Origin of the sequence: Novosphingobium sp. (genome assembly GCF_027489515.1) — a bacterium.
In the GTDB taxonomy this organism is placed as follows: domain Bacteria; phylum Pseudomonadota; class Alphaproteobacteria; order Sphingomonadales; family Sphingomonadaceae; genus Novosphingobium.
On record NZ_JAIXZS010000036.1, the window covers coordinates 1 to 40443 of the forward strand.

The window sequence follows — 40443 nt, forward strand, 5'->3', positions numbered from 1 at the left end:
AGATCCATCGATAAAGGCTGACCCATCCATGCTGGCCTCCTTCACCAGTACGGACTCTGAATCAGAGATCTACGACGATGGGAATCCCCAGCGATTCATAACGGTCGAAAACCGCTCTAGCCTTGAGCGGTCGCAGTTGTCAGACCCTGAATGGAGCGACCACCAAACGCTGATTGAATTGCGGAACCAAGCTGTTGCTCACGTAAACCCAGAACACAGAACAGTTGGCCGCACTTGGCACAAACAGTTGCTTTTTGCGGTCAGCCATCCGTCAGGTTATTGGAGGCTCGCGTCGTCATCGAATGAGACGAGCTTTCACCTTGATACATTTAGCAGATTGGAGCGAATGCTACCGGTAGCGCACGCGTTTGTTCTGAAGCAGTTTAACAAACGCATGAATACCGTGACGCAAGAAATCAATAGTGCGAACTTGCCGGTTGACATGCTGCGCCAGCAGGCCTTCGATCCTGTAGAAGCGTTTGGCAGCATAGCGACTGTCAAGCGTCTCCTGGCTGGTTCCGGTGAGCAAACGGACAGCTTTTGGTACAACGAATAGCCATTTGGCTATTCGGGCATTGGGTGACACGTACAATAGTCACCCAAACCACCCCTCCGTCAGCGCTTCGCGCTGCCACCTCCCCATTTGTGCTGCGCAAAAATGGAGAGGATCGGGATGCAAGGGCAATGGCCCTTGCCCGCCGGAGGCTTGAGGTCGCCCGTCCTTCGACAAGCTCAGGATGAGCGAGAGGCCCCTTCCCCCCTACCCAGCCGCCAGCGCCGCTTCTTTCGCCACGACCCGCCGCAGCATGTTGGCATACGTCGCGGGGTCCTGCGCGCCGGGGATCATGTATTTGCCGTTGATGATCATCGCGGGGACGCCGCTGATGTTCCAGTCCCAGGCTTGCTGTTCGCCGGCTTCGACGATGGCGTCGATTTCGGGATCGTTCAGCGCGGCGGCGGCTTCGGTGCGGGAGAGGCCGACGGAGGCGGCGATGTCGGTCAGGACGGCGGGGTCGTTCATGCGGCGGCGCTGCTGGAAGTGGGCGTCGAACAGGGCTCGCTTGAGTTTGACCTGCATGTCTGCACCGTGTTCGCGCAGGGTGTGGACGAGGAGGCGGTGGGCGAGGCGCGTGTTCCACATCATCGCGGGGGGCGGATCGCCTTCGCCGGTGTACTGGAAGGAATAGCCGGCGGCTTCGGCGGCTTGTGACATGCGGCCGCGCGCTTCGGCGGCCTGATCGGGGGTGCGGCCGTATTTGCGCTGGATGTGCGCGGCGCTTTCCTCGCCCTGTTCGGGCATGTCAGGATTGAGTTCGAAGGGGTGGAAGCGGATGGTGGCGGTGACTTCGCCTTCCATGCCCGCAAGTGCGGTTTCGAGCTGGTTATGGCCGATCACGCACCACGGGCACATGACATCGGACCAGATATCGACGGTGACTGCTGCCGGTTTGCTCATTGCTCGATCCACCATTTCAGGAGGTGATGGGCCACCGCGAAAGGCGGCGGGGCGATGAAGGCGCCGTCCTCGGCGCCGGTCTTGAGGGCTTCCATCGCGTAGACCACCTCGTCGCGCGTGAACCAGCGCGCGTCGTCGAGTTCGGTTGCGTCAATGGTGATCGCGGGATCATCGGCATAGGCGTGGCAGCCGATCATCAGCGAGGAGGGGAACGGCCAGGGCTGGCAAGCGACATAGCGCACATCGCGGACGCGCACGCCCGCTTCCTCGAAGACTTCGCGGGCCACGGCTTCCTCGATGGATTCGCCCGGTTCGACGAAGCCCGCGAGTGCCGAGTAGCGCCGCGGCGGGAAGCGCGGCTGGCGGCCGAGGAGGAGCTGGCCTTCCCATTCGACCGACATGATCGTGACGGGATCGACGCGGGGGAAATGCTCGGCCTTGCAATCCATGTTGACGCACTTGCGCTGCCAGCCGCCCTTGCCGAGCTTGGTGGCATAGCCGCAGCGCGCGCAGAAGCGGTGGCGGGCATGCCAATCGACGAGCGCGCGGGCGCCGCCGTAGGTCGCCAGATCGCCGGCGGGGAGCGAGGCCATCGCGCCCCAGAGGCGCGGGTTGGCGGGGCCGGGGTTGCCCTTGTTGGCGGGGGAGACGGGGGCGAAGCAGGCGCGGCCGCTTTCGTCGAGCCCGAGGAAAATGAGTTCGTCGTGTTCACCCGCATCGGCGAGCGTGCCCCAGACGAGCGTGCCATCATCGCCGATTACCGGATCGAGCCCGTCGAGCCGCAGCAGGCGCGCACGCCAGTTCATGAGATCAGCGAGCTTGTCGGCGTCGGCGCGGATGTGGTCGGCGCGGTCGAGCACGGCGCCGGTAAAGGAAATCGGGGGATCGGGACGGTAGAGCATCGTGGTTACGCCGCTTTCTTCATGGCCGAGATATCGGTGAGCACCGCCTTGGGGAATTCCTCGGGGATCGGCAGCGCGGACGAGGGCATGAACTGGACGAACAGACCCGCGCGCAGGCCGACGCGGGTGTTGACGAAGCCCACCGTGCCCGCCGCGCCCGACCAGCCGAAGGTGCCCGCATCCGCGCCGAGGCCGACCCGCCCGCCCGCGCCGAAGCCGGCGCCTTCGACCCAGGTGCCCGAGATATCGGTGCTGGCGGGCAGGAGGTTGCTGGTGCCGAGGCGGACTGCCGCCTCGCTCATCACGCGGGTGCTGCCGATCGTGCCGCCACCGGCAAGCATCATCAGGAAACGGTCGTAATCGCGAGGGGAACTGACAAGGCCCGCGCCGCCGAAGGGGAAGGCGGGCGGATCGAGATAGACCGAGGTCGCCCCCGGATCGATCGGATCGGTCTTCCCATCATGCACGATATAGTTGGTGGTGAGGCGCGGGGCCTGCGCGGCGCTCACCTGGAAACCGGTGCTCGCCATGCCGCAGGGACCAAAGATGCGCTGGGCGAGGAAGGCATCGAAGCTCTGCCCGGACACGACTTCGATGACACGTCCGACGAGATCGAGGCCGACCGAATAGCTCCACCGCGTGCCGGGTTCGTAGACGAGCGGCATTTCGGCGAGCTTGTCGGCAAACTCGGTGAGGCTGGGCACCGTCTTCACCCCGCTGAAGGGGGGAATCGAGAGCCGCGAGGCCTGACCCGGCACCAGCCCGGCGGCCTCGTAGGCCTCCTTGATCGGGCCCTTCTGGATGATCGAGTAGCCGAGGCCCGCGGTGTGCGTGAGGAGGTGGCGCAGCGTGATGGCGGTCTGCGCGGGCTTCAGATCGGTGATCGAGCCATCGGGCGTCACCTGCACCTGCATCTGCGCGAACTTGGGCAGGAAATCGCTGATCGGCTGGTCGAGCCCGATCTTGCCCTCGTCGACAAGTAGCATCGCCGCCATGCCGGTGACCGGCTTGGTCATCGAATAGATGCGGTAGAGGCTATCGAGATCGACGGGCACGGCGGAATCGAACGCCATCGTGCCGCGTGCGATCTGCATCGGCGCATCGCTGCCCCAGCCAAGCGCCGCGACCACGCCGGGAAGCCGGCCCGAGGCGACATATTCGTACACGAGGTTGGTCAGCGCCGGGTACATTTCCTCGGCCGAGGGCTGGGCGAGCAGCCGCGCGGGGATGAGGCCAGAGCCGGCAAGGCCTGCGCCGAGCCAGCCCGCAGACCGCAGCAAAGAGCGCCGGGAAAGCAGAAGCGTCTGATCTTGCATGGACTACCTGTTTGCGAGCGCCAGGCGCGCGGCCTTGGCAAAAACCGTGGGCAATCCCGCCGCCTCGACGTGCTCGACCAGCCAGAACTCTCCCGCTGGCAGACTAGCGCAATCGGCGCTTGCGCAAAGCATCAATTGCAGCTCGAGATCGAAATGCGTGAAACCGTGGCGGACCACGCCGGCATCGCGCCAATCCCCGGCCACCGGCGGTGTGCCATGCCCATCGGCCCGCGCCGACCAGCCATCATCAGGAAGCGCGCGCATCCCGCCGAGCATGCCCTTGCCCTCGCGCTGGACGAGGAGCACCGCGCCGTCCTGCTCGATCCAGAAGGCAGTGCCGGTGCGCGTGGGCTTTGCCTTTTTCGCCGCCTTGACCGGAAAAGCCTCCGCTGTGCCCGCCGCGCGCGCGGTGCAGTGATCGGCCAGCGGGCAGAGCAAGCAGCGGGGCGCGCGCACCGTGCAGATCGAGGAGCCGAGATCCATCAAGCCTTGCGCGAAATCGCCCGCGCGACGGTCCGGAGTGATCGTATCCGTGGCGGCGCGGATCGCGGTGCGCCCGCCCGGCAGCGGCTCGGCTATTGCGAAGAGGCGCGAGACCACGCGTTCGACGTTGGCATCAACAACGACTGCGCGCTGCCCGAAGGCGATCGCGGCGACGGCTGCGGCGGTATAGGCGCCGAGCCCGGGAAGCTCCCGCAAGGCCGCTTCGGTGCGCGGAAATCCGCCGCGCCGCGCCACTTCGCGCGCGCAGGCGAGCAAATTGCGCGCACGGGCATAGTAGCCAAGGCCGGCCCACGCGGCCATGACATCGGCGTCTTCCGCCGCAGCCAGCGCCTCGACCGTTGGCCAGAGGTCCAGAAACTTCGCATAATAGGCCCGCACCGCTGCAACGGTGGTCTGCTGCAGCATGACTTCGGACAGCCACACGCGGTAGGGATCGGGCGCGGGCTCGCCCGGCAGCGCGCGCCACGGCAGGCGCCGCGCATTCACATCATACCAGTCCAGCAGCGCGGCAGACACGCTGTTGCCATCCCCGATCCGAACGCTCTCGCCACTGGCCTGCATGGCGCGGCTATGGCATGGCGGCGGCGACAATGGAACGCGATCCGCCCTCCCCTCCCAAAAGCGCCAAGAAGGCCGCTGCGCCCGCCGCAGCGCCGCGTACTTACGAGCGCCCGCGCGGCGGCGAGGCGCGCGCGATTGCCGATCTCATGCCCACGATCGGGCGCACCGCGTTCCGCCGCTTCGGCTTCGTACAAAGCTCAGTCGTCTCGCGCTGGGGCGAGATCGTCGGGGCCGCGCATGCCCGCCACTGCGCGCCCGAATCGATCCGCTTCCCCCCCGGCGAGAAAGCCGAGGGCATTCTGCAGCTGGTGGTAACGCCAGCCCACGCCCCGCTGATCCAGCACGTGATCCCCGAGATCATCGAGCGGGTGAACCAGTTCTTCGGCTACAGGGCAGTGGCACGGATCAAGCTGCGGCAAGGCGCGGTTCAGCCGCCAGCTGCCACAGAGGCGCAGCGCCCGCTCCGGACCGCACCGCCTTCGCTCAAGCCGATTCCTGTGGAACTCGGCGACAGCCTGCGCGATATCGGCGACCCGGAGCTGCGTACGGTGCTGGAATCGCTGGCGCGCAGCCTCGGTGATGCGAATGGAACTGATTAGGCGGGAAGCAAGACTGACGATGGCCAAGATGATGAAGAACCTGGCTCTGCTGCTGGTCGCGCTGTGCGGCGCGGCGCTGCTCACGGCCGCGAGCAAACCCGCGCGAACGTCGCCGCCGCCCGCCGCCAAGGTCAACTGGAACACCGTCGTTGCCCGCACCCCGCTCGACAGCCACCTGCTCGGTAATCCCAATGCGCCGGTGAAGCTCGTCGAGTATATCAGCTACACCTGCCCCCACTGCGCCCATTTCGAGCAGGAATCCGATGCCCAACTGCGGATCGGCTTCATCTCGGGCGGCAAGGGCTCGATCGAGGTGCGCAGCTTCGTGCGCGATCCGGTGGACCTCACCGCCGCGCTCCTCACCCACTGCGGCCCGGCATCGAAGTTCTTCGGCAATCACAGCGCGTTTCTGCGCCACCAGACCACGTGGATGGCCCCGCTCGCCAACCTGAGCGACGGGCAGAAGGCGCGCTGGTCGAACGCCGATTTCGGCGCGCGCACCCGCGCCATTGCCAGCGACCTCGGGTTCTATTCGCTGATGGAAGCGCGCGGCTACGACCGTCCGCAGCTTGATCGCTGCCTTGCCGACAAGGCGCTGGCCGAACGCCTCGCTCAGCACACCAAGGAAGCGGGCGAGAAGGACTTCGTCAACGGCACGCCGAGCTTCCTGCTCAATGGCGTTCCTTTGAGCGGAACCTATTCCTGGGCTGCGCTCAAGCCGCAGATCGAAGCACGTCTGCGCTGAGCGGGCGATAATCCGCGGCCTATAATCCACTGGCCGCTGGCTGGCGGCCCTTCAATCCCGCCAGCCAATCGGCTAGCACCACCGTTGTGTCTTGTCTTTCACGAGCGAAGCGAAACCTGATCCCATGCAGACCAAGCTCTTCACGCCCGGCCGCCTTCTTCTCGCGCTCATCGCGCTTCCGCTCGCGCTGGGGCTCGCCGCCTGCGGCAAGAAGGACGATGCCGCTGCGGCAGGCCCCGCTGGCGCGCCGCTCAATGCCGTGCCGCCACCGGCGGGCAAGGCGTGGGCCGATGTCGTTTCGGCAACGCCCGAAGGCGGCTATGTGATGGGCAATCCCAATGCGCCGATCAAGGTGATCGAGTACGGCTCGCTGACCTGCCCGCACTGCGCCGAGTTCGAGGAAAAGGGCTTCCCGCACCTGCGTGACGACTATGTCGCCAAGGGCACCGTGAGCTTCGAGTTCCGGAATTTCGTGCGCGATCCCTACGATACGACGATGGCGATGCTGACCCGCTGCGGCGCGCCCGAAAGCTTTTTTGCGCTGACCGAGCAGGTCTATTCGAACCAGAAGACGATCTTCGACCAGCTGCAGCCGATCGGCGCGCAGCTTCAGGCCGCCAATCTGCCGCCGAACCAGATCTTCAAGGCAATCGGCGAGCGCGGCGGGCTGATCGACTTCTTCGCGGCGCGCGGGATCGCCAAGGATCAGGCCGCGCAGTGCCTTGCCAAGAGCGAGACGGCGACCAAGCTGGCCGACGACACGTCCAAGGCAGGCGACACCTTCAACATCACCGGCACGCCGACCTTCCTGGTCAATGGGAAGAACGTCGAAGTCGCGACCTGGGACGCGCTCGAGCCGATCCTGAAGCAGGCCGGCGCGCGTTGATGGGCGCGCGCTGACAGGGGCCATGCAGTTCGGGGGCGGATAGCATGGCAGACCGGGTGCCGATGCAGTTCACGCGGCTGAAGCTCTCCGGATTCAAGAGCTTCGTCGAACCTGCCGAACTGCGCATCGAACCCGGCCTTACCGGCGTGGTCGGCCCCAACGGCTGCGGCAAGTCCAACCTGCTGGAAGCGATCCGCTGGGTCATGGGCGAAGGCTCTGCGCGCAGCTTGCGCGGCGGCGGGATGGAAGACGTGATCTTCGCCGGCACCGCCAGCCGGCCCGCGCGCGATTTTGCCGAAGTCATGCTCTCGGCCGAGACCGACCCCTCCGGGCCGTTCGGCGGCGAGCTTGAAGTCGTCCGCCGCATCGAGCGCGGCGCGGGCAGCGCCTACCGCGTCAACGGACGCGACGTGCGCGCCAAGGACGTCGCGCTGGTATTTGCCGACGCCGCGACCGGCGCCCACAGCCCCGCACTTGTCAGCCAGGGCCGCATCGCCGCCGTGATCGCTGCGCGGCCCGCCGAGCGCCGCGCGATGCTGGAGGAAGCCGCCGGGATCGCCGGGCTCCACGTGCGCCGCAAGGACGCGGAGACCAAGCTGCGCGCGACCGAGACCAACCTTGCCCGGCTCGACGACCTCATCGTTACACTGGAAGCGCAGGTCGGCGCGCTGCGGCGGCAGGCGCGCGCGGCGGAGCGCTACAAGCAGCTTTCGGAACGCATCCGCGTGGCCGAGGCCCGCCTCATCTTCGCACGCTGGCGCGATGCTGCCGCCGCCGCCGAAGCGGCCCGCGCCGCGGCTGTCCGCGCGGAGGACGCGGTTGCCGCAGCACAGACCGCTGCCCGCACTGCGCAGGAAGCCCAGCACAACGCCGCAGCTGCCCAGAGCGCTGCCCGCGATGCCCTGTTCGACCGGAGGCAGGATGCCGCCGCGCAAGGCCAGCGCATCGCTGCGCTGACCGCGCAGGCCGAGGCGGCGGCCCAGCGCCTTGCCGATATCGACCGCCAGATCCGCCGCATCGAGGATGAGCGCAGCGAGGCCGACCGCCTGACCCGCGACGCCGCCGAGGCATTGACGCGTCTCGAAGCCGATCTCGCCGCCGCCGAAGCTGCGCTCGCTGCCCAGACCGCCGAAGGACCCGCGCTCAGGGCCGCCGAAGCCGCCGCCGAGCAGGCGGCACGTGCGGCCGAACTGGCGCTCGCGGCGATGGTGGCCGAGCAGGCCGGGATCGAGGCGGAATGGCGCGTCGCGGAGGCGGCGCTGACGGCTGCCCGCCAGCGCCTGACGCGGCTCGATGGCGAGGACGCGCGGCTTGCGGGAACCCGGCGCGCGCTGGAAGCCGAACCGGACCCGGCGCTCGCAATGGCCGCTGCCGAGGCGCGCCGCGCCGAAGCCGCCGCAGCATTGGCCGACGTTGGCGAAGCGCGCGAGCGGCTTACCGCCGACCGCGAGCGACTGACGGCAGAGCGCGAGCGCCTTGCCGCCGCGCGCGAGGCCGCGTCCTCCGAGCTTGCCGCCGCCCGCGCCGACCTCGTCGGGCTGGAACGCGAATGCTCGGCGCTCGCTCGCGACAAGGCGGCGCGCGAAGCAGAAGCGGCGCGCACCGGCAAGGGGCCAAGCGCGCTGGGTGCCGCGCGGGCCGCGCCCGGCTATGAGCGCGCGCTGGCTGCCGTGCTGGGGCGCGATGCGGCGGCTCCGCTGGGCTCGGCTCCGCCCGGAGACGGCCGCTTCTGGACCGGCGCCGAAGCCCCGACCCCGCGCACCGATGCGCTGATCCACCACGTGACGAAGTGCCCGCCCGAGCTGGCAGCCCGCCTTGCACTGGTGCGTTTCGCCCATGAAGACAGCGGCGAGCCGCTCGCCCCGGGCGAATGGCTGGTCACCCGCGAAGGTCATCTCCGCCGCTGGGACGGCTTCATCGCGCGCGGCGAGGGCGGCGCGGAGGCGGCGATCCTCGCCGCCGAGAACCGTCTCGCCGAACTGGAAGCCGCGCTTCCCGAACGCCGCGCCGCCGCCGAAGCGGCCGAGGCCGCCAGCAGCGCCGCGCAAGGCGAACTGGCGCGGGTGCAGGCCGAGCTCGCCCGCGTGCAGGGCGAACTCAGCGCGGGCGAACGCGCGCTGGCGGCGGCGGCTGATGCAGAACGCAGCGCCTTGCGCGCGCTGGACCAGGCCGAGGCAGCGCGCGCCCGGATTGCGGCGCGGCGCGAGGAGATCGATCGCACGGCCGCCGATCTTGCCGCCCAGCGCCAGGCTGCCGATGCCGATCTGGCCGAAGCCGATGCGCGCCGTTCGGCCCTCCCCGATCCCGCCACTGGCCGCGCCGCCGTGGAGGCCGAGCGGCAGAAGAACGACCGCGCCCGCGCCGCCTATCAGGCAGCGATGGCGGCTGTTGCCGCGCACGGGCAAGCGCAGGCGGTTGGCAAGGAGCGGCTCACCGCTTTGCGCAGCGACATTCGCGGCTGGCAGGCCCGCGCCGGTGACGCGGCTCGCCGCCTCGCCGCGATGGCCGGGCAGGCCGAGGACCTTGCCGAAGAGCGCGCCATCGTTGCCGCCAAGCCCCCTGCCCTCGCGCGCGATCTGGAGGAAGCCGAAGCCTTGCGCCAGCGCTACGCCGCCGCGCTGGCAGAGGCCGAGACCACGCTGGCGCGCAGTGAGACCGAGGCGCGCGCGGCAGAGGTGGCGCTGGCCGCCGCCAACGAAGCGCTCGCCACCGCGCGCGAGGCCCGCGCCGCGCTAGGTGCCAAGGCCGAGAACGAAGACCAGCGCCGGCAGGAGATGGCGGGCATCGCCGGCGAGCGCTTCCAGTGCCCGCCCCCGCTGCTGCCCGAGCGGATCGGCTTTCCCGGCAGCGATGTTGCCGCCGCGCCCGAGGAATCCGCCGCGCACGACCGCCTGATCGCCGAGCGCGAACGACTGGGGCCAGTCAACCTCGTCGCCGCGACCGAACTGACCGAGGCCGAGGCGCAGCACCTCGCCGTCGTCAGCGAACAGGCCGAACTGACCGAAGCGGTCAACCGCCTGCGCGGCTCGATCGGCGCGCTCAACCGCGAGGGCCGCGAGCGCCTGCGGGCAGCGTTCGAGGCGGTCGATGCCCATTTCCGCCGCCTCTTCGCGCGCCTGTTCGGCGGGGGCGAGGCTCATCTTGCGCTGGTTGACAGCGACGACCCGCTGGAAGCCGGGCTGGAGATCTTCGCTCAGCCGCCCGGCAAGCGCCTGCAATCGCTCACTTTGCTATCGGGCGGCGAACAGGCCCTGACCGCCGTCGCGCTCATCTTCGGCCTGTTCCTCACCAACCCCGCCCCGATCTGCGTGCTCGACGAAGTCGACGCTCCGCTCGACGATGCCAATATCGAACGCTTCTGCGATCTGCTCGATGCGATGGCGGCAGAGACGACCACCCGCTATCTGATCGTCACGCACAATGCCGTCACGATGAGCCGAATGCACCGCCTGTTCGGTGTGACGATGGTGGAGCGCGGCATCTCGCGCCTCGTCAGCGTCGATCTGGGCGGGGCAGAGAGTTTGCTGGCGAGTGCGCCTCCGGCCTAGTCGAGCACGAACCGCGGGCCCGGCCCGGCTGCCGCTGCGCGGTCTTCCTTGTTGTAGAGCTGGCAGCGATCGAGGCTGAGGCATCCGCAGCCGATGCATTCGTCGAGCTTGTTGCGTGTGCGGGTGAGGAGCTGGATGCGGGCGTCGATCTCGCCGCGCAGCGAGCGGCTGATGCGCTGCCAGTCCAGCACCGTGGGCGTGCGGCCGTGGGGCAGCGAGGCGAGTTCGCGTTCGATCTCGGCAAGGCCCAGCCCCAGCCGCTGCGCGATCAGGATGAAGCTCAGCCGGCGGATGTCGGAGCGCAGGAAGCGGCGTTGGTTGCCCCCGGTGCGCACCGAGGCGATCAGGCCGCGCTCCTCGTAGTAGCGGATCGCCGAGACGGCGAGCCCGGTGCGCTGCGCGACCACGCCGATCGGCACCAGATCGTTGCGGCCCTTGGCCGGTTTGGCAAGCATCGCGAATCCCCGGAAAAATTCCTTGACCTCAAGTCAGCTTGAGGTTGCATAAGGCTTGGCGTGTAGAAGGTCTATAACGGAGTTTTGCCATGACCAACCCCGCCGCGCGGCTCGAACACGTCAACATCACCGTCAGCGATCCCGATCGCACAGCCGTCTTCCTCAGCCGCCTCTGCGGCTGGCACGAGCGCTGGCGCGGGCCTTCCGCGCTTGGCGGCTGGACCATCCACCTCGGCGCCGATTTCGACTATATCGCTCTCTATCAGAGAGATGCGCCCTTGCCGGGCCCGTTCTCCAAGGGCCAGCCGCTCAATCATATCGGGCTTGTCGTCGATGATCTGGCCGCCGCCGAGCGGTGCGTGATCGAGGCCGGGCTCGTGCCGTTCAACCACGGCGACTATGAACCGGGGCGCCGATTCTATGTCTTCGATTGGGACGGGATCGAGTGGGAGATCGTCAGCTACAGCTGAGTGGCCGCGCCCACAACGAAGCACGCCGCCGCCATCAGCGCGCCCGCGAATCGGTTCGAACGGAACCGCGCGAGCGCGCTGAGGCCGTCCGCCGTATCGAGCGTCAACGCCTGCCACGCGAAGTGGAGCGCGACCGGCACAAGTGCCACCAGCGCGACCGGATCGGGCCGCACCAGCCAGACCGCGCCGGCCCAGCACGCGATCGCCATGCCATAGAGCCCGATCACCCCAGAGCGCACATGCTGGCCGAACGACAAGGCGGAGGAACCGATGCCGACCATCGCGTCATCTTCGCGGTCCTGCAGCGCGTAGATCGTGTCATAGGCCATGCACCACGCCCAGCAACCGGCATAGAGCGCGGCCAAGGGCGCCAGCCGGCCAAAACCGGTGACTTCAATCCAGCCCACCGGCGCGCCCCAGGTGAAGACGAGGCCCAGCCACGCCTGCGGCCAACCGGTGATCCGCTTCATGAAGGGATAGGCCGCGACCAGCCCGAGGCTGCCGAGCGCGACAAGCTGCGCTTCCCAGCGCAGTTGCAGGAGGACAAGCAGCCCCACCCCGCACAGCGCGAAGAGCCAGCCCCAAGCCGTCTTCTTCGAGATCGCCCCGCTTGCGATCGGCCGCGCCGCGGTGCGCGCCACGCGGGCATCGAGATCGGCATCGACGATATCGTTATAGACGCACCCCGCCCCGCGCATCGCGATGGAACCAAGGAGGAGCCACAGGATCATGCCCCACCGGCCCGTTCCGCCCGCAAGGAACAGGCCCCAGGCGCAGGGCCAGAACAGCAGCCACCACCCGATCGGCCGATCAAACCGCGCAAGCAATGCGAGATCGCGCAGGGTCGGCGGGAGCACGGTGAGCACGCCGCGGTACTCAGTGTCTGGGACGATTTCCGGCGTGGTACTCATGACCGCTGCATAGCCGCCGCGCCTGCAATCGGCTAGAGCCGGTGCATGCCCGCTACTCCCGCCTGGCCGCCCAAGTCCGCGCCCCGCCTGTTTGTTCCCGGCCCGCTGACGGAAGGCGCGTATGTGCCGCTCGAAGGCGGACAGGCGCATTATCTGGGCAAGGTGATGCGCGTCGCGCCGGGCGATGCGGTGATCCTGTGCGATGATCAGACCGGCGAATGGCTGGCGCGCGTGGCCGAGGCGGGGAAACGCGATGTCTTGCTCACGGTCGAGAGCCGCCTGCGCGAACGCGAGGGGGTGCCCGATTTCTGGCTCTGCGCGGCGCTCACCAAGAAGGCCGCGTTCGATCTGGTGCTGGAAAAGGCGACCGAGCTTGGCGTCGCGGCGCTGCAGCCGGTGCTCACGCGGCGCTGCGTGGCGGACAAGCTCAACCCTGAGCGTGCCCGCACGATCATGACCGAAGCGGCTGAACAATGCGCCCGCACGGCGCTTCCGACACTCGAAGGTCCGGCGAATCTGGAGGCCCTCCTGCGGGACTGGCCAGAGGGACGGCGTCTCTACTTTGCCGACGAGGAAGGCGGCATGCCCGCGGCGGCGGCCTTTGCCGCGCATGCAGGGCCTGCCGCGCTGCTGGTCGGGCCGGAAGGCGGATTTGACGATGCCGAGCGGGCGGCGATCCGGGCGCATCCCGCCGCGCAGGCGATCACCCTTGGCCCGCGGATCCTGCGCGCTGAAACCGCGGCGATTGCGGGAACCGCGTTGTGGATGGGCACGCGCGGCGATTGGGGCTGACGCATTGCGCGGCATGGACCAATCCATGTTTTCGGCTGGCGCAGGGCCGCGCGGGGCACTAACGCAGGCGCCATGAGCACGAGACAAGTTTCGAATCGCAACGATCCCGTCATCGAGAGCCACGACCAACTCGTCGAGCCGATGGCGAAGGGCGAAAAGCCGCGCGATGCCTGGCGCATCGGCACCGAACACGAGAAGTTCGTCTATCGTACCAAGGACCGCGCCGCGCCGTCCTACAGCGAGCCCGGCGGGATCCGCGATCTGCTGCTCGCGCTGCGCGAATATGGCTGGACGACCATCGAGGAAGACAGCGACACCGGCCCCAACGTGATCGCGATGGGCGGGCCGGACGGCGCCGTCAGCCTCGAGCCAGCCGGCCAGCTCGAACTTTCGGGCGCCCCGCTAGAGAACCTGCACCAGACCTGCGCCGAAACCGGGCGCCACCTCGCGCAGGTCAAATCGATCGGCGACAAGCTGGGTCTGGCCTATCTCGGCATGGGGCTGTGGCCCGACAAGACCCGCGAAGAGCTGCCGATCATGCCGAAGGGCCGCTATGACATCATGCTGCGGCATATGCCGCGCGTGGGCACCATGGGCCTCGACATGATGCTGCGCACCTGCACCATCCAGACCAACCTCGATTATGCGAGCGAGGCGGACATGGTGCAGAAGTTCCGCGTTTCGCTGGCGCTGCAACCGCTCGCCACCGCGCTGTTTGCCAATTCGCCGTTTCTTGAAGGCAAGCCCAACGGCTTCCTCTCCTATCGCAGCCACATCTGGACCGATACCGATCCGGCCCGCACCGGCATGCTCTCCTTCGTGTTCGACGAGGGCTTCGGCTACGAGCGTTATGTCGACTACATGCTTGATGTGCCGATGTATTTCGTGTTCCGAAACGGGCGCTACATCGATGCGGCGGGCCAGTCGTTCCGCGATTTCCTCGATGGCAAACTGCCCGCGCTGCCCGGCGAGAAGCCGACGCGCTCGGACTGGATCGACCACCTTTCAACCGCGTTTCCCGAAGTGCGCCTCAAGAGCTTCCTCGAAATGCGCGGCGCCGATGGCGGCCCGTGGAGCAGGATCTGCGCGCTCCCCGCGCTGTGGGTCGGCCTGCTCTACGATCAGACCGCGCTCGATGCGGCGTGGGATCTCGTCAAGGACTGGGACATGGAGGGCCGCGAACGCTTGCGCGCAGATGTGCCCAAGCTGGGGCTCGATGCGCCGATTCCGGGTGGCGGCAAGTTGCGCGATATCGCGGGCGAGGTCCTTGCCATTGCGCGCGGCGGGCTGGCGGCACGAGGCAAGCTCAATGACGCGGGCGACAACGAAACCGGGTATCTGCATCCGCTCGACGAGATCGTGAGCACGGGCAAGACCCCGGCGGAGCGCCTGCTGGAGCTCTATCACGGGCCGTGGGGTGGCAAGGTCGATCCGATCTACGAGGCCAAGAGCTTCTGACGGACTGAACAAGAGGGAGAGAGACGATGATCATCGTGATGGGCAAGCTGCGGATTGATGCCGAAGCCATCGAGGCCGCGCTGCCGGCGGCGCGCAAGGTCGTCGCCGCGACGCAGCAGGAAGAGGGCTGCCTCCAGTACGACTACTCGCGCGACATCGCCGATCCGGAGTTGTTCCACATCACCGAGCGCTGGACGAGCCGTGAGGCACTGGCCGCACACCTCAAGACCCCGCACGTGGCCGAATGGATCAGGATCCTCTCGGGGATGACGATGAAGGAGCGGCACATCAAGCTCTACGACACCAACGAAGGCGAGGATCTTTAAGCCGATGCTGGTCGTGATGGGCACCTTCCGGGTGGCGGAAGAGCATATCGCCGCGTTGCTGCCGCTCGCGCGCACGGTGGCCGAGGCAACGCGCGCCGAAGCGGGCTGCATCCAGTACAGCTATGCGCAGGATATCGATGATCCGGCGCTGTTCCATGTTGCCGAGCGCTGGACCGACCGCGCCGCGCTCGCGGCTCATGCGAAGTCGGCGCATATGGCCGAATGGGTCGCAGCGCGCGCTGGCCTTGGCTTCCATGACCGGGTGATCCGGCTGTACGAAACGGATGAGGGCGTGGCGATCTGATCGCCCTCACACTTTCGTCATTGCGAGCGAAGCGAAGCAATCCAGAGCCGTAGTGCGTGCCGCTCTGGATTGCTTCGCTGCGCTCGCAATGACGAGTTTTGTGAAGAAACCTACTCCGCCGGATGCGCTGACCCGATGGCGGGAGGTTCCACCCGAGGCCGGCCGCGCGTGAGCATCCGGCCAATGCGATTGAGCCGCCCGGTAATCAGGCCGTGTTCGGCCATCCACGCGTGGTATTCGCGGTACTTGGCGTCTTCCGCGAGGAGGTGTGCCTCCTCGGTCTTGGCGCGCCAGAAATAGACCGCGCTGACGAGGCCGAGGATCACGGTGTTGCGGATGGCATCGACCATCGAATGCGTTGTGGTGAGGAACGGCAGAGTCGAAATCCACCAGAAGGCATTCTTGGACAGATAGGCCGGGTGCCGCGTGTAGGCATAGGGCCCGTTGGTCAGCACGCCGCGGTAGGTGAGGTTCGAGAAGCGCAGGCCGAAGGCGACTGTCGCCCAGGCATAGATGCCGGTGAGCAGCACCATCGCCACAACCCAGATCCATTCGAGCGCCGGCATGCCCTGCAGCCAGAAGGTCCATTCCGCTCCGTTGGCGCGGTAATCGAGCACGCCGCCGCTGCCCATCAGTATGAATGGCGGATAGCAGATCAGCGCCGCGACCCAGCCGCCAAGGTAGGGATTGGCACTGCGGATCTGCGCATCGAGCGGCTTCATCGTCAGGAGATAGCCGACCATGGCGATCTGCACGTCGACAAGGAACATCGTCTCGATCAGCGCATTGCCGAGCGCGAGCGGATCACCGAGGACCGCCGCGTAGTTCATCTGCACGACCGCGCCGAAACCGCCGGGAATGATCGAGAACATGAAGGCGCAGAAGAAGCCCTTCACCGCCCAGGCGCGCCAGTGATGCGCGACCTCGGCCGGATCATAGGTCTCACGCCCGATCAGCATCGAGCCGAAATGCCACGCGCCATCGCGCGGATTGACGAGCACCCGGTCCAGCCACAACACATAGGGGATCGTGCCGATGAACAGCAGCGGGGCGAGCCCGGAGATCACGTCCATCGCGAAGAGATATTGCCCGCGCCAGTACCAGCGGCACAAGCAATAGACGAAGCCGAGCAGCGACCAGGTCGCCCAGAGCCCGGCGACCTTGGTGATCGTGATATCCATGATCTCGCGCACCGGGCGCGGATTTGACCAGTCTATGCCGGTCGAGGCGCGCAGGTGCACCTTGTCGACGATGAGCGACCACGCGACCATCGGCAGACCGGAAAACAGCATCGCCGCCAGCGCCGCATTCGGCCCGGCGAGCGGTTCGTGGGGACCTGGCAGTGCAAGGGCATCGGCGATTCCCGCCCAGTTGCGGCAGACGATCACCCACAGCGCGAGGCCGACAAGGCCGGACAGGCCGACCCCGGCCGATACATCGCTGGAAGGCCTGGATGCAGGAGCGCTCATCCCCTCGCTGTTAACGAGGACCTATGAGAAAATCGTTTATGCGCCGGCAAGATCCGGAAGGTGCGGCAGCCTTAACGAAACGCCGTGATATGGCCGCTATCATCGAGCACGTAGAGCACGCCGCCCGCCACGACCGGCGCCAGCGTGACCGGAGCGCCGAGCTTGGCATGGCGCTTGACGGCGCCGTCGGTAACCGTTGCGGCCAGCAGTTCGCCTTCCGAATTGGCCATCCACAGGTGGTCTCCAGCCAGCACCGGACCGGTCCAGAAGATCGGGCCCTTCTTCTTCTTGACGCTGCGATAGGCCTTCATCTGCGCGATCCAGCGGACCTTGCCGGTGGCCTTGGCGATGCACAGCAGCTTGGCCTCGTCGGTCAGCGTGAAGATCCAGTCCCCCGCCACGGCCGGGGTCGAAATGCCGGCGAGGTTGAGTTCCCACACGCGCTGGCCGGTGACGAGTTCGTAAGCAGCCATGCGCCCGCCCTGGCCGAGCGCGTAGACGCGGCCGCGTTCGACGATCGGATCGGCGTCGATGTCAGTCAGTGTCGAGACCGAGGTCGCGATGCTGGTGCGCGCCAGCGCGTCGGACCACAGCTGGCGGCCGTTTTCGTAGCGATAGGCGACCAGTTCGCCCGAGCTGTAGCCGGCGACGATGGTGCCCTGCCCGGCGGCTGCCGCGGCAACGCCGAACACGCCGGTCTGCGCGACCGAGCCGGATTCGCTCCACAGCTGCGTGCCATCGGCCACGTTGAGTGCGATGATCTGGTTGTCCTGCGTCATCACATAGACGCCGCCGAACGCGATCGTCGGGCTGCCGCGCAGCGGACCTGCCGGCTTGACCCGCCACAGCACCTTGCCGCTGGCCGCATCGAGCGCGGCGACTTCACCGAGCCCGGTGGTGATGAAGACCTTGCCATCGTTGTAAGCCGCGCCGCCGCCAAACACCGAGGCATTGGCTTCTGGCAGGCGGAAGGCCGCCTTCCACTGTTCGTGGCCATTCGCGGCATCGAAGGCGCGGACCATGCCCTCGGTATCCATCACATAGAGCTTGCCGCCTCCGATCACCGGAGCGGCGGCCAGACGCTGCTTGGGGCTCGATCCGGCGATGCGGGTGACCCACAGCTTGCGCGGATTTTCCGCGAGCGCGAGGTGGCCGTAGGACTTGGACGCCGTGCCCCCCGCCTGCTCCCAATCAGGATTGGGTTCGGCCACCGGTAGCACCACATCGAGCGACGCCATGCCCTCGTCGACCTTGGTGCCGGCCTCGATCTTGGAGAGGATCGGAATGCGCACGCCAACGGTGGGCGTCGATTTGGTCTTGCTCTTGGTGATCCCGCAGCCGCCCAGCGCAAGCGCCACCACGACCAAGGCAGAAACCGCAACGCGCCGGATCGATCTGGCTCCGGTCATATTCTCAAATCCCATCCCTGCCGTCACATCATTGTCCTTCAGTGCCGCCCGCGGCGGCGGCCGGATTATCCACGGCATCGACGCCGAGCTGACCCGCAAGCTGCCGGGTCCGCCGGCGCAGCGTATCGGGCACGGCCTTGTCCTTGGCGATCGAGGCCAGCAGCGCACCCGCCGCCTCTGTCTTGTTCTGCTTGAGATAGGCGAGCGCGACGAGTTCGCCCGCGCTGCCGAACCAGGGCTTGCCCGGCACGGCGAGCGGCTTCAGCCGGTCGATCACGGTCTGCGGCGCCAGCTTGTCGAAGTTGGTCGAAACCTCGCGCACGGTGGCCAGATCGCGGTAGGCGCCGGGAAGCGAGCCATCGGCCGAAACCGCGGCAAACAGCTTCGCGGCATCGGCGGCGTTCCCCGCCTGCTCGGCAATGCCCGCCTCGGTGATCTGCACGGCGGCACGGTAGCCGGGGTTCCCGTCCTTGAGCAGCGGGTCCATCTCCTGCTTCGCGGTCTGGTTGCGCCCGGCCTGCAGTGCATCGAGCGCGGTCACGAACGTCTCGCTCTGCTTGTCGCGCACGCTGGCCGTGTGTTCGTTGTACCACAGCCAGCCGCCGAGACCGACAAGCCCGCCGACCACCAGCGCCAGGATCGGCCGCCCGCGGGTGGTGAGCAGCGTGCGCAGCTGATCCTCGCGCAGCGCATCGTCCACCTCGCGCAGGAAGGTTTCCTGGGCGGCGGCATCCTTGCTGTTGGCAGGCAGGGTGCCCTGGGGGCTTTTCGGAGTCAGAGCCAAGGCTACGCTTTCAGTTCGCTAGGTTAACGAATGCGGCTGTTTAGCAGGGGGGCCTGCCAATTCAACCGGTTTGACACGGGGTGCTTTGACATGCCGATACTGTCCGGCAGCTTTACGGAAACGTGGGGAGCCCCAAAGCGCCTGCATAAAGCGCGGCATGCTGGCGGGCCATCACGCCTTCGTCGAACGCCTCACGCGCACGCAGGAGGTTCGCCGCGCCGACCCGGCGGCGCAGGGTCTCGTCCCCAGCCAGTTGCAGCAGCGCGGCGCCCAGCGCCGCCTCGTCGCCCGGCGGCGTGATGAACGGCGCGTTCTCGGGCGCGACGATATCGGCCACATCGCCCACCGCCGGGCTTGCCACCGCAAGGCCCGAGGCCATCGCCTCTACCACCGAAAGCGGGAACTGCTCACTGTCTGACGAAAGCGCGAAAAGATCGAACAAGGCAGTCGCCTCGGCCGGTTTCGCGACAAAGCCGGGCAAGTGGACGCGGTGCCCGATCTCGAGCCGCAGCGCCTCGGCCATGATCGCCTCGCGCTCGGGCCCCTCGCCCACGATCACAAGCTGCCATTCCTCCGGCAGGCTGCGGAAGGCACGCACAAGGCGGGGCAGTGCCTTGACCGGGCGCAGGCCGGCGAGCGTGCCAAGCCACTTTTCCCCCGGCCGCTTGACCACGCGCGGCAGCGCATCGGGCCGCACGCGCTTTGCCTTGACGGGATCGTAGTCCTTGACCGGGATGCCGTTGCCGATGCGGTGCACCCGTCCGGCCGGCTGGTGCCAGGCATCCAGGGCCACCCGTTCGAGCTGGCGCGACGGCACGATCAGCGCGCTCGCGCGGGCCAGCGCCACGCGGCGATACCAGTTGCGCGTGGCCTTCAGCTTCTGCGCCTCGTCGGCGTTGAAGCCGTCTTCGTGGTGGATCAGCGGAGCAAGGCCCATCGACGGCGCGAACAGCGCATGCGCCATCGCCGCATCCATCGCGCCCCAGTTGTAGGTGAGGATGAGGTCGAAGCCCTGCATCGCGCGCGCCAGCGTCTGCAGCCGACGCACGCCGAACCGGCCCTGCAGCGGCGGAAAGCCGAACGGGAAATGGACGGACATGCCAGGATCGATCTGCGCCCGCGCGCCCAGTGCGCCGGGCTGCGCAGAGACGATACTATGATCCACCGCCTTGCCGAAGCGGTTGATCAATGCGGTCGAGCGCCGCTCCTTGCCGCCCGCATCGAAGGTCGAATGCAGGTGGAGAAGGTGCAGCCGCTGGCCGGGCGCCGATTTGCTCATGCCGCCGTGATCACGCCGCGCGGGCAAGCAGCCGCGTGATCGCGGCGACGGCCTCGTCCTCGTCGAGCGTGGGCGCGTGGCCCACGCCGGGCACGGTGACAAGCTCGGTTGCCGACCCTCGCACTTTCATGCGGGCGGCGACTTCCGCCGAGAGAATATCAGAATGCGCGCCGCGCAGCACCAGCAGCGGCCGGCGGGCCACCGCCTCGTACATCCCCCACATGACCGCAGGTTCCGGGGCCGGCCCCTGCTCGGTCTCGAATGGTTCGGCAATTTTCATGTCGTAGTCGAACACGATGCGGCCGCCGGTGCCAATCACCATGCAGCGCTTGGCCATGCGTAGCCAATCGGGCAGCTGCCACGCCGGATAGATATCGCGGTTCACTTCCTGCAGCGCGCGCGCGGCATGGACCCAGGTCTCGTAGCTGCGACCCTGCCCGACATACTCGCGGATGCGCGCGAGGCCGACCGGCTCAATCTCCGGGCCGACATCGTTGATCACCGCCGCAGTAATGCGCTCCGGATTCACGGCGGCCAGCATCATCGCCATCAGCCCGCCGAGCGAAGTCCCGATCGCAACGAAACGCGCGATCCCTTCTGCCGCCAACAGCAACTCGACATCGGCGACATAGTGCGCCGGGGTGTACGTCATCGGATCGCGCGCATAGTCGCTGTCGCCACGCCCGCGCATGTCCGGGCAAATCACGCGCCATTCACCGGCGAACCGCTCGGCCAGTGCCTCGAAATCGCGGGCATTGCGGGTTAGCCCCGGGAGGCACAGGATCGGCGGCCGCTCGCTGCTGCCGGCATAGTCGCGGAAATGCAGATTGAGGCCGTCGCTGCTGGTCCAGCTGCGATCGTTCCAGCGCTTTTCGCCGCTTTTCAGCGCCTCTGCCATCGGTTGTACTGCCTGAACCCCACGCAAAAACAAAAGGGGCGCGCTTGCACGCCGACCGCTTCCCCCCCACTATCGCGCGATGCAGCCTGCCCCGCAAGACGCGATCTACCGCCCCGCACCCCGCATTCTCGATCTGGCCAGCTGGATCGGCGATCCGGTCGCCCCGGCGGACTTCCCTGAAACCAAGCTGCGCTTCCGCAACCAGCGCGCTGCAACCGAGGTCGGGCTCGCCGGTCTCTCCGACGCGGAATGGATCAGCCACATGGGCCGCTTCACCCCGCTGGAAGGCAACCTCCCCCAGCCGCTGGCGCTGCGCTATCACGGGCACCAGTTCCAGGTTTACAACCCCGATCTCGGCGATGGACGCGGGTTCCTCTACGCGCAGCTGCTCGATGACCGGGGTCGGCTCATGGACCTCGGCACCAAGGGTTCGGGCCAGACCCCGTGGAGTCGGCAGGGCGATGGCCGCCTCACCCTCAAGGGCGCGATGCGCGAGATCCTCGCCACCGAGATGCTCGGCGCGCTCGGCGTCAACACCAGCCGCACCTTTTCGGTGATCGAGACCGGCGAGGCGCTGTGGCGCGGCGACGAACCCTCCCCCACGCGCTCGGCGGTGATGGTCCGGCTCAGCCACGGCCACATCCGCATGGGCACCTTCCAGCGCCTTGCCACACTGGGCGAGGCCGACAACATGGCGGCGCTGGTCGGCTACTGCCTCGGCAACTTTCCGGGCCCCGCCGGCCCCGGAGGCGACAAGGAACGCCCTGCTGGGCCGGAGGGCGCCAGCCCCGCCGCGCGCCTGCTGCATCAGGTGGTGGAGCGCATGGCCGATATGGCCGCCAGCTACATCGTGGCAGGCTTCGTCCACGGCGTGCTCAATACCGACAACATGAACGTGACGGGCGAGAGCTTCGACTACGGCCCGTGGCGCTGGCTGCCTCGCTGGGACCCGGCCTTCACCGCCGCCTATTTCGACAGCAGCGGGCTCTATGCCTTCGGCCGGCAGGTTCAGGCGATCCACTGGAACTGCGGGCAGCTCGCCGTCGCGCTGCGCACGCTGGAAGAAGCCCCGCCGCTGATCGCCGCGCTCAATACGTTCGAGGAGCATTACCACGCCGCCATGGCGCGCCGCTGGTGCTGGCGGCTAGGCGTGATCCCGCGCGGAATCGCTGAAGACACCGCCTTGATCGGCCAATGCGAACAGGCGATGGCCGAGAGCGGCGAAGGGCCGGATGCCTTCTTCTTCCGCCATCGCGGCGGGCGTGGGCACGCAAGCGGCGCACTGAGCGAAGCGCTGGCGGCTTACGAACCGGTCGCGGACACGCATCCCTATTGGGACGATCCTGCCCCGCAATCGATGCTGATCGAGGAAGTCGAGGCGATCTGGGCACCGATTGCGGAAGGTGACGACTGGTCGCTGCTCGAGGCCAAGATCGCCGCGCTGCGCCGCATGGGCGAGGCGCATGGCGCGCCCCCGCCTCCTGCCGGGCACGGGTGAATGCCCCGATTTCGCGCGGCGGGGTTTCTTGTTTGGTTACCACTCCCATGCCATAGGCCGCACTCGCAAGCGGCCACGCGCCGTATCTGAGGCAAGGCAGAGGAAGGCCCCGCGCACCCGTGTCCACCGGCGAACTCGTCTCTTTCGAACCCGCAACGGGATCGGAACTGTGGCGCGGCCGGATCGGCGACGCCGAGGATGTGATCGCGCGCGCGCGCCGCGCCTGGCCGGTCTGGGCTGCCCAGCCGCTCTCCACCCGCATCGAATTGCTGCGCCGCTTCGCCAATGAAGTGCGCAAGGAAGCGGACAAGCTCGCTGATCTGATCGCCCGCGAAACCGGCAAGCCTTTGTGGGAAGCGCGCGGCGAGGTCGACGGCGTGGTCGACAAGGTCGAAGCTTCGGTGCGCGCCTATGCCGAGCGCACCGCGCAGCGCAAGCTCGACAGCGCGCTCAATGGCACCTCGGCCGTTCGCCACAAGCCCCACGGCGTGCTCGCCGTGATCAGCCCCTACAACATGCCCGCGCTGCTGCCCGCCGCGCAGATCGTGCCGGCGCTGATTGCGGGCAATGTCGTGGTGTTCAAGCCTTCGGAAAAGGCCCCCGCCACCGGCGAGCTCCTGACCCGCTGCTTCCACCGCGCCGGGATTTCGGCAGCAGTCGTGCAGGTCCTGTTCGGTGGACCGGAGCAGGGCCAGACCCTCGCGGTGCACGACGGGATCGATGGCGTGCTGTTCACCGGTTCGGCCCATGCGGGCGTTTCGATCAACCGCAAGCTCGCGTCAAACCCGGGCAAGCTCGTCGCGCTCGAACTGGGCGGCAACAATCCGATCGTGGTGTGGGATACGCCCAAGATCATCGACGCCGCAGCGATCGTGGTGCAATCGGCCTTCACCGGCGCGGGGCAGCGCTGCTCCTCCGCGCGGCGGCTGATCGTGAAATCGACGATGTACGACGCGGTGATCACCGAAGTCCGCCGCCTCACTGAACGGCTGATCGTGGGCGCGCCGTTCGATACGCCGACGCCGTTCATGGGCCCGGTGATCGACAATGGCGCGGCCGACGGGCTGACCGAAAGCTTCGTCTATCTCCTCTCCAACGGCGGCCGCGCTATCAAGCACATGGCCCGGCTGCGCGAGGACCTGCCCTTCGTCAGCCCCGCGATCATCGACGTGACCAAGATCGAGGAGCGGCCCGACGTCGAGCTGTTCGGTCCGCTTCTCCAGGTCGTCGCGGTCGATGATTTCGACGAGGCCATTGCCGAGGCGAACAACACGCGCTTCGGCCTGACCGCATCGCTGCTGGGCGGCTCACCGCAGGACTACAACCGCTTCTGGGCCAACATCCGCGCCGGCGTGGTCAATTGGAACCGCCCGACCATCGGCGAGACGGCCGCCGCGCCGTTCGGCGGGATCGGGCTTTCGGGCAACAATCGCCCGGGCGGCTACTACATGGCCGATTCGTGCGCCTATCCGGTCGCTTCGGTCGAAATGGAGCAGCCGCGCGCGACCATCGGCGTGGGCCTGCGCGACAGCTAGTTCTTCGGATCGGGCAGGGGTAACGCAGGATCGGCAGGGCCGGCCGGCACGATCGCCAGATTGCGGCTGTTGGCCTGCGAAAGATCGGGATCGACCAGCAACTGCCCCTCGAGCGCGGCGGTCATCACGGGATCGTGCACCGGGCCTTCCTCGCCCCCGCGCGTGCGCGGTGCCTCGGCCGAACAGGCAGCCAGCGCAGCAAGCAGCGTCGCAGATATGGCATGACGAAGGCGCATTGGCACTCCCATGCACCGGCCATGGTTAACCCCGCGTCACCAGTGCCTGTGCGGGTCATGCCATTTTGATGCTTGGTCGTGCGCGCCGGGCCTGCCATGGCGCGCGCCATGACCGCCTCATCCTCCCGCCAGAACGGTGCCATAGCCGCCATCGCGACCTATACTTTCTGGGGCGTCATGCCGATCTACTTCAAGCTGCTCGGCGCTGTCCCCGCGCCCGAACTGCTGGCATGGCGGATCGTGTGCAGCATGCCGATCTGCCTCGCGATCATTGCGCTGCAGCGGCAGGGCGGGTCTTTGCTCGCCTCGCTGCGCAACCGGACAGTCGTGCTCAGGCTCGCTACCAGTGCAGCGCTGACCGCAACCAATTCGCTGATCTTCTTCATCGCCGTCGTTACCGGTCACGTGCTGGCGACGAGTCTCGGCTACTACATCATGCCGCTGATCAACGTGCTGATCGGCACGGTGTTCCTGCACGAGAAGCTGAGCCGGGTGCAGTGGGCCGCCGTGGTGATCGCCGCCACCGGCATCGGCCTCCTCGCCTTCGGGGAGCTCGACATGCTGTTCGTCGCCATGGCGCTGGGCGTGAGCTATGCGCTCTACGGCTTCGTGCGCAAGGTCGTGCCCGCCGGCGCGCTGGAAGCCGTGACGATCGAGACGGGCGTCAGCCTCGTTCCCGCGCTGGCGGTGGTCGGCTGGTATGCCTGGACCGGCGGCGGGGTCGGCGGCGGATCAAGCATCATGGCGAGCTGGGAGATGGCGGGGCTACTCATGATCGGCGGCCTGTTCACGGCGATCCCGCTGCTGCTGTTCGGCTATGCCGCGCGGCGGCTGACGCTATCGGCGATGGGGTTTGCGCAGTTCATCACGCCCAGCATCGGCTTCCTGCTGGGGCATTTTCTCTATGGCGAGTCGCTGGATGCCTCACGCACGATCTGCTTCGTGCTGATCTGGACCGCGGTTGCCCTGTTCAGCTGGGACATGTTCCGGCAAACGCGGCTCAATTCACACACGAAAGCGCCAGCCTAGGGGCGAAAGCGCCATCCTAGCGTCTCCCCGGCGTGGAAGGGCACAACCATGGTCTCGCCCACATCGATCTCGTCCGGAACCGTCACAGGCGCCCGCTCCAGCGTCACCGTGCCTTCGTTGAGCGGGAGGCGGTAGAAGCGCGGGCCGTGCTCGCTGGCAAAGCCCTCGAACTTGTCCAGCGCGCCTTCTTCCTCGAACACCTTGATGTAGCTTTCGAGCGCAAATGGCGCATTGAAGATCCCCGCACAGCCGCAGGCCGCTTCCTTGAGGTGCTTGGCGTGCGGCGCACTGTCCGTGCCGAGGAAGAACTGCGGGCTACCCGAAGTTGCCGCCTTGCGCAGCGCCAGCCGGTGATGTTCACGCTTCGCCACGGGCAGGCAATAGGCATGTGGGCGAATGCCGCCGACCAGCATGGTGTTGCGATTGATGTGGAGGTGCTGCGGGGTGATGGTCGCGGCGAGATTCGCGCCCGCACATTCGACGAACTGCACCGCCTCGCTCGTCGTCACATGCTCGAACACCACGCGAAGGCCGGGCAGCGCCTTCACCAGCGGAATCAGCGTCCGCTCGATGAACACCGCCTCGCGGTCGAAGATATCGACGTGGTTGTCGGTCACCTCGCCGTGGATGAGGAGCGGCATGCCGATCTTCTCCATCCGCGCCAGCACGCCCATGATGTTCGCCACATCGGTGACGCCGTGCGCCGAACCCGTGGTCGCATGCGCCGGATAGAGCTTGGCGGCGACGAAAACGCCCGCCGCATGACCGCGCTCGACTTCGTCGGGGTCGGTGTGGTCGGTGAGATAAAGCGTCATCAGCGGGGTGAAATCAGTGCCCTTCGGCAGCGCGGCCATGATGCGGTCGCGATAGGCCGAAACGCCCGCCACATCGGTCATCGGCGGCGAAAGATTGGGCATGACGATCGCCCGCGCGAACTGGCGCGCGGTGTGCGGGGCGACGCCGGCCAGCAACGCGCCATCGCGCAAGTGGACGTGCCAGTCATCGGGGCGGCGGATCGTGATCGAGTGCGGGTCAGTCATGCCCTTTCCCTTAAGCCGGGCCATGCCTATCTGTCACCTATGAGTGCACCCCGCCTGACCAATCGCACCTTGGTGCGTATTTCCCCGCTCGATGACAGCGAGGACGTTGCCGCCTTCCTGCAGGGCCTCGTGACCAATGACGTGAAGGGCCCCCTCCCCGTATGGGCCGGTCTGCTAAGCGCGCAGGGAAAAGCGTTGTTCGACTTTATCGTATGGGGCGATGGAGGCGACCTGCTGCTCGATTGCGAGGCCGCTGCCGCGCCTGCGCTCGCCAAGCGCCTTTCGCTCTACCGGCTGCGCCGCCGCATCGCGATTGCCGAAGATACCACGCTCGGCGTCTACTGGCGGGCAGAGGGCGAGCCGACCGACCCCCGCCTGCCCGCGCTCGGCCACCGCTGGATCGCGCCGGTCAGCGCCGATGATGTGCCGGCTGATGCCGTATGGCTGGCGCACCGGCTTTCGCTTGGCGTGACGGAAGGCCTTGCCGAACTCGGCAGCGAGCAGACGCTCTGGCTGGAAACCAACGCAGCAGACCTTGCCGGCGTCAGCTTCACCAAGGGCTGCTATGTAGGGCAGGAAAACACCGCGCGGATGAACTGGCGGCAGAAGGTGAACCGCCGGCTGGTCGTCGTGCCCCTCGCCCAGTCCGATCCCGCCCGCCAGCGCGCCGCCTATCCCGAGTTGGGGCTGGCGGTCGATCACCGGCGTGTCGAGGATATCAGCCCTGAAACCGCACCGGTGTGGATGGACCTTCGAGCCTGATGACATGACTTTGACCCACCGCGATTGTCCTTGGAAGCTCTTCGGCAAGGAGCGCCGCGCGGTGCGGGCTGGTAGCCCGTGCAAGCGGCGCGACGCTGTCCGAAGGGCTTCCAAGGACAACCCCGGAGGGGCGGGCCGATTTTGGCCCAGCGCAGCGTTGCTCGTCAGTCACAATGGGCCAGCATTGCTCCTTCCTCGCGCCTCGCGCCGGGCCAAAATCGGCTCCGTCGCGGTGGGTCAAAGTCATGTCATCAGGCTCTAGCCCGCCTGCGTGAGTTTGGCAGCCGCGGTTGCGGCATCGAGCATGCGCGCCGCATAATCGCGCGCGGCATGACGCGGCAGTTCCAGCGCCTGGCTCAGCGGCCCGCCCATCTGCGCATCGCCGAGCGCCATCAGCACCAGCGTCAGCGTGGTGCCGCGCATCTCGTCGGAATGGAAATCGCCGACTTCGATCACGAGGTCGTGAATGACATCGACAATCGGATCGAGCGCGTCCTCGTTGCCAGTGAGCAGCATCCACGAGGCAAGCGCGCCAGCACCCTCGCGGTCGAACGCATCGAACGTGAGATCCACGACATCGCGCGGGCTGCCGATGCCCGAACGGCTGGCAATCACCGCCTCGCGAATGCCGACACAGATCGTCTCGGCGAGATGGCGCGCAAGCTCCTTCTGCAGGCCCGAGGCCGAACCGAAGTGGTGCAGCAGATTGGCATGGGTGCGGCCGATGCGCCCGGCGACAGCTTTCAGCGTGACCGCCTGGGGCCCGGCTTCGATCAGCAGGGCACGCGCGGCCTCGAGGGCGGCAATCCGGCTTTCTTCAGGACTGAGACGCTTGCGAACAGACATTTCCAGGCGGCTTACCCCGTTGCGGCACGCAATTCCCCCCGCGCGCCGGAACGGCAACGCCTAGAACTCCGGCGCGCGCGGGGCAAGGGGGACGTGCAGGCTCAGGCCGCCCGTCGCATCGGCTCGCGGTCGTCACCGCCGCCATCACCGTTACCCGCCTCACCAAGATCGATCTGGTGGACCACGGCCGTGACCACGGTACCGCGCCCTTCACTGCGGCGCGGGCGGTGCTCGCCGGTGGGCGTAAAGCCAAGCTTGCGCAGCACCCTGCCCGACGCGGGATTGTCGAGGAAATGGCTCGCCTCGATCCGGCTGTAGCCAAGCGCCCGCGCGACGGAGAGCACTGCACGCGCCGCTTCGGTGGCATAGCCGCAGCCCCACTGGTCGCGCGCGATCCAGTAGCCGAGTTCCACCGCGCCCTGCTCGCCCGGTGCGATCCCCGCGCAGCCGATGATCCGCGCGCCCTCCGCGCCGGGCAGCGTCACCAGAAAGTCGGGATGCCGCGGGTCCTGCATGCGGTTCACGAATGCGCGCGCATCGTCCGGCCGATAGGGCCAGGGCGCGCGGGCGAGGTTGCGCACTACCGCCGCATCATCGATCGCGGCGTGCAGCTCGGCCCAGTCTTCGGGCCAGGCGGGGCGCAGGAACAGTCTTTCACTGCGAATGAACATGCCTTGTCTCCTCATCCGCCCCTCGATTTGCCTCGGCTGCTAACCAAAGGAAATGACAGGCATATTGCGATCGGCTGGGTCTCGCGCGGTTAATGCGCCAGACGGTGCCAAGGGTGAGCCTGGCCCGAAATTCCTGCGGCAGAGGGCCGGCGAGGGACTTTCCGCGGCGAGGAGGAGCGGTCGCTGCCGCGATGCCGGGACATCGTGGCAAGACGGCGACGCTCTCGTCGCGGAAAAGATCCGCCGGGCCGACCCGCAGGGGTTTCGGACCAGGCTCTGAGGGAGACAAAGAAAAAGGGAGACGGGCTGGCCCCTCTCCCTCGTCAAGCCGGCTGGTTGGAGCCGGCGGGGGCCATCCGTCGCGGATGGCCCGTCATGACCATCCGGTTATTCTGCGGCCTCGGCCATCATGTCCACCGAGACGTACTTGCGACCAAGCTTGCCCGAGTGGAAACGCACCTTGCCTTCGGCGAGCGCAAACAGGGTGTGATCCTTGCCAATGCCGACATTGGCGCCCGGGTACACCTTGGTACCGCGCTGGCGGATAATGATGTTGCCGCCGATCACGTGCTGATCGCCGAACTTCTTGACGCCGAGGCGGCGGCCAGCCGAATCGCGACCGTTGCGCGAGGAGCCGCCAGCTTTCTTGTGTGCCATGTCAGATTACTCCGAAATCTTGCCGTAGAGCCGCGTTCAGGCCCAGAAATCAGGCGACGCTGAGGATGCGCAGCAGGGTCATCTGCTGGCGGTGGCCGTTCTTGCGGCGATAGTTGTGGCGGCGGCGCTTCTTGAACACGACCACCTTCTCGGACTTCGCCTGCGCGATGATCTCGGCCGACACGGTCACGCTCTTGGCATCCGCGAGCACGCCTTCGTTCCCCGCGAGGAGGACGTCGGTCAGCGTGATCGTTTCGCCGGCTTCACCCGCCAGCTTTTCGACCGCGATCTTGTCTCCGGCGGCAACCCGGTACTGCTTGCCGCCCGTGCGCACGATTGCGAACATGGTTCCTGCTATCCGTTTCAAGTGTCTGGCCGCCCGATGGACCCGCGAATCGGATACCAGCAAACGGCATGGCCGAATCTCCGCAAAGGATGCGGAGGCCCGGAAAGAGTGGCGCGGTTAATCGAACGGGGCGTCCATGTCAACGCTGCAGGCAGGCGAATTGCAGCACCGGACGCCTTCCCCGCTTCCCGAAAAGACTCTATGGCCCGGGCATGGCTTCCCTGTCCATCCGTCTGGCTGTGCCGTTCGCCGCCCTGCTCGCGCTCTCGGCCTGCAATGCAGACCGCTCGCGCTTCCCGTCGTTGGAGATTCGCCCGGCCGAGCGGGCCTACGGAAACGCCCAGCCGGTCGCACCCACGGCCAGCCTCCCGCTGACCACACAGCTGCCAGCCGGAGTCGATCTCACCGCACGGGTCGCCGCGTTGCAGGATACCGCGCGCGCTGCGCATCGCCGCTTCCTCGACCAGCAGGGTGCGGCCACACGCGTGATCGATGCAGCAAAGGGCTCCGCGCCCGGCACCGAGGCATGGAGCCGGGCCGCCATCGCGCTTGCCGGGCTCACCTCGGCTCGGGGCGAAGGCATGGTCGCGCTTGCCGATCTCGACCGCTTGCTGATCGCCGCGACCGAAAAGGCCGCCACGGGGCCGGATGACGATTTCCGCATCGTTGGCCCTGCGCACCAGGATGTTTCGGCCCTGCTCGCGGAGGAAGATCGCACGATCGCCGCTCTCAGCGGCACGCTGGGCAGTTAGGCACCTACCAGCGCGCGAGATCGCGGTGGTCGTCGGGGCGCGGCTCGATCCAGCGCCAACCTTTCGCGGTCCTCTCGCGCTTCCAGAACCACGACTGGCTCTTGAGGTGATCCATCGCGAAATCGGCGGCGGCAAAGGCATCGCGGCGATGCCGCGCGGCTGCGGCGACCAGCACAATGGGATCGCCCGGATGCATCACGCCGTAGCGGTGGATGATCAGCAGCCCGTTCAGCGGCCAGCGTGCGAGGGTGGCGGCAGCGAGTGCTTCCATCCCCGGCAAGGTCATCGCGGCGTAATGCTTGAGTTCGAGCGCCTCGACGGCCTGTGGGCCGTCTTCGCAGCGGACCTGCCCGAGAAAGCTGACGATGCCGCCTGATTCGGGGTGCGCGGCGGTGAAGGCGGCAAGCTCGTCCGCAGCCGAGAAGGCTTCTCCGAGCAGGCGGACCTCAGCCACGTCAGCCCCCGCTGACGGGCGGCAGGAAAGCGAGTTCGTCGCCGTCCGCAAGCACCACCGCCTCGTTGCCGCCAAGCAGCGCGCCGTTCAGAGCCATGCGCACGCGCTCACCCAGCAGTTCAATGGCCAGCGCAGGATCGAGCGCTGCCAGGACCTGATCGAGCGGACCGGGGTTCACGGAAAGCTCCCCCATGCCGGCGATGTCCTCCAGCCGGCCCAGGAACACCAGTTTCGCGGACATGTCAGCCGCCCGTCATCGACATATGGCGCGCCAGCGCGGGCGCGGCGCCGGGGCGGTCGATCACGAAGCCGTGGCGTTCAGGCTTTTCGCCCATCGCGCGGGCGAAGGCTTCATTGAGCGCGGTTTCGGGACTTTCGGACCGAAGCGCGGCGCGAAGATCGACCTTGCCCTCGCCGCCAAGGCACATGAACAACTGGCCGGTCGCAGTCACGCGCACGCGGTTGCAGCCTTCGCAGAAATTGCCGGTCAGCGGCGTGATGAAGCCGAGCCGCCCGCCGGTCTCCGCGATATCGACATAACGCGCGGGGCCGCCGGTGCGCGCGTCGCTAGCGGTCAGCGTCCAGCGCTGCTCGAGATCGCGGCGCACTGCATCAAGCGGCAAGTAGTGATCGAAGCGGTCGCCCTCCACCTCGCCTAGCGGCATGACTTCGATCAGCGTGACCGAATGGCCTTCGCCATGCGCCCAGGCGATCAGATCGGGCAGTTCGTGCTCGTTGATGCCCTTGAGCGCCACGGCGTTGAGCTTGACCTTAATCCCCGCCGCCTTGGCCGCGGCAAGCCCTTCGAGCACTTGCGGCAGGCTGTCGCGCCGGGTCAGCTCGGCAAACTTTGTGCGATCGCGCGTGTCGAGCGAGACGTTGATGCGCTTCACCCCCGCTGCCGCCAGATCATCGGCAAATTCGGCGAGGCGCGTGCCGTTGGTGGTCAGCGTCAGTTCGTCGAGGCTTCCGTCATCAATCTTGCGGCCCAGCGCGCGGACCAGCTGCATCATGTCGCGCCGCACCAGCGGTTCGCCGCCGGTCAGCCGGATCTTGCGCACCCCGCGCGCGATGAAGGCGAGCGCGACCTCGTGCAGTTCTTCCAGCGTCAGCACTTCGGCGCGCGGCAGGAAGGTCATCCGCTCGGGCATGCAGTAGGAACAGCGCAAGTCGCAGCGGTCGGTCAGCGAGAGCCGCAGATAGGTGATGCGGCGCGCGAAGCGGTCAACCAGGGGTGCGACGGTGTTGCTCATGTCTCGAGGTATACGAAGTCTCGCGCAAAAGATTCAAGGTGCGCGCCCCCATCAACAAAAATAGTCTGGCCGGTGACAGCACGCGCCCCGGCGAGGAACAGCACGGCTTCGGCGATCTCGTCCGGGCTTGCCAGCCGTTCGAGCGGCATCAGCGCAGTGAGGCGCTGCCACTGCTCCTCGGTATAGTCCGGAGTCGGCAGGGTGAGCCCCGGCGCAACGGCATTGACGCGCACCCGCGGCGCGAGGCTGCGCGCCAGCGTCCGCACGGCAGCGTGGAGCGCCTGCTTGGACAGCGTGTAGCTCAGCTGATCGGGCACCGGATTGAGCACGCGTTGGTCGAGAATATGGACCACCGCCGCATCACCTTCTGCGAGATCGGCGAGCGCGCGGGTGAGCAGCACAGGGGCGGCAAGGTTCACCGCGAGATGCTCGTCCAGCATGGCGGCCGTGACCGTTGCCACCGAATCCTCGCGGAACAGCGCCGCGCAGTTGACCAGCAATGTCGGCGCGCGACCGGCCAGCGCCATGGCCTCGGCAGGAAGATTCGCGACGGCTTGCGGATCGGCGAGGTCTGCCGCCAGCGGATGCACCGCCGCGCCGAACTGCGCGAGTTCGTCTGCAAAGCTCTGGTCGAATGTTGCGGTGCTGTGCGCATGGAGCGCCATATCCCAGCCCGCATTCGCCAGTGCCCGGGCAATCGCCGCGCCGATGCGCCGCCAGCCGCCGGTGATCAGGGCAAGCGGGCGTGCCGCATCTGCCATGCTCAATCGCGCCGATGCCGGGTAAGCGTCATGCCAATTTCCTCGCCGCGCTCACTGATCGCCAGTTTGACGATCTTCACCGTGACGCGCGTTACGCGCTTGTCCTGCAGGAACAGCGTCTCGCAGATGTGATCTGCCACCGATTCGATGAGCTGGAAATGGACACCCTTGGGCAGACCTTCGGTCGCCGCGTGCTTGAGGTCCATGTAGTTCTTGCTCGCCGTCAGCGGGCAATCGGGCGTGAAGTGATCCTGCGCGGTGAGCGCGGCGGAAATCGAGATGCGCAGCGGCTGCGGTCGGCCCGTTTCCTCCGAGTAGATCCCGGTGAGGACGTCGGTCTCGACGTTGGCGACTTCAAGGATAAGGCTGTCGTTCACGGCCCGCGCCTCTGGCACCGTGCCGCCGCCATGTCCAGTGCGGCAGTCCCCCAGATTTTCTTATGATCCGGGATTGGACCAGCGCGCGAAGATCGCGGTGGGCAGGATGCGGCCGTTCTCGCCATCCTCTCTGATGGCAAGGTCCCCATGCTCGACTGTGCCCGGCAGCCCCGCCAACGCCTCTGCCAGCAGCCCGCCGATAGCGAGCGAAGACATGCGCACGGCATAGACGGTGAGGAACAGGAACCGGCTCTCCGCGTCCAGAAGCCGCGCGCAATCGGCGATCAGCGCGGGCAGGTTTTCCTCGAGCCGCCAGACTTCCCCATCCGGCCCCCGCCCGAACTTGGGCGGATCGAGGATGATCCCGTCATAGCGCTTGCCCCGCCGCACTTCGCGCGCAGCAAACTTGGCCGCATCATCGACGATCCAGCGCACAGCCCTGTCTTCCAGCCCCGCGACCGCCGTGTTGGCCCGCGCCTGCGCCACTGCTTTCTTCGAGGCATCGACATGCGTGACCGGCCCGAAGCGCGAGAGCGCCATGGTGCCGACGCCGGTATAGCCGAACATGTTGAGCGTAGAGGCGTCCAAACGACTATCAAGCTGCTCGCCCATCCAGTCCCACACCGGCGCCATGTCCGGAAAGAAGCCGAGGTGGCGGAAGGGGGTGCACTGCGCGGTGAAGCCGATGCCGCGCCAATCGAGCGGCCAGCCTTCACGCGGCACCGGCTCGGCATAAGTCCAACGCCCACCGCCGTCCTCATCCGAGCCAGGCACGAACTCGCCATGTGCATCCCACACCGCGCCGCGCGGTGCCCACAAGGCCTGCGGCTCGGGGCGGATGAAGCGGTAGGGGCCGTAGCGCTCCAGCTTGCGCCCATCGCCGCTGTCGATGAGGCCGAACTGGTCCCAGCCCGGCCCGATCATGAGCTTGGCCTGAAGATCGAGCTGGGCCACGTCAGCCCTCTCGGGGTGTGGCGCGCTCGGCAATCCACGCCGCGACCGTGTCGTAATCACCCGGCAGGCGCGTATAGGCCTCCTCGCGGTCGAACAAATCGCCCACGCGCGCTGGCAGCGCGGGCCGCACACCGGTCGCGCGCTCCACCGCATCGCCGAACTTGGCAGGATGTGCGGTCGCCAGCGTCACCACCGGCACGTCGGCGGGCAGACCCGTGGCGACGCGCGCGGCGTGGAGGCCGATCGCGGTGTGCGGATCGAGCACTTCGCCGCAGGATTCGTAAGCCCAACGCATCGCCTTGGCCATTTCAGCCGCATCGGTGCGCGCGCTGCTGAACAGCGCGGCGGCATTCTCACGCTGCGCGTTGGTGAGTTGCATCGCCTTGGTGCTCTCGAACCCGCGCATCTGCGCCATGATCGCCGAGCCATCGCGCCCGCCCGCATCATAGAGCAGGCGCTCGAAGTTCGAGGAGACCTGGATGTCCATCGACGGCGCCGCGGTCGGCGTCACCGTCCCTGCCGAATAGTCGCCGGAGGATAGCGCGCGGTGAAGGATGTCGTTGATGTTGGTCGCGACGATCAGCCGCTCGATGGGGAGCCCCATCTGCGCTGCGACATAGCCCGCAAACACATCACCGAAATTGCCTGTCGGCACGCTGAAGGCCACGCGGCGCTGCGGCGCGCCCAGCTGCAGTGCAGCGGCGAAGTAATAGACCACTTGGGCCATCAGCCGCGCCCAGTTGATCGAGTTGACCGCCGCAATGCCGAAGCGCTGGTTCATGCCCTGATCGTTGAACATGCGCTTCACCATCGCCTGCGCATCGTCAAAGCTGCCATCGATGGCGATGTTGTGGACGTTGGGCGCAAGCACCGTGGTCATCTGCCGCCGCTGCACATCGGAGACGCGGCCGTGCGGATGGAGCATGAAGATATCGACCTTGGCGCGCCCCGCCACGGCATCGATCGCGGCAGAGCCGGTATCGCCGGACGTTGCGCCGAATATGGTCAGGTGATCGTCGCGCCGGCTCAGGAACTCCTCGAACAGCAAGCCGAGCAGCTGCAGCGCCACGTCCTTGAACGCCAGCGTCGGGCCGTGGAACAGCTCGAGCAGCCACTGCCGCTCATCGAGCTGCACCAGCGGCGTGACGGCAGCGTGGGAAAACCGCCCATAGGCCTCGCGCGTCAGCTCCAGAAGGCGCTCCGGTGCGATGCAGTCGCCCACGAAGGGCTGCATCACCCTCGCCGCGAGTTCCGCATAAGGCAGCCCCGCCATTGCGGCGATCTCTTCATGGGTAAAGGTCGGCCAGCGCTCGGGCACATAGAGCCCGCCATCCGAGGCGAGGCCGGCGAGGGTCACGCCCTCGAAATCGAGCGAGGGCGCCTGGCCCCGGGTGCTGACGTACTTCATGGCGCTGCCGGTTAGCCGCAGGGGGCGCGGGGCGCAAGGATTTGGGGGCTTGTGCGCTGCGGATGCGGATTTGGCATCGGCCCAATAGCCCTAAACCGGACTCTCGTCATCCCCGCGAAGGCTGGGATGACGTGGGTAGATTGCGGTTCAGCCTCCCCGCAGCCGCTTCCGCAGCGCAATCGCATAGATCACCAGCGCGACCCCGGCGAAGAGGAACCACTGCACCGCATAGGCAAGGTGGTTGTTGGGGATGTCACGAGGATCAGGCTTGGCGTTGGCTTGGAGGCCCGCAAGCGGGGGATCGGCAACAAACCGTTGCCGATAGCATTTTGGGCAGCCGGCAATTGCGTCGGTCGGTCTGGGCGGGACGACCGTACCCAATACAGTGCCGCCCTTCCACTGAACTGGAACTGGTGCCTCGCTCCAGCCTATCACAACGGTTGCCTCGGGTTCGCCCTTCCCGGAATACGGAAAGCGGCAGTCAAACTGGTGTGCCCAACCGGACTGACCTTTGGCATTCCTCCCCGCAATCAGACTATCACTCGATTGCGATGTGCACTCGACCCGTATCCGGGAATAGTCATCAGGGCCGTCGATCAGCAGGTCATTCTTGAAGTCAGTAACACGAGAAGATTTGCTTGCCGCCTCGTACTGCGCGAGCATGGCTTCCTTCTCGCCCAGCCGCTCCAGCTGCCAGAAGCCGAGGCGGATCATCACCGCCACGGCAATCAGCACGATCAGCGTCGGCACAATCGGAACGCGCTTCACACCACAACTCCTGCAGCCCGCAGCCGCGCCACCAGCAAGGCCGCTTTCATCAACCGCATCCCGCCAATGATCACGCCGGGCACCACCACCACGATCACCGCCAGCATCAGCCACAAGGGCGGCCGCACCAGATCATCGAGTTTCAAGGCCCCCGCGATCAGCAGGAAGGTGAGCGGCAGCAGCACGAAATAGAGCCCCCGCCCACGCGGTTCATAGTCGGCAAAGGCCAGCCCGCAGCCCCGGCAGGCAGGGGCAAAGCCCGCCGGCGCATCCCACAGCGTGCGCGCGGCGCAGCGGGGGCACAAACCAAAAAGGGCAGCGCGGGTAAGCCCGCCCTGCCCTTTCGTTTCCTGGTCGGTGCTGTCTGTCACCGGTGACCGATCACTCGATCGGCGCACCCCAGCCGCCCCACACGTAGATGGCGACGAAGAGGAACAGCCACACCACGTCGACGAAGTGCCAGTACCATGCGGCCGCTTCGAAGCCGAAGTGCTGGCGCGGGGTGAAGTGGCCCTTGTAGGCGCGCGCCTGGCACACCGCGAGGAAGATGGTGCCGACGATCACGTGGAAGCCGTGGAACCCGGTCGCCATGTAGAAGGCCGAGCCATAGGTGTTCTCACCGAAGGGGAAAGGCGCGTGCATGTACTCGTAGGCCTGGATCGAGCTGAACAGCAGGCCGAGCGCGATCGTGGCCCACAGACCCTGCTTGAGGCCTTCACGGTTGCCGTGGATCAGTTCGTGGTGCGCCCAGGTCAGCGTGGTGCCCGAGCACAGCAGGATCAGCGTGTTGAGCAGCGGCAGATCGAACGGGTTCATTACCGCTTCGATGCCCTTGGGCGGCCACTTGCCGCCGACCACTTCGGCGAGCTGGTTGGGGAACAACGAGAAATCGAAGAACGCCCAGAACCAGCCGACAAAGAACATCACTTCCGAAGCGATGAACAGGATCATGCCGTAGCGCTGGTGGAGCTGCACGACCGGGGTGTGATCACCGGCATGCGCTTCCTTGATCACGTTGCCCCACCACGAGAACATGGTGAGCGCGACGCCGAACACGCCGAGCCACAGGGCGATCTTGCCGCCAGCCATACCATGCATGGCGAAGACGCCGCCGCTGGTCATCGTGAGCGCCGAGAACGCGCCAACGATCGGCCAGATATCAGGCGGCAGAATGTGGTAATCGTGGTTCTTCGTGCCGGCCATGTTCGTCTTCTAACCCCCGTCAGCTTGGGACTTGGCGAAACGTGCCGCGAAGGCACGATTCAGCTTGTTTGCAAACGCCTTTATCGAGGCCGCGCGGTGCGGTCCAGAGGCTTTCCTACTTGTTTTTGGGAGCAGCCGGCGCGCTGCCGGTCGTACTGCCAGTCGTGCTGTCGGCCGCTTCCATGAAGGTGTAGGACAGCGTGATCTCGGGAACGTCCTTTGCGTTCGGATCGTTCAGCATATCGGGATCGACATAGTAGATCACCGGCATGCGCACTTCCTCGCCCGGCTCAAGCCGCTGCTCGTTGAAGCAGAAGCACTGGATCTTGTGGAAATAGGCACCGGTCTGCTCGGGCGTGACGTTGAAGATCGCGCGGCCGACGATGGGGCGAGTGGAGGTGTTCTTCGCGATGAAGAACGCCATCTTGCGCTCGCCGATATGCCCGTCCTGCGTCACCTGCTCGGGACGGAAGAGCCAGGGCATGCCGGACGCCACATTGCCATCAAACCGGATGGTGATGGGGCGCGCAGTGCCCTTCACCGCCGCCGCCTGCGCTGCTGTGGCGCGCTGAGTCGTGCCGCCAAAACCGGTCGCCTGGCAGAACATGCGGTAGAGCGGCACCGAGGCAAAACCGAGCCCGAGCATGGCGAGCGCGCCAAACGCGGCGATTGCGGCCACCTTGCGATTGCGCCCACGGGCAGCATCGAGCGCCAGTGCCATCAGGAATGCTCCGCCTGCTCCGCGCCTGCAGCCGCCGGATGCGGTGGCTTTGCGGCGATCTTCACGATCGAGATCGCAAAGAACAGGATCACGAGAAAGCCAAGAATCAGCGCCATGACCTTGTTGCGCTCACGCTGGCGCGCGCGCAGCGCATCGGTTTCGGCAGCGGTAAGCGGGCGGTTGTCGGAAAGCTGGGTCATGCTTGCAGGCCATAAAGTGTCGCGTAACGGTCGGCGACCAGCATCGCGAACAGGATGAAAAGGTAGAAGATCGAATAGGCGAACAGGCGCTTCTCCGGTTTCATGCCATCGCCGGGTGTGCTGGTGCGCAGCCCCACCTTGATCGACAGCCACAGGAACATCCCGCTGAGCAGTAACGCGGACAGGCCGTAGACGAGACCCGTGCCGCCGATGAACCAGGGCGCCATCGAAAGCGGCAGCAGCACGGCGGCGTAAGCCAGAATTTGCCACCGCGTCGAGCGTTCGCCTGCCACGACCGGCATCATCGGGATGCCCGCCTTGGAGTAGTCGATCTGCACGAACAGGGCGAGTGCCCAGAAGTGCGGCGGGGTCCACATGAAGATGATGAGGAACAGAAGGACGGGCATCAGCGAGATGTGCCCGGTCACCGCGATCCAGCCGATCAGCGGCGGAAAGGCCCCTGCACCGCCGCCGATCACGATGTTCTGCGGCGTGCGCGGCTTGAGCCACACGGTGTAGAGATAGGCGTAGTAGAAGATCGAGAAGGCGAGGATACCCGCCGCGAGCCAGCTGATGGCAAGGCCCATCGTCATCACCGAGACGCCCGAGAGCGCAAAGCCGAAGTCGCGCGCCGAGGTCCGGTCCATCCGGCCGCCGGGAATCGGTCGCTGCGCGGTGCGCTTCATCACCGCATCGAGATCGGCTTCCCACCACTGGTTGAGCGCTGCCGCTCCGCCCGCGCCGACCGCGATGCACAGGATTGCGGTGAACGCGAGCACGGGGTGGATAGTGCCGGGCGCAGCCAGCATGCCGCAGACAGCGGTGAAGATGACGAGCCGCATCACGCCCGGCTTGGTCAGCGCGAAGAAGTCGCGCCAATCAGCGGGCATGATCAGGGCCTGGGGGTTCGCGGTGGTCATGATGCGCGGCCTATAGGCCCGGTTGACGCGCAGGGAAAGCGAAACGGTGCCGCGCTTTGGGGCTATGCGGTGTGTCGCTGGTGGACATGAGCGAAGCGCTGGGCCGCAGCCTTCCCGCCAAAGCAAAAGGGCCCCGGATCGCTCCGGAGCCCCTCTGTTCTTTCAGACCGTCAGTCCGATCAGTGCGCGTGCGCTTCCTCGATCACGGGGAGCGTCTCGAACTGGTGGAACGGCGGCGGGCTCGACAGCGTCCACTCGAGCGTGGTCGCGCCTTCACCCCAGTAGTTGCCGACGGCCTTCTTGCCGGCCAGCAGCGAGTAGGCGATGTTCACGAAGAAGATCACCATCGAGGCGGCCATCACGGTGTAGCCGTAGCTGGCGATCGTGTTCCAGTACTCGAACGCCGGGGCATAGTCCGGATAACGGCGCGGCATGCCCTGAACGCCCAGGAAGTGCATCGGGAAGAAAATCAGGTTCACGCCGATGAAGAACACCCAGAAGTGCAGGTGGCTCAGCAGCTCGCTGTGCATGCGGCCGCTCATCTTCGGGAACCAGTAGTAGAAGCCCGCGAAGAGCGAGGTCACCGCGCCCAGCGACAGCACGTAGTGGAAGTGCGCCACGACGTAGTAGGTGTCCTGCAGGTTGTCGTCGATGCCGCCGTTGGCGAGCACCACGCCGGTCACGCCGCCGACGGTGAAGAGGAAGATGAAGCCGATCGCCCAGACGAGCGGAGACTTGAACTCAAGGCTGCCGCCCCACATCGTCGCGATCCACGAGAAGATCTTGATGCCGGTGGGCACCGCGATGACCATGGTCGCGGCGGTGAAGTACATCTTCGTGTTCACGTCGAGGCCGGTGGTGTACATGTGGTGCGCCCACACGATGAAGCCCACCGCACCGATCGCGACCATCGCGTAGGCCATGCCGAGGTAGCCGAACACCGGCTTCTTCGAGAACGTCGAGATGATCTGGCTGATGAT

At 66.9% G+C, this 40443-nt stretch carries 46 protein-coding genes; 15 read left to right on the forward strand and 31 right to left on the reverse strand.

Features of this window, described 5'->3' with window-relative positions; genetic code table 11:
* Positions 1-556, forward strand: a 556-nt coding sequence (locus Q0082_RS06550; RefSeq protein WP_298191036.1) for a hypothetical protein, incomplete at its 5' end; no start/stop codon positions are given.
* Between the two features lie 204 nt (positions 557-760).
* Here the strand turns inward: Q0082_RS06550 and Q0082_RS06555 are convergent.
* The 4 genes from Q0082_RS06555 to Q0082_RS06570 are packed head-to-tail and all read right to left on the reverse strand — an operon-like array spanning position 761 to position 4739.
* A complete protein-coding gene (locus Q0082_RS06555) occupies positions 761-1456 on the reverse strand; it encodes a DsbA family oxidoreductase (protein WP_298191037.1) in 696 nt (231 codons plus the stop codon).
* Complete coding sequence (gene nudC / locus Q0082_RS06560; RefSeq protein ID WP_298191039.1) at positions 1453-2358, reverse strand: NAD(+) diphosphatase; 906 nt, start codon at positions 2356-2358, stop codon at positions 1453-1455. The genes Q0082_RS06555 and nudC overlap by 4 nt, the downstream gene beginning before the upstream one ends.
* 5 nt (positions 2359-2363) lie before the next feature.
* Positions 2364-3638, reverse strand: a complete 1275-nt coding sequence (locus Q0082_RS06565; RefSeq protein ID WP_298191040.1) for a serine hydrolase domain-containing protein — start codon at positions 3636-3638, stop codon at positions 2364-2366.
* Positions 3639-3677: 39 nt separating this feature from the next.
* The gene (locus tag Q0082_RS06570) at positions 3678-4739 is read right to left on the reverse strand and encodes an A/G-specific adenine glycosylase (protein WP_298191042.1); all 1062 of its coding nucleotides are present in this window, start codon (positions 4737-4739) and stop codon (positions 3678-3680) included.
* A 29-nt stretch (positions 4740-4768) separates the two neighbouring features.
* Between Q0082_RS06570 and Q0082_RS06575 the strand changes: the two genes are divergently transcribed.
* From Q0082_RS06575 to Q0082_RS06590, 4 genes are all read left to right on the forward strand, one after another.
* Entirely contained in the window at positions 4769-5338 is a 570-nt protein-coding gene (locus Q0082_RS06575) for a DciA family protein (RefSeq protein ID WP_298191108.1), read from the forward strand.
* A gap of 28 nt (positions 5339-5366) precedes the next feature.
* A complete protein-coding gene (locus Q0082_RS06580) occupies positions 5367-6083 on the forward strand; it encodes a thioredoxin domain-containing protein (RefSeq protein WP_298191044.1) in 717 nt (238 codons plus the stop codon).
* 124 nt (positions 6084-6207) lie between these two features.
* Entirely contained in the window at positions 6208-6969 is a 762-nt protein-coding gene (locus tag Q0082_RS06585) for a thioredoxin domain-containing protein (protein ID WP_298191049.1), read from the forward strand.
* Positions 6970-7031: 62 nt separating this feature from the next.
* Positions 7032-10517: an AAA family ATPase gene (locus tag Q0082_RS06590; RefSeq protein WP_298191109.1), complete on the forward strand. Its 3486-nt coding sequence runs from the start codon at positions 7032-7034 to the stop codon at positions 10515-10517.
* Here Q0082_RS06590 and soxR read toward each other — a convergent pair.
* Positions 10514-10972 (reverse strand): redox-sensitive transcriptional activator SoxR, encoded by a 459-nt coding sequence (gene soxR, locus Q0082_RS06595; RefSeq protein ID WP_298191051.1) that lies wholly within the window; start codon positions 10970-10972, stop codon positions 10514-10516. The two genes, Q0082_RS06590 and soxR, sit on opposite strands and share 4 nt — an antisense overlap.
* An 89-nt stretch (positions 10973-11061) precedes the next feature.
* Here soxR and Q0082_RS06600 point away from each other — a divergent pair, with 89 nt between their 5' ends.
* Positions 11062-11442, forward strand: coding sequence for a VOC family protein (locus Q0082_RS06600; RefSeq protein ID WP_298191053.1), 381 nt, complete (start codon positions 11062-11064; stop codon positions 11440-11442).
* On the opposite strand, the gene ubiA is transcribed toward Q0082_RS06600, so the two are convergent.
* A complete protein-coding gene (gene ubiA / locus Q0082_RS06605) occupies positions 11433-12353 on the reverse strand; it encodes a 4-hydroxybenzoate octaprenyltransferase (RefSeq protein ID WP_298191055.1) in 921 nt (306 codons plus the stop codon). The two genes, Q0082_RS06600 and ubiA, sit on opposite strands and share 10 nt — an antisense overlap.
* A gap of 45 nt (positions 12354-12398) precedes the next feature.
* Here ubiA and Q0082_RS06610 point away from each other — a divergent pair, with 45 nt between their 5' ends.
* The 4 genes from Q0082_RS06610 (at position 12399) to Q0082_RS06625 (ending at position 15233) form a co-directional block, all read left to right on the forward strand.
* A complete protein-coding gene (locus Q0082_RS06610) occupies positions 12399-13145 on the forward strand; it encodes a 16S rRNA (uracil(1498)-N(3))-methyltransferase (protein ID WP_298191057.1) in 747 nt (248 codons plus the stop codon).
* Between the two features lie 72 nt (positions 13146-13217).
* The gene (locus Q0082_RS06615; RefSeq protein WP_298191059.1) at positions 13218-14603 is read left to right on the forward strand and encodes a glutamate--cysteine ligase; all 1386 of its coding nucleotides are present in this window, start codon (positions 13218-13220) and stop codon (positions 14601-14603) included.
* A gap of 26 nt (positions 14604-14629) precedes the next feature.
* Positions 14630-14929, forward strand: a complete 300-nt coding sequence (locus tag Q0082_RS06620) for a putative quinol monooxygenase (RefSeq protein WP_298191061.1) — start codon at positions 14630-14632, stop codon at positions 14927-14929.
* A gap of 4 nt (positions 14930-14933) precedes the next feature.
* Positions 14934-15233, forward strand: a complete 300-nt coding sequence (locus Q0082_RS06625) for a putative quinol monooxygenase (protein WP_298191063.1) — start codon at positions 14934-14936, stop codon at positions 15231-15233.
* 110 nt (positions 15234-15343) lie between these two features.
* Here the strand turns inward: Q0082_RS06625 and Q0082_RS06630 are convergent, their stop codons facing one another.
* From Q0082_RS06630 to Q0082_RS06650, 5 genes are all read right to left on the reverse strand, one after another.
* Positions 15344-16702, reverse strand: coding sequence for an isoprenylcysteine carboxylmethyltransferase family protein (locus Q0082_RS06630; RefSeq protein WP_298191065.1), 1359 nt, complete (start codon positions 16700-16702; stop codon positions 15344-15346).
* 71 nt (positions 16703-16773) lie between these two features.
* Positions 16774-18111 (reverse strand): PQQ-binding-like beta-propeller repeat protein, encoded by a 1338-nt coding sequence (locus Q0082_RS06635; protein ID WP_298191067.1) that lies wholly within the window; start codon positions 18109-18111, stop codon positions 16774-16776.
* Between the two features lie 28 nt (positions 18112-18139).
* The gene (locus tag Q0082_RS06640) at positions 18140-18895 is read right to left on the reverse strand and encodes a tetratricopeptide repeat protein (RefSeq protein WP_298191069.1); all 756 of its coding nucleotides are present in this window, start codon (positions 18893-18895) and stop codon (positions 18140-18142) included.
* A gap of 112 nt (positions 18896-19007) precedes the next feature.
* Entirely contained in the window at positions 19008-20174 is a 1167-nt protein-coding gene (locus Q0082_RS06645) for a glycosyltransferase family 4 protein (RefSeq protein ID WP_298191071.1), read from the reverse strand.
* A 10-nt stretch (positions 20175-20184) separates the two neighbouring features.
* The gene (locus Q0082_RS06650; RefSeq protein WP_298191072.1) at positions 20185-21072 is read right to left on the reverse strand and encodes an alpha/beta hydrolase; all 888 of its coding nucleotides are present in this window, start codon (positions 21070-21072) and stop codon (positions 20185-20187) included.
* A gap of 79 nt (positions 21073-21151) precedes the next feature.
* Between Q0082_RS06650 and Q0082_RS06655 the strand changes: the two genes are divergently transcribed.
* Positions 21152-22570 carry a protein adenylyltransferase SelO family protein gene (locus Q0082_RS06655; RefSeq protein ID WP_298191074.1) on the forward strand — a complete coding sequence of 473 codons (1419 nt, stop codon included), beginning with the start codon at positions 21152-21154 and terminating at the stop codon, positions 22568-22570.
* 119 nt (positions 22571-22689) lie between these two features.
* Positions 22690-24105, forward strand: coding sequence for a succinylglutamate-semialdehyde dehydrogenase (locus tag Q0082_RS06660; protein ID WP_298191076.1), 1416 nt, complete (start codon positions 22690-22692; stop codon positions 24103-24105).
* On the opposite strand, the gene Q0082_RS06665 is transcribed toward Q0082_RS06660, so the two are convergent.
* Positions 24102-24341: a hypothetical protein gene (locus Q0082_RS06665; protein WP_298191078.1), complete on the reverse strand. Its 240-nt coding sequence runs from the start codon at positions 24339-24341 to the stop codon at positions 24102-24104. The genes Q0082_RS06660 and Q0082_RS06665 overlap by 4 nt on opposite strands.
* 108 nt (positions 24342-24449) lie before the next feature.
* Here Q0082_RS06665 and rarD point away from each other — a divergent pair, with 108 nt between their 5' ends.
* Positions 24450-25370, forward strand: a complete 921-nt coding sequence (rarD, locus tag Q0082_RS06670; RefSeq protein WP_298191079.1) for an EamA family transporter RarD — start codon at positions 24450-24452, stop codon at positions 25368-25370.
* Here rarD and pyrC read toward each other — a convergent pair.
* Positions 25367-26410 carry a dihydroorotase gene (pyrC, locus tag Q0082_RS06675; protein WP_298191081.1) on the reverse strand — a complete coding sequence of 348 codons (1044 nt, stop codon included), beginning with the start codon at positions 26408-26410 and terminating at the stop codon, positions 25367-25369. The two genes, rarD and pyrC, sit on opposite strands and share 4 nt — an antisense overlap.
* A gap of 39 nt (positions 26411-26449) precedes the next feature.
* Here pyrC and Q0082_RS06680 point away from each other — a divergent pair, with 39 nt between their 5' ends.
* On the forward strand, positions 26450-27172 hold the full coding sequence (locus tag Q0082_RS06680; RefSeq protein ID WP_298191083.1) for a folate-binding protein: 723 nt from the start codon (positions 26450-26452) through the stop codon (positions 27170-27172).
* Between the two features lie 258 nt (positions 27173-27430).
* On the opposite strand, the gene Q0082_RS06685 is transcribed toward Q0082_RS06680, so the two are convergent.
* The 4 genes from Q0082_RS06685 to rplU form a co-directional block, all read right to left on the reverse strand.
* Positions 27431-28018, reverse strand: a complete 588-nt coding sequence (locus tag Q0082_RS06685; RefSeq protein WP_298191084.1) for a TetR family transcriptional regulator — start codon at positions 28016-28018, stop codon at positions 27431-27433.
* Positions 28019-28119: 101 nt separating this feature from the next.
* The gene (locus Q0082_RS06690; protein ID WP_298191085.1) at positions 28120-28689 is read right to left on the reverse strand and encodes a GNAT family N-acetyltransferase; all 570 of its coding nucleotides are present in this window, start codon (positions 28687-28689) and stop codon (positions 28120-28122) included.
* 387 nt (positions 28690-29076) lie between these two features.
* The gene (gene rpmA, locus Q0082_RS06695) at positions 29077-29346 is read right to left on the reverse strand and encodes a 50S ribosomal protein L27 (RefSeq protein WP_147158731.1); all 270 of its coding nucleotides are present in this window, start codon (positions 29344-29346) and stop codon (positions 29077-29079) included.
* Positions 29347-29395: 49 nt separating this feature from the next.
* Positions 29396-29692: a 50S ribosomal protein L21 gene (gene rplU, locus Q0082_RS06700; protein WP_292947172.1), complete on the reverse strand. Its 297-nt coding sequence runs from the start codon at positions 29690-29692 to the stop codon at positions 29396-29398.
* 212 nt (positions 29693-29904) lie between these two features.
* Here rplU and Q0082_RS06705 point away from each other — a divergent pair, with 212 nt between their 5' ends.
* Positions 29905-30444, forward strand: coding sequence for a hypothetical protein (locus Q0082_RS06705; RefSeq protein WP_298191086.1), 540 nt, complete (start codon positions 29905-29907; stop codon positions 30442-30444).
* A 4-nt stretch (positions 30445-30448) separates the two neighbouring features.
* Here Q0082_RS06705 and Q0082_RS06710 read toward each other — a convergent pair whose 3' ends face one another.
* The 14 genes from Q0082_RS06710 to Q0082_RS06775 form a co-directional block, all read right to left on the reverse strand.
* On the reverse strand, positions 30449-30898 hold the full coding sequence (locus tag Q0082_RS06710) for a molybdenum cofactor biosynthesis protein MoaE (RefSeq protein WP_298191088.1): 450 nt from the start codon (positions 30896-30898) through the stop codon (positions 30449-30451).
* A gap of 1 nt (position 30899) precedes the next feature.
* The gene (locus tag Q0082_RS06715) at positions 30900-31139 is read right to left on the reverse strand and encodes a MoaD/ThiS family protein (RefSeq protein ID WP_298191090.1); all 240 of its coding nucleotides are present in this window, start codon (positions 31137-31139) and stop codon (positions 30900-30902) included.
* A 1-nt stretch (position 31140) separates the two neighbouring features.
* The gene (gene moaA, locus Q0082_RS06720) at positions 31141-32151 is read right to left on the reverse strand and encodes a GTP 3',8-cyclase MoaA (RefSeq protein WP_298191091.1); all 1011 of its coding nucleotides are present in this window, start codon (positions 32149-32151) and stop codon (positions 31141-31143) included.
* The gene (locus tag Q0082_RS06725) at positions 32148-32912 is read right to left on the reverse strand and encodes an SDR family oxidoreductase (protein WP_298191093.1); all 765 of its coding nucleotides are present in this window, start codon (positions 32910-32912) and stop codon (positions 32148-32150) included. The genes moaA and Q0082_RS06725 overlap by 4 nt, the downstream gene beginning before the upstream one ends.
* A gap of 2 nt (positions 32913-32914) precedes the next feature.
* The gene (locus tag Q0082_RS06730) at positions 32915-33289 is read right to left on the reverse strand and encodes a dihydroneopterin aldolase (protein ID WP_298191095.1); all 375 of its coding nucleotides are present in this window, start codon (positions 33287-33289) and stop codon (positions 32915-32917) included.
* Between the two features lie 60 nt (positions 33290-33349).
* Positions 33350-34213, reverse strand: coding sequence for a class I SAM-dependent methyltransferase (locus Q0082_RS06735; protein ID WP_298191110.1), 864 nt, complete (start codon positions 34211-34213; stop codon positions 33350-33352).
* A gap of 31 nt (positions 34214-34244) precedes the next feature.
* On the reverse strand, positions 34245-35651 hold the full coding sequence (gene thrC / locus Q0082_RS06740; RefSeq protein ID WP_298191096.1) for a threonine synthase: 1407 nt from the start codon (positions 35649-35651) through the stop codon (positions 34245-34247).
* A gap of 147 nt (positions 35652-35798) precedes the next feature.
* Positions 35799-36419, reverse strand: a complete 621-nt coding sequence (locus Q0082_RS06745; protein WP_298191097.1) for an SURF1 family cytochrome oxidase biogenesis protein — start codon at positions 36417-36419, stop codon at positions 35799-35801.
* Positions 36416-36790, reverse strand: coding sequence for a DUF983 domain-containing protein (locus tag Q0082_RS06750; protein ID WP_298191098.1), 375 nt, complete (start codon positions 36788-36790; stop codon positions 36416-36418). The genes Q0082_RS06745 and Q0082_RS06750 overlap by 4 nt, the downstream gene beginning before the upstream one ends.
* A gap of 10 nt (positions 36791-36800) precedes the next feature.
* On the reverse strand, positions 36801-37622 hold the full coding sequence (locus Q0082_RS06755; protein WP_298191100.1) for a cytochrome c oxidase subunit 3: 822 nt from the start codon (positions 37620-37622) through the stop codon (positions 36801-36803).
* A 115-nt stretch (positions 37623-37737) separates the two neighbouring features.
* Positions 37738-38343 carry a cytochrome c oxidase assembly protein gene (locus Q0082_RS06760; protein WP_298191102.1) on the reverse strand — a complete coding sequence of 202 codons (606 nt, stop codon included), beginning with the start codon at positions 38341-38343 and terminating at the stop codon, positions 37738-37740.
* On the reverse strand, positions 38343-38543 hold the full coding sequence (locus Q0082_RS06765; RefSeq protein WP_298191104.1) for a hypothetical protein: 201 nt from the start codon (positions 38541-38543) through the stop codon (positions 38343-38345). Before Q0082_RS06765 ends, Q0082_RS06760 begins: the two co-directional genes overlap by 1 nt.
* The gene (locus tag Q0082_RS06770) at positions 38540-39463 is read right to left on the reverse strand and encodes a heme o synthase (RefSeq protein WP_298191106.1); all 924 of its coding nucleotides are present in this window, start codon (positions 39461-39463) and stop codon (positions 38540-38542) included. The genes Q0082_RS06765 and Q0082_RS06770 overlap by 4 nt, the downstream gene beginning before the upstream one ends.
* A gap of 179 nt (positions 39464-39642) precedes the next feature.
* Positions 39643-40443 (reverse strand): cbb3-type cytochrome c oxidase subunit I (locus tag Q0082_RS06775; RefSeq protein ID WP_298191107.1); only part of this gene is annotated, 801 nt, incomplete at its 5' end.

Excerpts from the sequence above, each read along its gene's own strand:
- Q0082_RS06555 (WP_298191037.1), bottom strand. The coding sequence starts at position 1,456 with ATGAGCAAACCGGCAGCAGTCACCGTCGATATCTGGTCCGATGTCATG.
- nudC (WP_298191039.1), bottom strand. The coding sequence starts at position 2,358 with ATGCTCTACCGTCCCGATCCCCCGATTTCCTTTACCGGCGCCGTGCTC.
- Q0082_RS06570 (WP_298191042.1), bottom strand. The coding sequence starts at position 4,739 with ATGCAGGCCAGTGGCGAGAGCGTTCGGATCGGGGATGGCAACAGCGTG.
- Q0082_RS06575 (WP_298191108.1), top strand. The coding sequence starts at position 4,769 with ATGGAACGCGATCCGCCCTCCCCTCCCAAAAGCGCCAAGAAGGCCGCT.
- Q0082_RS06580 (WP_298191044.1), top strand. The coding sequence starts at position 5,367 with ATGATGAAGAACCTGGCTCTGCTGCTGGTCGCGCTGTGCGGCGCGGCG.
- Q0082_RS06585 (WP_298191049.1), top strand. The coding sequence starts at position 6,208 with ATGCAGACCAAGCTCTTCACGCCCGGCCGCCTTCTTCTCGCGCTCATC.
- Q0082_RS06590 (WP_298191109.1), top strand. The coding sequence starts at position 7,032 with ATGCAGTTCACGCGGCTGAAGCTCTCCGGATTCAAGAGCTTCGTCGAA.
- soxR (WP_298191051.1), bottom strand. The coding sequence starts at position 10,972 with ATGCTTGCCAAACCGGCCAAGGGCCGCAACGATCTGGTGCCGATCGGC.
- Q0082_RS06600 (WP_298191053.1), top strand. The coding sequence starts at position 11,062 with ATGACCAACCCCGCCGCGCGGCTCGAACACGTCAACATCACCGTCAGC.
- ubiA (WP_298191055.1), bottom strand. The coding sequence starts at position 12,353 with ATGAGTACCACGCCGGAAATCGTCCCAGACACTGAGTACCGCGGCGTG.
- Q0082_RS06610 (WP_298191057.1), top strand. The coding sequence starts at position 12,399 with ATGCCCGCTACTCCCGCCTGGCCGCCCAAGTCCGCGCCCCGCCTGTTT.
- Q0082_RS06615 (WP_298191059.1), top strand. The coding sequence starts at position 13,218 with ATGAGCACGAGACAAGTTTCGAATCGCAACGATCCCGTCATCGAGAGC.
- Q0082_RS06620 (WP_298191061.1), top strand. The coding sequence starts at position 14,630 with ATGATCATCGTGATGGGCAAGCTGCGGATTGATGCCGAAGCCATCGAG.
- Q0082_RS06625 (WP_298191063.1), top strand. The coding sequence starts at position 14,934 with ATGCTGGTCGTGATGGGCACCTTCCGGGTGGCGGAAGAGCATATCGCC.
- Q0082_RS06630 (WP_298191065.1), bottom strand. The coding sequence starts at position 16,702 with ATGAGCGCTCCTGCATCCAGGCCTTCCAGCGATGTATCGGCCGGGGTC.
- Q0082_RS06635 (WP_298191067.1), bottom strand. The coding sequence starts at position 18,111 with ATGACCGGAGCCAGATCGATCCGGCGCGTTGCGGTTTCTGCCTTGGTC.
- Q0082_RS06645 (WP_298191071.1), bottom strand. The coding sequence starts at position 20,174 with ATGAGCAAATCGGCGCCCGGCCAGCGGCTGCACCTTCTCCACCTGCAT.
- Q0082_RS06650 (WP_298191072.1), bottom strand. The coding sequence starts at position 21,072 with ATGGCAGAGGCGCTGAAAAGCGGCGAAAAGCGCTGGAACGATCGCAGC.
- Q0082_RS06655 (WP_298191074.1), top strand. The coding sequence starts at position 21,152 with ATGCAGCCTGCCCCGCAAGACGCGATCTACCGCCCCGCACCCCGCATT.
- Q0082_RS06665 (WP_298191078.1), bottom strand. The coding sequence starts at position 24,341 with ATGCGCCTTCGTCATGCCATATCTGCGACGCTGCTTGCTGCGCTGGCT.
- rarD (WP_298191079.1), top strand. The coding sequence starts at position 24,450 with ATGACCGCCTCATCCTCCCGCCAGAACGGTGCCATAGCCGCCATCGCG.
- pyrC (WP_298191081.1), bottom strand. The coding sequence starts at position 26,410 with ATGACTGACCCGCACTCGATCACGATCCGCCGCCCCGATGACTGGCAC.
- Q0082_RS06680 (WP_298191083.1), top strand. The coding sequence starts at position 26,450 with ATGAGTGCACCCCGCCTGACCAATCGCACCTTGGTGCGTATTTCCCCG.
- Q0082_RS06685 (WP_298191084.1), bottom strand. The coding sequence starts at position 28,018 with ATGTCTGTTCGCAAGCGTCTCAGTCCTGAAGAAAGCCGGATTGCCGCC.
- Q0082_RS06690 (WP_298191085.1), bottom strand. The coding sequence starts at position 28,689 with ATGTTCATTCGCAGTGAAAGACTGTTCCTGCGCCCCGCCTGGCCCGAA.
- rpmA (WP_147158731.1), bottom strand. The coding sequence starts at position 29,346 with ATGGCACACAAGAAAGCTGGCGGCTCCTCGCGCAACGGTCGCGATTCG.
- rplU (WP_292947172.1), bottom strand. The coding sequence starts at position 29,692 with ATGTTCGCAATCGTGCGCACGGGCGGCAAGCAGTACCGGGTTGCCGCC.
- Q0082_RS06705 (WP_298191086.1), top strand. The coding sequence starts at position 29,905 with ATGGCTTCCCTGTCCATCCGTCTGGCTGTGCCGTTCGCCGCCCTGCTC.
- Q0082_RS06715 (WP_298191090.1), bottom strand. The coding sequence starts at position 31,139 with ATGTCCGCGAAACTGGTGTTCCTGGGCCGGCTGGAGGACATCGCCGGC.
- moaA (WP_298191091.1), bottom strand. The coding sequence starts at position 32,151 with ATGAGCAACACCGTCGCACCCCTGGTTGACCGCTTCGCGCGCCGCATC.
- Q0082_RS06725 (WP_298191093.1), bottom strand. The coding sequence starts at position 32,912 with ATGGCAGATGCGGCACGCCCGCTTGCCCTGATCACCGGCGGCTGGCGG.
- Q0082_RS06735 (WP_298191110.1), bottom strand. The coding sequence starts at position 34,213 with ATGATCGGGCCGGGCTGGGACCAGTTCGGCCTCATCGACAGCGGCGAT.
- thrC (WP_298191096.1), bottom strand. The coding sequence starts at position 35,651 with ATGAAGTACGTCAGCACCCGGGGCCAGGCGCCCTCGCTCGATTTCGAG.
- Q0082_RS06755 (WP_298191100.1), bottom strand. The coding sequence starts at position 37,622 with ATGGCCGGCACGAAGAACCACGATTACCACATTCTGCCGCCTGATATC.
- Q0082_RS06760 (WP_298191102.1), bottom strand. The coding sequence starts at position 38,343 with ATGGCACTGGCGCTCGATGCTGCCCGTGGGCGCAATCGCAAGGTGGCC.
- Q0082_RS06765 (WP_298191104.1), bottom strand. The coding sequence starts at position 38,543 with ATGACCCAGCTTTCCGACAACCGCCCGCTTACCGCTGCCGAAACCGAT.
- Q0082_RS06770 (WP_298191106.1), bottom strand. The coding sequence starts at position 39,463 with ATGACCACCGCGAACCCCCAGGCCCTGATCATGCCCGCTGATTGGCGC.